Genomic DNA, 57,671 nt, shown 5'->3' with positions numbered 1-57,671 from the left:
AAGAAGACGATTGTGCGTACGATGGCAAACAGCCTGGTCTGTGGCGCCAGCAGGAGAGCCAGCGCCAACGAGACGACGATGTTCAGCGGAACCGCGACGATGACGAAGAGAACGGTCTTGAGCAATGAAACCTGAAAATCGGCATTGCTCAGGAGCCCGATGAAGTTATCCAGGCCGACATATTGCGGCAAGGTGCTGGGCACCTGCGGAACGACGACCACACCCCGCTTGAAAAAGGCCATAAAGAGGCCCTGGACCAGCGGGTAGAGGGTGAAGGTAACGAGGAGCGCCATTGTCGGCACCATGAGCAGGTAGGGCCAGCCGAGGCTTGCCAGGCTGCCTCGCAGACCTTTCGGCACTGGGTGGGGACCCAGTGCCGAACGGCTATCTTCCAGTATGTCCGTCGTCACTTGCCAGCCTCAAGCGAGGCATCGGCAGCCTTCTTGATCTGCGAAATGGCCTCGGCAGAGGAGATCTGACCGGCAACAGCCTGCGTGACGGCTGTCTTCACGGTACCCCAAACAGCCTGCATCTGCGGCCAGGCCTGGTCGGTCGCAGCGTAAGCAGGGCTGGCGTTCAACTCGGCCTGCATTGCCTTGATCGCATCGGTCGCGGCCGGATTATCGTATTTGACGGCTGCCGCCTTCAGGTTGGCCGGGATCATGCCGAAGGTCTTGGCGTACTGTGCCTGAATATCCGGCGAGGTGATCCATTTGATGAAATCGATCGCTTCCGGAAGATGCTGGCTCGTGTTGAAGGCCACGATATAGTCGCCTCCGTAGATCGACGACGCGACGGTGCCCCGCGGCGTTGGACCAGCCTGCCATGCAAAATGCGCGTTGTCCGCCAGTCCGGCGATTTGCCAGCTTCCTGACATATAGGCTACGGCCTGACCGGCTGTGAAGATTTCCTTCGGATTGTCCGAACTCGCACCGGACCAGAGCCCGGGCGGCATTGCGGCCTTCGTGATGTCGATGAACTTGTCGAGCGCGCTCGTCCACGCTGCCTCGTCCATGACGACCTTCACAGGTTCTTTTTCCGTATAGATGTGGTTTCCGTACTGATACTCGTGAACGATCCAGCGGCTTGCCGAAACGTCCCAGACAAGCGGATAGCGTGTAGCCGACTTTTCGGCGACTTCCTTGATCTTCGGAACGAATTCATCCCAGGTCCAACCGGTCGCGTGGTCCGGGATGGCAATGCCGGCCTTCTTGAAGGCATCGACATTCAGGAAGACGCCCGTGGAGGTTACGCGCAGCGGCGCGGCGATAACCTTGTCGTCGAGCTTGGCGCCATCGCCCCAGCCCTTGACGAAGTCGTTGATCCATTCGGGGCCGATCTCCTTGTTGAGATCGACGAGGAACGGACGGATAACCGGCTCCATCGACGAAGTGAGCGACAAATCCGGCATGATGCCGGAGGCCGCATATTGCTGGAATTTCTGGACCATCCCGTCATAAGGGGTGATCTCAAGGTCGAAGGTCGTGTCCGGGTGCAGTTTCGTGTACTGATCGAGCAAGGCGCGCGTGTTCGCCTCTTCCTGATCATTGTCGACATACCAGACGATCTTCAGTTCGGATGCTGCCGCGAGCGAAATCGTCATCACCAGGGCGCTTGCCGTCATAATCAATGTCTTGAGCGGTTTCATAGGGTTCCCCTTCTTTGCTCCTCAAACTCTGGCAACAACCGGCCTCCAAATCTCCCTTTGGCCGATCGTTTGTTCGTAACCATGACGAATTAAATACGAGTTTTCGGTGGTGTCAACACAAACAAGATTGACCGCATCAATTAGTTCGTCCTGTTGACGAATAAAATGGCGTAGCTTAATCATCCCGAGAGCCAGAGGAGAAGCAATGGATATTTCAGTCGAGCCGAATGGCGCTGACCTGCAGCAATCTATCGACAGGCTGGTGAGCGCCGGCGGAGGAACGCTTCTCCTGCAGGCGGGCAGGCACATTACGGGACCCATCCGCCTGTTCAGCGGTATTACGCTGTCAATCGGGCCGGGTGCCACGCTAGAGTTCGTCCCCGACTACGCGCTCTATGCCGGAAATTCGGTGAGCGTAATCGCCGAGGGATCCGATCGCGCCTATATCGTCGCGCAGGAGGCCCATGACGTCGCGATCACAGGCGAAGGCAAGATCCTTGCTTCAGGCGGCGCCTTCAGCACCGGCTTCGACGCGACGGTCGGCACCTACACGCCGAGCGAAAAGCGCCCGAGGGTCCTGGTGTTCGAAGACTGCAGCAAGATCAGGCTGGAAGGCTTTGTCATCGAAGATTCGCCGATGTGGACGGTCCACCTGGTGCGCTGCCGTGACGTGATCGTCGAGGGCATAACGGTATTCAACAACCGACAACTCCCGAATACGGATGGGATCGTCATCGACAGCTGCGCAAAGGTCGCAGTGCGCCGCGTCATAATCAAAACGGCGGACGACGGCGTCTGCCTCAAGACCAGCCGAAGCGACAAGGGCATCGCACGCTGCGTGGAAATCGAGGTTTCGGATTGCCTCGTCGAGAGCAACAGTTGTGCATTGAAGATCGGCACGGAGAGTTTTGGTGACATCCGCAACGTCGCCTTCACGCGTTGCAAGGTCCAAGATTCCAATCGCGCCCTCGGCATTTTCTCGCGTGACGGCGGAGTGATCCAAGACGTCGCCTTCTCGGACATAGAGATCGATTGCCATGAAACGCCCGATGGTTTCTGGGGCTCGGGTGAGCCGCTCACAATTACCCAGCTCGATCGCAGGCCGGAGATACCGGCTGGCCTCGTCACCAATGTCCGCGTCGAGAACGTGACGGGGCGCTGCCAGGGTCCGATCAATCTCTTTGCGGCGAGAAACGGCGGGATTGCCGGAATGAGCCTCAGCAATATTCAGTTGACGATCGAGGAAGGCTTACTGGGAACAGCCAGGCAATATGACCTGCGCCCCACAAGTGCCGATCTCTCCCCGCCCAAGGACCACGAGGGTCGTGGCAATGCCTGGTTGCGGGGAGCGGACGGAAAAATTGTCGGCCTTATCGATTATCCTGCAGGCATGCCGGCGCTCTTTGCGCATAATATCGCTGGCCTCACGCTCGACGATATCGAAATCCAGCGTCCGGAGCCCCTGCCAGACGGCTGGAACACCGAAACCCTTTGCATCGAGTGACCAATAGGGGTGAGTCACAGAGCAATTTGGCGCATGTGATGGCGGCCGTCCGGGGATCGTCGTCCTTACTGTTCCATCCGTCAGGAGGGACGCACGTCCGGTGCGCCCCTGATCGTAGCTATTCTTGCGCGCGTTGACGCGCTTCGCATGATCTTTCCTTAAGACGCCGTCGCTACCGTCCTTCGGTTCAGGATACCGATCACCAGGGCCCCGCAAAGTGCGGCAATAGCTGCAAAGCCGAACACCCCTGCCAGCCCCTGCGCCTCGACGATGAAGCCACCAATGGCCGCCCCACTGGAAATGGCGACCTGGAAAGTGGTCAACATCAACGCACCGGCGCTTTCCGCTTCATCCGATGCTGCCTGCGTGACGAAGCTCTGAACGCTTACCGGCAGGGCTCCGAAGGCAAATCCCCACAGCGCGGTCGCGACAAACGCGACGCTTGCAAGGTTTCCGGCAAGCGCTAACGCCAATGTTGTCGCAGCAATCCCGGTAGCCGCGATGACGATGGACAGCGCCGTACTGCGCTCGGAAACAAAGCCTCCGAACAGATTGCCGAGAAACCCGCCGATCCCGAAGGCCAGCAGAACTACAGATATCCCCTCAACCCCAAAATGTGGCACAGTTTCGAGGAAGGGCCGAATGAAGGTAAAACCCGCGAAATGGCCGGCGACCACCAGCAAGACGGTCAGAAGGCCCAGCCGGATTGCCGGGCGACGCAGCACCGTGGCCATCGTGCCCAATCCTGCGGTGCCGGTCGACGGCATCGCAGGCAGGGTGAGGAGTTGGGCGATGAAGGCAAGGCCGCCGACTGCAGCCGCGATGATGAATGCAGAACGCCAGCCATAGGCTTCTCCGACCCAGGCGCCGACAGGTGCAGCGCAAACCGTTGCAACGGACACGCCAGTCATGATGATCGCCATCGCCCGCGGCATCAACCGCTCTGGAACAAGCCGCATGGCGAGCGCCAGCGACATGGCCCAGAAGCCGCCCAGCGCGATCCCGAGCAACCCGCGAGCAACGAGAAGCGTCGCGAGCCCATCAGAGAATGCTGCCAGGAGACTGGAAACAACGAGCAGGGCTGTCAATCCGAGCAATGTGAGACGACGGTCAAATCGGCTGGTGCCAATGACAATTGCAGGGCCTGCGATCGCGCCGATGACGGCGGTCATCGTGACCGACTGGCCGGCGGCACCGATGCTGACATGCAGATCTTGTGAAATTGGCGTGAGCAAGCTGGCTGGAAGAAACTCGGCCGTCACGAGACCGAAGACGCCGAGCGAAAGCGATACCACGCCTGCCCAGGCCGGATCGGCCTCCTTCCTGTTCGCGTGGAAGCCATTGGCTTCGGGATTGATGTTCATACGCCATCTCCAAAGATTGTGATGACAAGGCTAGACGGCTCACGCTGGTGTTTCTATGCTAGAAAATCCACAAGACATGACTGTTCGTCCAAATGACGAGGACACGATGAGCGATGCACTGACGGAAATGATGCGAGGGCTTCGTCTGGATGGCGTCGACTACGGCCGCTGCCAGCCGTCTGCCCCATGGGCGACGGCGTTTCCGACCAAGGATGAAGCGCAGTTTCACTTTCTGGCAGCCGGAGAGGCATTTGTGCAGACGCCGGACGGGGAATGGATGGAAATGCGACCGGGGGACGCGGTCCTGCTGCCGCGGGGCGATGCCCATGTCCTTGCAAGCGCGCCCGGTATAGTGCCGACGCCCGTCGAATCCATGCCGCGCAAGGCCGTCTGCGATGGGATCGTCGATCTGCAATGCCCCTGCGCCGATAGCAAGAACCTGCTGTTCTTCGCGGTCATGCGCTTCAATGTCGACAAGCGGCATCCCTTGCTGCAATTGATGCCCAATGTGATGCGGACAAGCGATCTCGCAGCCAGTGAGCCCTCCATCCCTGCCCTGCTCGATGCGATGATGCACGAGGTCGATATGAACCGCGTCGGCGCTGGCGGTATCCTGGCCCGGCTTGCTGATGTTCTGACCGCGACGATCATCCGCGCCTGGGTGGAACACGGCTGCGGCGATGCTTCCGGGTGGTTGACGGCCGTTCGCAATCCCGAGGTCGGGCGGGTCCTGGCGGCGATCCATCTCGACCCTTCCCATGACTGGACGGTCGAAGAACTCGCTCGCAAGATGGGCGCTTCCCGTTCTGGGTTCGCGGAGCGCTTTGCCAGGGCCGTTGGTGAAACACCCGCTCGCTACGTCGCTCGCATGCGCATGCACCAGGCGCATCAGTGGCTGCGTGAAGGACAGCGCGTGGCCGCGATTGCCGAGCGCCTCGGCTATGAATCGGAGGCATCATTCAGCCGGGCGTTCAAACGCATCATCGGCGCCCCGCCCATGGCTTTCCGCGGGCGACCGCAGGATGGTCGCGCTTCCGCAATACCGTGATCTGTGAAGCACACAGCTTCGATGCCGGTTTTTCTGACAGCCGCTTGACGACTTGCCACCGGCGGTGATGCGCACGACCAGCCCACCTGATCCGGCTTCATCAGATAGGTCGGCGTCAGATTGATCAGGCTTTCCGCGCCATGGGCTCAATTCGAAATCCAATCTTTGTCGTCCATGGAGATTGCACGTTCGGCTGGAGCCGGACGACCTGTCTACGCCTTTCGGCTGAAAATCCGCGAAGCTCCTTCCTTCCGCCGATGATAATGCTAGAGTTTCGGTTAGTGATCCGGCTAACATCAACAGAGTGATGAATGAAGGCTTTGCCTACAAAGGCCGCGGCGACGGTAATCGTACTGTTCGCGCGCGCGGTCACGGCGGTCCGCGCCGTGTGGCCCGAGGGAGGGCTGCCTTCCCGACCCTGCGTTTATTATGCCAACCACTCCAGCCATGGTGATTTCGTTCTGGTCTGGACGGTATTGCCGCCCAGACTGCGCCATCGGGCCCGTCCGGTCGCCGGAGCCGAATACTGGTTGAAGTCCTGGCTCAATCGCTTCATCGGCAGAGATGTCTTCAATGCGGTGCTGATCGCGAGGGATCGGGACAAGCGGACGGAAGATCCCGTCACTCAGATGGCCTCGGCCATCGATGCCGGTTCGTCCCTCATTCTCTTCCCGGAGGGAACACGAAACCAGTCCGATGCAAGGCTCCTCCCGTTCAAAAGCGGCATTTTCCATCTGGCTGTGGCGCGCCCTGATGTCGATCTCGTGCCGGTCTGGATCAGTAATCTGAACCGCGTCATGCCAAAGGGTGAGATCGTTCCGATACCGCTGATCTGCACAGTTACCTTCGGCCGCGCTTTGCAGATCGCGCCGGGCGAAGACAAGGATGTTTTTCTCGAACGGATACAGGCTGCTCTCCTGGCCCTGTCTCCGAACACTATAGGCGGTGGGGAATGAGTGGCGCGAATTCCGATCTTATGACGCTCGTAGCCGGGATCTTCGGCGTGCTTATCGTTGCGTCAGTCATCGGTTACATATTGCAGCAACGCCTCTCGCCGAACGGTTCGAATGCGGCTGTCGAAAACCTCAACGCGCGGATCAAGGCGTGGTGGGTCATGGTCATCCTGATTGGCATTGCTTTCATAGCGGGCCGTATCGGCGTCTTGATCCTGTTTGGCTTTTGTTCATTTGCCGCGCTTCGCGAATTCGTAACCCTCATCAATACAAGAAGGGCGGATCATTGGGCGCTTGCGGCAGCCTTCTTCGTCGTCGTTCCGATCCAGTATTTTCTGCTCTGGGCTGAACAATACGGCATCTTTTCGATCTTCATCCCGGTCTATGCCTTCCTGCTAATGCCGATCATCTCGGTACTCCGAGGCGACACGGAGCGCTTTCTCGTTCGCATCGCGGAAGTACAGTGGGCCCTGATGATCTGCGTCTTCTGCGCTTCCCATGTGCCGGCTCTGCTGACCTTAAAGATACCGGGATATGAGGGCCGCAATGTGCTGTTGATCGCCTTTCTGGTGATCGTCGTCCAGCTCAGCGATGTCCTGCAATATGTCTGGGGCAAACTGTTCGGACGCACGAAGATTGCGCCAAGACTGTCGCCCTCGAAAACGGTCGAGGGCTTCGTCGGCGGGATCATCAGCGCGACGCTGATTGGAACGGGCCTCTGGTGGATTACACCATTCGCACCGCTTCAGGCAGGGCTTCTCGCCTTGGTCATCACGCTGATGGGCTTCTTCGGAGGCCTGGTGATGTCGGCGATCAAACGCGACCGAGGTGTCAAGGACTGGGGCCATCTTATCGAGGGCCACGGCGGGTTGATCGACAGACTGGATTCCGTCGTCTTCTCGGCGCCTATCTTCTTCCACCTCACGCGCTATTGGTGGTCATTGTGATGCCTGCTGTGCTGCAACGTCTTTTGCGCAGCGGCGTGGTTCATGTCCTGTTCGCTTTTCTGGCGATGGGCAGCTGGGCCATTTTCGCCAACCGCGCTCATCTCATGCCGGCGCCGCTCGTTGCCGGTCTTGTGCAGGGGACGATATCGGCCTGCCTGACGCTTTTCCTGAAATCGGTAATCGACTGGCTTTCCAGCCGCTTCAGCGGTTCAACACGATTTTGGGCGCCGCCGCTGATTGCCTGCCTTGGTTCGGCCAGCATTCTCGTGGCGATCCATGCGGTAAGCGGCACACCGGAGATACTCCGAACCATCGCGCTTCCGCTGCTGGTGTCGACGACTTATGCAGCGATCTACAATTATTCGATCTCCGCAAGACGAGGTTTCGACACATGATGGAGACAGGAGACAGGAGACCTCTGGCGAGCCGCAATACCCGCTGGGCGGGCGGAATTGCCCGATGGATGGCCGCGCGGGCCATAACGCCGAACCAGATCTCGCAAGCCAGTATGCTGGCGGCAGCAATCGCCGGCAGCACTTTCTATCTGGCGGGACAGACGACAGGCCTGCCGCGTGCCGGCTACCTGCTGCTGGCTGTTCTATTCTGCCAGGCACGCCTTCTTTGCAATCTGTTCGACGGCATGGTCGCAGTCGAAGGCGGAAAGGGAGAGGCTGACGGCCCTTTCTGGAACGAGTTTCCGGATCGCATCGCCGACCTGATGATATTCGCCGGCGTCGGGTATGGTATCGGTATGCCAGGACTGGGCTGGGCGGCCGGAGCCTTCGCCGTGCTGACAGCCTATGTCCGGGAGCTCGGTCGCGCCACCGGCAATCCCAGCGATTTCTCCGGCCCGATGGCCAAGCAGCACCGGATGGCGACGATCACGGCGGCGGGACTAGCATCCCTTCTCGAGCCATTATGGGGCGGGCAGAACCAGATCCTGACGATCGGTCTCTGCGTAGTAGCCGTGGGAGCAGCCCTTACAGCGATCCGCCGCTCGAAAACATTGGTAACGCGCCTCAAGCATCGCTGACGAGGTGGATCAGTTTCTAGCCGCCGAACGACGTTAGAATCAGGAGAGCCCTGCCCCGCGCGCTGCCCGGTCCAGCTCCCCTCGAAAATCGGGGTGGGCCAGCCCGATCAACGCCCTTGCCCGCTCCGCCACGGACTTGCCCTTTAGGTTCGCCCATCCATACTCCGTAACGACGATGTGCGTGTCGTTACGCGATGTTGTCACTGGTCCGGTCAGCGTCGGAACGATGCGCGAGAGCGTGCCCTTCGCCGCGGTGGAATGACAGGCGATGATCGATCGTCCCCCGCGAGAGGCATACGCGCCGCGCACGAAATCAACCTGACCGCCGGATGCACTGAACTGCCTGCCGTTCACGAACTCGGAATTGCACGCGCCGTTCAAATCGACCTGCAGCGTCGCGTTGACCGACACCACCCGATCATTCTGCGCGATGATGAAGGGATTGTTCACATAATCGACTGGGTAGGCCTCAACTGCCGGGTTGTTATTCAGGAAGTCGTAAAGGGCTTGATCTCCGAGCGCAAAAGTGAAGATGGACCGCCCGGCATGTATCTGCTTGCGACTGTTGTCGACCACGCCCGCTGTGACCAGCCTTGCGAGGCCCGGCGTCATCATTTCCGTATGAATGCCGAGGTGGCGATGCTGTGAAAGCCCCGAGCACACCGCATCAGGCAAAGCACCGATACCCATTTGCAGGCAGTCGCCATCTTCCACCAGGTCGGCGATGATCGCCCCGATGGCATCATCCACCTCATTGCGCTCAGCGGCGAGCAACACAGGCAGGCTGACGTCGTTTTCAACCAGCGCTGTCACGCTTGAAACAGGGATCATGCAATCGCCCCGCACATAGGGCATATTGCTGTTGACCTCGAGGATCAGGCGGAGCCCGGGCTTTCGCGATACCGTGAGCGCATAGTCGGTACTGGCACCAAGGCTGAAATTGCCATCGGCGTCCATCGGCGAGACGGTTGCAATCAACGTGTCCACACCGACATGCTCGACCATCGAGCGCGGCACCTGGCTGAAATGGCAGGGTACCAGGTCGACCGCGGGCAGCGCCTCCGCCAATCTCCTCTTGTCGAGCGCACGCTCGACGCCTCCATGAAAGTAGCTCATTGGGACGATCAGGTCGCGCAGCTCGAATTCGAATACACTCGTGCCAGCGACGCCAGTGCAAAGAAGATAGTAGAGCCGCACATTCTCGACGGCTCCCACACGGGCCCGTTCAGCAAGCGCCGCAAGGATAGCAGGTGGCTGACCGGCAGCCAGTGGCATTGCGACCTTCGCGCCGGACGGGACCATCGTGACCGCCGTGTTTGCAGATGTCAGCCGTTCGCGATACAGCCTCTGATGGATCGTCGTCATTGGGCCCTCCTCCCAGTGCACATTTCAGAACAATTCAGTATCCAGTGCCATGCTCACAACCTTATCGGCATTTGCGACCGTCGCAGGCGCTTTCGTCTGCCACAGAACACTCTATAAAAAGCGCCCAGCGCGTATTTTTTGCAAGGCTGGGCGCAGCGACGCCGCCTCGAGCGAGCTTTCGTCGGTGCTGTTTTGGTCGCAGCTTTCGCCAACGCACTGGCGATGCCACTGCTGGAAATTTGAATAAGGGCTCTTGAGCACACCAGCGGCACCATCACAAGCCGCGCTCACTGCCAGAATTCTGAATCAGGTATGCGAGGCGTCCTAACCGCCCGAGGCGCGGGTCGGCGTTCAATGTCCAATATAAGCCCGGCGCCTCCGCAGACCATGGAAGCCGAAATTGGCGACCGTCCCGCCGATGCCGGCTACGGGTCAACCATCGCGGCCGGTCATCGATCGAGAGAGGATGGTTTGCACGTAGTTTGAGTTGACCGACCTCGATCGCTAGACGACAGTTGTAACTCGCAGCAAGGCAGGAGGAAATGCGATGGACGAGCCAGACCGGTGGCGCCATATGGAAAGCGCCCCGAAAGACGGGAGTCGGATCTTGGTCACGATCCGCTCGTCCGAACAGGGACCGGCAGAAGTTGACCTCGCGTATTGGTCGAACGGCGATCAGTTCGGTGGAGAGGGCTGGCGCGCCTCTGATTCCTCCCCCGGACACATCATCGAATATGCTGAGCCGGAATTGAAGTGTTGGATGCCGATGCCCGCGGCAAACCTCAGCCGCAGCTCGATGCCCTCGCCCTGGGAAGGCGACGACACTGAGCAGCTCGACGGGTCGGGGATTTAAGAACTCGCGCTAAACGACAATGGTTTCTGCCTCCGCAGAAGAGGTCCAGATTGCCGTCGCCTGCAACAGGGATTCCGCCTGCGGCTCGCATCGGTCCAGCCTGCGAAGGCGCAACGGCAAACCGATGTTAACACGTGCCATCTCCCGCGAAGATTGATGCGCTCCGCTTCGGTGTGTGGCATCCCGGTGGTCAACCGTTTGTTTCGACCCTGTTGAAATGATCATAGAGCGCAATCGCTCTTCAAATCGCGCACCGCTTCACAAACCTTCTTGGCCGCTGCCTGCACCTGCGCATCTCAATCCGACAGAGCGGAACATAATCGTATTTTTCCCAAGATCGATCCCACTATTCTCTGTGAATAGTTGGCAGCCTTTGGCGACGCCTGCAAAGTGACGTCGCCTAAACAACATTCCTTTGACGCTGCTTTGACGGTGGGGTGCTACGGCCAGTTTGCGAAGTTATGCAGAGGGATTTCAGCCGGTTATGCTTCAGTTCAACCATCGCCGAAGTATCGATTTGCCTTTTGGAGTTCCGGTTTCCCTTATCGGTTGCTTGCCAGACGCCGCAGTTGTGGCAGACTGGCCTCCGCATGCTAGGTCTTCGAGCTGCCCAACCAGCACATCGGAGGCAACGGGGGCGGGGCCGGTGGATTGCATGGACAAGGAGCAAAATCCGTTTCGGATGTTCCTACTCGGGCCTTTCGCCCTTGTGGACGCCGGAGGTCGGTCGGTTACTCCGAAATCAAAAAAGGCCCAGGCTCTTCTGGCGATGCTTGCATTGTCCGCCCGTGGCTCGCGCTCGAGAATCTGGCTTAGGGACAAATTGTGGAGCGATCGCTCCGACGACCAGGCTGCAGCTAGTCTGCGCCAGGCTCTTTTCGACATTCATAAGACTCTGGGGCCAGCACGTAATCTCTTGATTACGGATAAAAATACCGTTTGGCTGGATATGGACCGACTCGTACTCGACACCGACCTGGTGGTTCGGGCGGAGCGGTCCGCGGATCAAATCACCGATGAATTGCTCGAAGGTATCGACATCCGCGATCCGGAATTCGAGGACTGGTTAGCGCTGGAACGGCAGAACTGGTATCGCCGGCTCGATGAAGGACAAGTCCATGATGTATTCGAGCCGCGACAGCAGCCGAGCCGCGATATCGCCAAACATTCAGCGCTGCTGCCGCTGACAGGCGCCCCGGATGTGCCGAGGCCAGGCAAACCCACGGAAACCACCGGCAGCGACCCAAATCCGCGGCGGGCTTCCGGTGACTGGCGATGGGTGATGGCCCTTCAGTCACCCATCGTGGTGGGCGCTGGAGAGGGCGGACAAATTGCTGCGGCACGGTTCCAGAATCTCATTGCAAAAGCCGTCATCGACGGGCTGGCCATTGGCGTCACCGACCTCTCCTTCACCCTGCCGGATATTGAAGAGAGCGAACAGCAAATCAGCCTTCCGATATGCCTACAGCTTCGCGTGACGTTTGACGGTGACATGGTGCTGGTCGAACTGGTGATGAAGCACCTGATCAACAACCGCATTCATTGGCTGGGCAGTCAGGCAATCAACCGCACGCAGTTCGAGCGGGGCGAATTCGGCACCGCCGCTGCGCTGATCAGCCAGGCCATCGATCAGTTGGCCTATTTCCAGGAGACCCAGGCAAACGACAGCCGATTGTCGCAAGACGGTCTCCTGATCGACGCTGTCAATGCGATCTTTCGGCTGTCGCGCAGCGATCTTGATAACGCCGAGCGGCGCCTGGAAGAACAGATCCAGTATCAACCGCGGTCATCGGCTTTTGCCTGGCTGTCATTCATCCGGACTTTCCAGGTCGGCCAACGTTTCAACGCGCTCGACGCGCATCTGATCGAGGAGGCCCAGGCCTATGCGCGCAAGGCGCTGGAACTCGATCCGCAGAATTCGGTGTCGCTCGCGCTCGTCGGCCACGTCCATTCGTTCCTGTTCTGCGAATATGACTACGCGGCCAACCTGTTCGAAAAATCGATCCGCCTGAACCCTGCCCTGCCGCTCAGCTGGGATCTCTACGCCATGCTTCATTGCTATGCAGGCCAGCCCGACAAGGCTGTGGCCATGGCGCGTTGGGTGCAAGAGCTCGGCGTCTACAGCCCGCATAAATATTACTTCGATACGACCAAGTGCATTGCAGCGGCGCTTGCAAGCGATCATGCCACGGCCATAGCTGCAGGCGAAGAAGCTCTGCGGGCGCGGCCGAACTTCAACAGCCTGCTGCGCTATCTTGCCTCCAGCCATGCCCATTCCGACGATCTCGGCGGCGCGCGCCATTACCTGCAGCGGCTTGAGGCGGCCGAGGGCGGCTTCTCCATCAATGCCTTTCGCGGCAGCGGCTATCCGCTGCTCAACACAGGTGGCGGACAGATCTTGATCGACGGCCTGCTCAAGGCGGGCGCTAAGCTGCGCTGAACCCCGGACAATTTCTTCAGAACTTCGCGCAAGGAGGCTGCAATGGAAGCGGACACTACCCCGGACCTACAATCAAAAATTGTTTCATTTCTAGACAGTTATAAATTCAGGATTGAGCCGGATACGGTTCTTCCATGCGAACCGAGGGGCGATGCGAGCGCTAATCCCCTCGCCGGTGCAAAGCCGGCTGCGCCTGATGCAACCTCCGAACCTGCGCTTCTCTTCGGCACGGATGAAGATGCATCTCCCATGGCCGGGCCCGTGATGGCGACGATGGCCGTAGCCTCGGTCCTCAACAAGAGCGTCGCGAACAAGTCGGTGCTCAACAAGGCATCGCTGAACAAAAACAAGAATAAAAATAAGAACAAAAACAAGAACAAGTCGACGATGGACGGCGCCAGTCTCGGCGTGTCGCAACTTATCCCCTCCTTCGAACTGCGCAGGCTGCACCAGCAGCCGTCACGCAACGCCTATACCGCGGCGCGACGCTTCACCTGGGAAATGCTGGATATACTTCCGCCGCCCGGCCCGGATTATACCCGCCTCGAGACGACGGTGCTGGTTTCCATGCAGCGCCGCGACCGCGAACGTGTGCGGCGCCTGCCCGACATCCAGATCGAAGCGACGATCTCCGTGGCGGAATTCACCCGCGCACTGCATATCGAGGATCTCGGCGGCTTCGAGCAGACGGAAGGCCTTTTCCAGGCGATCCTGACGGCCTGCGAATATGTCGGGCTGATCTACAAAAGCCAGTTTAACCGGCTGCGGCCAAACCAGTTCGAGCCCATGCTGCGGCCGTTACTGGCCGTGCCTGCCCACGAGTCCTATCCCAGCAACCACTCGTTCCAGTGCTTTTCTATCGCCTTCGCGTTCTCGACGATCCTGCCGGAACATCCGGCCACCGACGAGCTTGCCCGCATCGCCCAGAACGTCGCCGAAAACCGCGAATGGGCCGGCCTGCACTATCCGAGCGACACACAGGCGGGGCGAGATCTCGCCCGACGCTTCGCTCCATACCTCCACGACGCGTTCGGTCCTCTGTTCCAGGCCGTACACGACGAATGGGTCTGAATTCGCCAGCTGCTGCTCAACAGGATGATAACCATGACGGATCAAACACAAATGCCTGAGCCCGCGCCGATCGACTACTATTATCTCTGGCACCTGACTGCCCTTGGCGTCGTCGACGCGGAATATGGCTCGGCTCCGCCTGCTCCACCGGCACTCGATGCGAGCGCCGCACGCGCGCTCCCCGATCCCCTTATCACAGGCACGGTATGGGATGCCATCGCTTCCGCCGGCCCGTTGCGACCCGCGCGGGTCGCGCTGATCGATGTCGGCGTATCTCCGGATCATCCCAATCTGGCAACCCGGCTTGACCGGGAAGCGTCAATCGATTTGACGACCCATCGTTACGGCGCGCGCGTGCTCGAAATTCTCGATACGACCACGTCCTTTGACCGTGAGGAAAGACATGCCTTCTTCGCCGGGCTCAACATCGCTCCGCTTGGCAATATCGGCCTTTCGAATGACGACCGGGACTATCTCAGTGATCTGGTTGCCGAATATGCCGCGTCGGAGGGGGTTCTCCGGCGGCTCTACAATCCGGAATCGCTGTTCGCATCGCATGGTACCTGCTGCGCGGGGCTGATTGTCGGCGAACCCGCCGTTGTTGCGGAAGAAGGCACACCAAGCCTCCCGCCGGAAGGAGCCTTCTACGGGAATGGTGACGAGCTGCGTACGAGCGGCAATCGCAATGTCATCCCCTATTTTGGCGTTGATCCTTTCTCAAGGCTCATCTCGATCAGAACGTCCTTCGAAGACGATGTCAGGCAGTTCATTGCGGCCTTTCTTTATGCCTATCATCAGAAAGCTGACGTGATCGTCTTGCCGCGCGGTCTGCCTGACCCCAAACGCAGCATTGTTGATCCGAAGAACGAGCTGAAGGCGGACCTGGAGCTATGGAAAAACCAGGATGCCGCCAACTTGTTCACGCGCATTGCCGTTGCTGATCAGGGTGGGCCTGAACTGGAGCCGAAAGCCGCGCAGGAAGGATCTAATCCGGATCGCCCATGGCATATCCTCAAGCAACTCATCCTCGCCATCAGCCGGCACATCCCGATTGTCTGCGCCGCAGGAAATAGTGGCGAAAGCCAGTTGATCTATCCGGCAAGTCTTGCCGCCGATAACAACGGCATCATTGCTGTTGGGGCCGTTACCGTCGAAGGTTTCCGTTCGGGCTACAGCAATTACGGCGAAGGATTGACGGTTGTCTCCCCCTCTGACGATGGTGAGGTCTTCAACAGGCATCAGTTGCGCCTCGACCGGCTTTCTCCATTTGCGGCGCAGCACGACTACGGCGCTTTTCGAGCGCGGGAATACTACTATTCGCACTTCTCGCTGCTGACGACGGACCTGTCGGGGATTTTCGGCTATAATCATGGCTCCGATCCGTGGTCTGCCATCGTGCCGTTCGGAATCAATCCGGGCATCGGGGGCGGATACTACACCACTTTCGGGGGCACCTCAGGCGCGTCGGCGCAGGTGGGTGGACTATGCGCCCTGATACAGCGGGCCTACAAGAGCCGCCACAATCCCGCTGAGCGCCTCTCGGGGCCCCATGTGAAGTCAATTCTGAAGGCCGCATCCCGCCTGGACGCCATTGTCGCGCCCGGAACGAGGAAACTGACGGCGGATTGCATGAATGCCGAAAGCGAGGACGCACTCGATATGGCCTATTTCTTTGGGTCAGGCCTGCCGAACGCGCGGGCGGCAGTACAGGCAGCTCTTGCCATCTGACCCCCGGGGATGCTTTTCCATAATTCCAAGCCTCCTCTATCGAGGGGGCTTTTTCTTTGTTTGCGCCTTTTTACGGATTTTTAACGCGGTACTGGCGGGCAAATGACGCCCTTGGGCAATAGTGCCTCTCAACAGACGACGCACACCGTTCCGATGCCGGACGAAGCGGCCCCAACCGGGGCATCTTCACCCGAGATGCAACCTGATCCGCCCGAAGACAAACTCACGGAGGCTGTTGATGTCCGCGACCCGCATTCAACAATTGGCAGATGAGGCGCGCCACCTGCTCAAGGGCAATCCCTTGATGGCAAGTACCGTCTCCCGGCAGCGCGTCGCAACTCGCAACCTTTTGAAGCGACGCTTCCAATATGGCCGTACGCTCGCGGCGGCTTCGAAGCTCGCCGATTGTTCGGTCGGGGTACAGGCGCTGGCAGGCTATTTCCCCGGCCTTGCAGATGATGGATACGCTCGCCTGCTCGAGCTTTCGCCAGCGGTCGCCGGATCGGTCAGCACCGACCCTTACCGTTCATCCGTGCTTGCAGCCTGGATGGGTGGGCTCGCGCGCAGTCTGGAATGGCAGGCGGGCAGCCCCAATGAGCAGATCGTCCGCCGCTATCTGCGGACGGATCTGATCGCATCCGATCTTGAACTAGAACGTCAGCCGGCGCGCCGGCTTTCCTGCGGCATTGGCCTCGTCCGCATCGAGAGCCCGGCGTGGAGCCATGTCATGCAAGCCCTCCTCCGCCAATCTATGCCGGACTACCCCGGTACCGACGACCCCATCACGGGCGATGCGGAATTGGACCGCGTCGCCGACCATCTGGAGAAGGCCTTCGCCTTGATCGCGGAACTGGACGTGTACGGCTATCAGCGTTTGATCGCCTGCCTGCACACGCTTCACGTTGGCGTGCGGCGTGAACCGTCGTGTTCCTTCTCAAGTTCGAACGAATTGCCGGGCAGCGCGATGATCGCCCTTTCAAGAGAAAGATTGCGCGACGGCGATCATGCCGCGACAGCGGCCCAACTGCTTCACGAGGCGGGGCATGTCCTGCTGGGGTTTTATACGACCTCGGCGGCGGCATCCCTGCCTGGCGAGTTCCGGTATATCTCCCCATACGAGAACGACATACAGACGCTCGAGAGCATCCTGCATACGGCCTACGCCATTCCCTGGGAGTGTGCCTTCCGCATGGCATGCCTATCCGCCGAGGTGGATCCTGAGCACCGCGCCCTGAAGACGGCATTCATAATCGCCTATGCTGCGCGGCAAATCCCGCTCATCGATATCGCTCGGAAAGGAATCGAACGTCTCGGCGGCGATGTCCTCCTCGACCTCCCAGACATCGCCGCCATTCCTTCCTGGAGTGGCCGGATCCTATTCCTCGTGAGCCAGTTGCTTGCCGAAGAGCCCATTGTACACCGCCAGGCTCACCTCGCCGAGCGCCAACGAGTTCTCGATCGCCAAGCCTGGAACATCGGACAGGTGCTTCTGCGCGGCAAGGAGCCGATCGATCCGCGGATGGGTCAGCGAGAGATCGATGACAGCGGCGACAATGTCTGCCTCTGGTACGATGGCAGATTTCACGTGATCACGAAGGCTGCCGACCATGAAATGAGCAAGGATTACGGTCGCTGCGCCGAGACGACCCGTGTAACTGCGCCCAGCGAGATGGAGGCGATGTGATGGTCAATTCTCGGTCTAAACGATTGTCAGCGGCTGCCAGCGCGTCCGTCGATTTCCCGAACCCCTTCGCCCACAGCTTTGGGCGGAGCGGCAGAGGGGCTCTGTTCACCGGCAATAGTGCTGATGCTGTCGAGGAACAGAGCCCCAATGTTACCAGTGCTGCATTCGGCGCGTCGTCGTGGGCATCCGATATGCGGGCGGAGAACGAATATGTCTCCGCAGCAATCGATCACCACGACACCTTCCTGACGCCTCTTTGCTATCGGCAACGCGACTTCGCGCGGTTTCGCGAAATCGACTTCGTCATCATCGGATGCGGCGGCGTCGGCTCGCAGATTGCCGTCCAGCTTGCGACCCTCGGCGCGCGCCATTTCCTTCTCGCGGATGCGGATCGTATCGGCGAGAATAACTTAAGCGACCTCCCTTGGGCGGGAAAAGCTGACCTCGGCTGTCTGAAGACAGACAAGCTGGCGACTTATCTGGCTGCACGTTTTTCTGCCAAGGTCTTCGCACTGCCGGAAACTGCGGAAGGGGCTGTTGCGCTTCGGTTGATCGCAGACTATGCCGATAATCCGTTCGTCGTTCTCGCCGGCGAGGATTCCCTTTCGGTAGAGAAGTTCGTGGCAGCCGGTCGCGCATCGGCAGCCGGCATGCCCCCCTATTTGCAAGCGAGCCGCTACGGAGGCTATCGCACCACCAGTTCCGCTGTCGTGGTGCATGCCGTCTCGCAGATCGCTCAACAATGCCTTTCGAAACACTCTGCCTCGCCAGGACGCCGATGGATTGCCAACCTCAAAACCGATCAGGGCGAGCTCCGTTCTCCTTCCAAAAACCTCGCAAGTGGAGGCCCGTTCGTCGCTCCTGGAGGCGCCAAGAAGGAACCGGTCGAAATCGCTGATGCCATCAATCCGGCGGCGCCGCATTCACAGATGTGGTCACTCGCGCCATGTTCGCTCATCTACGATGCTGGCGAAACTGGCGGAATGAATGGTGAGCTGACGATATCAGAAGCTCTTCGTGATCCGCTGATCGCCATGGTGATGCGGGCCGACGGCGTAACCAGCGAAGAATTGAAGCAACTCCTGGAGACAGCAGCCCGTAGGGTCGAAACGAATCTGTCTGACGAAGTTCAGGAACAATGAGATTCGATATGATGACAAATTTCCCAACGATAATTCTTGCTTTTGCGGGAGGTAAAGATCGCAAGGTGATCCGTACCGCTCGCGAGGCTGCGCCACTGCTGCTGAATGAATGGCCCACCGACGATGGCGAGGAATTCTTCACGGCGGTGAGAATCTGTTTGGAGGTCCTTACCGGAAATACCGAACCCGAGAACTTGCACGAGGCAATCGTCCGCGCTGCATATGAAGCGGGTATTGCTGCGATCACGACTGATCACCGCCTAGGTATCCTCAGGATCTATCCGGTTACCGAGGTCCACCGCCCATGCGCCCCTCGCAATCCCGCTCCCGTCGAACCGCTTCCACAATTGCCATCAGGGCGCCGACCGCGGCAGCGAAAATGGTTGGGGCGATCCAAAAGGCATCGATCGGAAATGCATCGGGATGTTTCGAATGAAGGTGAAACTGCCCACGTATCTCTTCGCGACAACCGGAATGAGAAGGCCAAGATATTGTGATTTGCCGAAGCTCATCGACCTGCGCGAAGCTATGCTCGCCCTGTTGGGCTGGTCCCAAAACTCTCGCGAAACCGGCGGGAGAAGTGTGAGCGCGACACGTAGCCCGCAGCCTCGGCGGCGGCGATTGCCGTAGCGCCAGATGTGATTGCATGTTGCGCGGCCTTTAGTCGCTCGCGCCGCAAGATTGCGCGGAAGGACGTGCCGTCCGCGGCCAATCGACGTCGTAGCGTGGACGCTCCAATTCCGAGTTTTCCTGCGACATCAGAAACGTTCCAAGCCTCCGAAGGGGCCGTTGCGATCAGCCAGGCGATGTCGTCGGACAGGCTTTGTCTGAAGAGCGGTCGCGCCTCGGCAAGTGGCCGCAATAGCGCCAGTACCTCTGTCAGCCTCAGCCGTTTGATTGTTTCGCCGACGCTGACATCGGCGATCGTGGATGCTGCGTGGCAAATCGTCTCGACGAGATCGATGCTCAGCGGCACGGCGTCGAGATCGACTGCATTATGGGCGCGCTCCGCAACGGAGAGCGGTGGAATGCCCTCCGGCAGGAACGGCACATCGAGCCGCAACGCTGCGTAGACGCCGGTTTTATCGTCTGGAATGTTGACCACGTCCATCGGCACGCCACCGGGCAAGACGAAGAGCGAGCCGGCCGAAAAGGACCGGGTGCGATCGCCAAGCCACACGTCCTTTTGGCCATAGAGCACGACGCAGATCATCGGACAATCAAGTCGAAGAGCTGCCACCCGTTCGCGGTCGAAGCAGCAATAGGCGAAAAGCTGCCCGCCATAGGGATGCATCCCAACATCGAGCTTTCCCGCCACCATGGGGCGGAGTCGATCGAGCAGGCGTTGGGAAAGCTCGGAACGTCGGTCGCGGATCATCATGTTCATAAGCACAATCTATGAGAAGGCGCGGCAAGAAAAAATACCGCCGGTGAGCGTTTCGGGCCCAAGTGATCACAAATCTGGCGCATGCCGAGTGGCCAAGGGCGGCACAAGAAGGATCTTCAAGACAAGGAGACCTTCATGAAGACCTTCAAATTTGCGCTTGCCATCGGGGCAACGGTCGCATCGCTGTCCTTCGCTTCCACGCCGACACGCGCTGCTCCAGACCTTGACCTCTGGCGTCTCGACTGCGGCGACGTCATCGTCAAGGATTTATCGATGTTTTCCGACACCTTCGCTTTTGCCGGCAAGAAGGGCGAGCTGACGGATAGCTGCTACGTTATCCGCCACGGCGGCGACTACCTTCTTTGGGACACCGGGCTTCCCGCCGGCATCGTCGGCAAGGCACCCGATCAGAATGCGCCGATCGGCGTCTCGCTCAAAACCGACATCCCGACTCAGTTGAAACAGATCGGCATCAAACCGGAGCAAATCGCAACCGTCGGCATCAGCCACAACCATTTCGACCATCTCGGGCAGGCTGCGACCTTTTCGAAAGCCACGCTTATGATCGGCGCCGCCGATTGGCAGACTTTTCACGACAATCCTCCGCCCTTCGCGGTCGTACCAGATCTCGTCAAACCCTGGCTCGATGGCAAGGCGAAACTCGACCTCGTGACGGGTGACCGTGACGTCTTCGGCGACGGTTCCGTGATGATGCTGTCGATGCCTGGTCATACGAAAGGGGAAGCCGCCCTCCTGGTAAAGCTTGCAAAGATGGGGCCGGTCCTGTTGTCCGGCGATGTCGTGCATTTCGAGGATAATCTGGCCACCCACGGCGTGCCGGGTTTCAATGAAAACCGTGCCGACACGCTCGCATCGATGGAACGCCTCGAAGCGGTGGCAGCCGGGCTGAACGCAACGCTCGTCATCCAACACGATCCCACTCATATTTCTCGCCTGCCGGCCTTCCCCGAAAGCGCAAGATAAGCGACGCGATCGCCATCGGCACATAATCACAAATGCCACCGGCGTTGACATGCCGGTGGCAGCAACACGGTCGGGCTCGCCAACATCGTTCCCTTGGCAACCGGAGGCCGGCCATCCCTCCTTCACCTCCAGCGGTCCTTTCGGGCTCGAGGTGCTCGGCACTAACGCTCCTTTCGCCCTTTTTCATGCGCTTCATCGAAGCTCAATGTGCGATGGATCCGACGTTCGCATCACCATGGACCCGGCGAACAGGCCACTGGATCGTTTTCAGGCGCTTTGCGCGCAATAGGCACGCCAGCCGCCATAACCAGTGATATCCGGCTGGCCGGCGACGGCCGCACTTTCACAGAGAAAGCCGGTCACCTGCGAACCGTCGTCGAGCGTCAGCTTGCCGACGCCGAGCGGCGCGGGAATGCGACCGATGAAATCGCCGAAACCAGCAACCGGCAGCGCCCAAATTTCGACGACGACCGGCGCGCCGCTTTCAGCGCGGATCAGGCCTGGTTTGGCCGGAACAGTTCCAGTCAGCGCGTAGAGCCTGTAGTCGCTGCTGGTGGCGGTGGACCGGCGGAAAAAGCCGCCGCGTTCGACAAGTTCGTGGTTGAGCGGCATGCCGGAAAGATGGGCACCAACCACGGCGATCTCCCGATAGCCTTTCGGCAGAGGCTGTTCGACGACTTCCGGATACGGGTTGTCGAACTTGGCCAGCTTGAGGCCCGTTGCCTTGTGGAAGGCGGCGGCTATGCCGGCTGCGCGCGCCTCCTCGAAACCCGGCGCCAGGAACGTGACGCCGAGCGGCAGGCCGTCCTTGCGGAAGCCGTTGGGAACGGCAATACCGCAAAGCCCCATGAGATTGACGAAGTTCGTATAGATGCCGAGCTTGCTGTTCAGCTCGATCGGGTTCGCGGCGATCTCCTCCTTTGTGTAGATCGTCGGTGTCGTGGGCACCAGCAGAACGGCGATGTCCTTCCATACGGCGCGCGTGTCGCGCTTGAGTTCGGCGATGCGATGGATTGCCGCGAAGGTGTCGATGGCGCTGAAGTTGCCGGATTTCGAGAGGATCTGCCGCGTTACCGGATGGATTGCATCCCGATACTTCTCCAGCACGCTGTCGAGGCTGAGCGCGCGTTCGGAAATCCAGGGGCCGTCATAGAGAATGCGTTGCGTTTCCTCGAAGGGCGTGAAATCCACCTCGACCTTCTCGCCGCCCAAGGCGATCAGCCGTTCGACAGCTTCGCCGAACAGGCGCTCGGCTTCGGCGTCACCGAAGAAACGAAGCGCATCGCCAGCCGGCACGCCGAAACGGAAGTGCGGCGGCGGCGCGACGGGAGTGAGCTGCACCTCGTCGGCTTCCGGCTTCGAGAAGGGATAGGACGGGTCATAGCCCGCCATCAGCTTCAGCACGCTCATGCCGTCCTCGACCGTCAGCGAGAATACGGAGAGCGTTTCGATGGTCTTTACGCAGCCGCCGCCGGAAACACAGGCATTGCTGACCAGACCGGGCGTCGGCTTGACGCCCACGATGTTGTTGAAGCCTGCCGGTACGCGTCCCGAGCCGGCGGCATCGTTGGCGATGGAAAAACTCGAAAGACCGGCGGCCACGGAAACGCCCGAGCCCGAGCTCGACCCCCCGGAAATGTAACGCTCGTCGAAGACGGAGGAGCAGGCGCCATAGGGTGTGCGCATGCCCACCAGACCGATGCCGAACTGGTCCATATTGGTCTTGCCGATGAGAAGCGCGCCGGCCTCGAAAAGGCGGTCGAGCGCCTGGCCGGAGGAGCGGGCAACATAGGCGGCTTCCTTGAGCGCGTTCGTCGTCGGCAGGCCGACGATATCGTTGCAGTCCTTCACCGAGAAGGGGATTCCCCAGAGCGGTCGTCCATCATGGCCGGCGGCCTCCAGCTCGGCTGCGGCCTTGAGCGCGTTCGCGCGCGACACGAGATAGGTCCAGACGTGGTCGTCGCCGCGTGCTTCTATGCGGTCGTAGATGGCGTTGACGACGCGGGTCGGCGTCAGGCCACCGGTAGCATAAGCCTTGCCGAGCGTGGTGAGATCGAGGCTGCCTGTGGCGTCGGACCAGGTGAATTCTGACATGATGCTACTCCTGAATTGTCGTTAGTGCCGCCAGGACGTCGGCGGTGGCGGCAACCGTGCCGAAAAGGCCGTTGCCGAAAGTTGTGATACGCAATTGCGCGCTGTGGCGCAGGGGCGAGGTGCCCTTGCAGGCATCCGCCACCGTCAGGCACTCGAAACCCATGTCGTTGGCCGCGCGCTGTGTGGCGTGAACGATACCTTCGGTCGGAAGGCCGGTCACGAGCAGGTTGCGCACGCCGCGCTGGCGCAGCTCATCCTCGAGCCCCGTGCGGAAGAATGCGTTGTCGCCACCATGATCGACGAGGATTGCGTTATCGGGCAGCTCCAGCCTGTCGCTCAGCGCCCATTCGGCAGAATGTCTAGCGGGAACATGGTCGCCGAGGAGACGACGGCGAGCCGCTATCGCGCTTTCGGACGGGTCTGCTCCACGGCGGGCGGCAACGACGGTAAGGCCGGCTTTCTTGGCCCCTTCGAGCAGTTCCATGGCGGCTTCGAGCTCCGGCCCGGCCGACAGCGCGGCAATGTTGCCGTTCTGGAAGCCGAGGAGCAGAAGCGCGGTGTCGATCGCCGACCAGACCCCGTCAAAGGGCCAGGAATAGGGATTGGCGGCAATGGCGCCGAAGTTTTTCATGTCGCGCTCAGCCATCGAGCATCTCCAGCATGGCTTTGAACGCAGCCCGGTCGGAGACGCCGCCCCAGCGCCCGCCGAATGCCCCAAGGATTTCGAGGGTCGCCTCGTGATTGGGTGTTTCGACCGCCGCCGTGCAGTCTTCGAGAAGCACGCACTCGATGCCGTATTCGAAACCGTCTCGCAGGGTGGATTGCACGCAACAATCCGAGGTGACACCGGTGACGACAAGGCGAGAGATGCCGCGCTTTTTCAGTTCGTCCGCCAGTTCGGTGCGGTGGAATGACGACTTGCCCGGCTTGTCGATCACCAGTTCTCCCTCGACGGGACTTAGTTCGGGAATGATCTGCCAGCCCGGCTCGCCATGCACCAGGATACGGCCGGTCTTGCCCTGATCGCCGATACCGAGCCCATGGACGCGGGTGCGCCATTGCTTGTTGGCATGCAGGTCCAAAAGATCGGGTCGGTGTCCCTCTCGGGTGTGAATAACGGTGATCTCCGCCGCCCGGGCAGCTTTAAGGACATCGCGGATCGGCGCGATGACGGAGCGGGTGTTGGAGACATCCTCGCCGAGTTGGTCGACCCAGCCGCCGGGGGCGCAGAAATCCACCTGCATGTCGATGATGATGAGCGCGATCTCCGCCCTTGAGACGGGACCGCCGAGCGGCCAGAAGCCGCCGGTTGCCGGACTCGTCACAAGGTTACTCCCGTTTGCGCGTCAAAAACGAGGATGGACGCCGGATCGATGGCGAAGGACACGCTCTCGTCGCGGCTGATGCGATGGCTGCCGTCGATCATGGCCTTCAGCTTCGGCGACGACTTCATCACATCGCGCTCGTCCTCGATCATGTCGGCATGGCCCATGGCGATCTCGCCGGAATCGAGATGCAGCAGCAGGTCGGCTCCCAGATCCTCGACGAACAGGACCCTGGCGGAGAGGGTTCCCGGTCCCGTCGAGCCCGTGGTCACTTTGAAGGCTTCGGGGCGGATGCCGGCGACAACCTTGCCGCCAATGCGTCGGGCCAGCCGGTCCGCCGAGGCCGGAAGCGGGAGCAGGAAGGGACCGATCTGCAAGGCCGGTGCGCCGTCGCGACCAACGAGGGTCGCCTCCATGAAATTGATCGGCGGCGAGCCTATGAAGCTCGCGACGAACATATTCACCGGATTGTCGTAGAGCTTGCGAGGGGCATCGAGCTGCTGCAGTGTTCCCTTGTTCATCACGGCGACGCGATGACCCATCGTCATCGCCTCCACCTGGTCGTGCGTCACGTAGACCGTGGTGACCGCCCGCATGCGCTGCAGCCTCGAAATCTCTGTCCGCATCTGGCCACGCAGTCGAGCATCGAGGTTCGAAAGCGGTTCGTCCATGAGGAAGGCGTTGGGCGAGCGAACCAGCGCCCGTCCCATGGCGACGCGCTGGCGCTGGCCACCGGAAAGGCGCGCCGGCTTCCGGTCGAGGAATTCCGTCAGTTCGAGCAGCGCAGCCGTTTCGCGAACCTTCTCCGCCACCTCCTCGGCCTTGGCGCCGCGAACCTTCAGTCCGAACGCGATATTTTCGCCGACGGTCAGATGCGGATAGAGCGCGTAGGACTGGAACACCATGGCGATATTGCGCTCGCGCGGGGCAAGATCATTGGCGACGGTATCGTTGATCCTGAGCGTGCCGCCGGTGATCTCCTCAAGGCCCGCGATCATGCGCAGCGCCGTGGTCTTGCCACAGCCCGACGGACCGACAAGCACCATGAATTCACCGTCGTTGATCGAGAGGTTAAAGTCCGTCAGTGCTGCGGACTTGCCGCCCGCATAGGTCTTGGACACGTTCTGAAACGAAATCTGGGCCATGGATCTGGGTCCTACTGTACGCCGTTCGTTGCGCCCTGAACGAAGTAGCGATTCATGAACAGCGCCATCAGGACAATCGGAATTGTTGAGAAGTGGGCGAGCGCGCCGAGCGTGCCCCAGGTGATGTCCTTGGTACCGTAGGCGGTCAGCAACGCGACCGATATCGGCTTGGAATCGAGTGTCGTGAGGAACATGGGATGAAGGAAGTCGTTCCAGGAAAACATCATGCAGAACAAGGCGCAGGCGATCATGCCTGAACGGGTGGTCGGCACAGCGACCTTGAGGAAGGCACCCATCTGCGTGCAGCCATCGGTCAATGCCGCCTCTTCCATATCGGGAGGCAGCGACTTGAAGTAGGAGAACATCATCCAGGTCACGAAGGCACAGTTGAGCATGGTGTTGAAAACGATGACCGCCCACCAGCTTCCGAGCAGGCCGATGTCCCGCATGAGCAGATAGAAGGGGATCAGGGCGGCGATTGCCGGGATCATGCGGATCGCCAGGAAGAAATAGGCAAAGCCCGCGGCATACCTGGACTTCGACCTTGCCAGTGCATAGCCCGCGGGAGTGCCGAGCAGCAGCGACAGAAGCGTCGTACCGACGCTGATGACAAGCGACGAGCGCACCAGCGAGAACACGTCGAAAGCCGCAAAGGCCTTGCGGAACTGGTCGAGCGTTGGCTCGAAGAACAACCGCGGCGGCACGGAGAAGATCTGGTTCGAGGGCTTGTAAGCCGTGGAAATCAGCCAGCATACCGGCAGCAGGAAGAGCACGGTAATGGTGAGAATGGTGGTCCGCTCGAGAAAGACGCGTCGTTTGGAAACCATGGCCATCGCATTACTTCCCATTGATCCGTACATCGGCGCGGCGCACCACCAGCATCAGCGCGGTCGCCATCAGCGCTATAAACAGCAGTGTGACGTTGCCGACCGCCGACGCATAGCCGACATTGAAGAATTGCAGCCCTTCCTTGACGCCGAGCATCATCAACGTGTTCGTAGCGTCGTCGGGTCCACCCCCGGTCGTGACGAAGACGGAATCGAACACGCGGAAGGCGTCCATGCTTCTCAGCGTGAGCGCCAGGAAGACCGATGGCAGCATCAAAGGCAGGATAAGCATCCGAAAGCGCTGCCAGGCCGTTGCGCCATCGACCAGCCCCGCCTCCAGCACGTCTGCCGGCAGCGCTTTCAATCCTGCGAGCAGGATCAGCGCCATCAGGGGCGTCCATTCCCAGCAATCGATAAGGATCAGCACCCAGAGCGCCGTGCTGCCGTCCGTCAGAAGGCCGCTGCGCGGCCCGATCCCGGCCTCTGACAGGAAGTAGCCGATCATGCCGTAGTCCGCACCGAGCAGCGCCTTGAAGATCAGGCCGACCACCAGCGGGGTGATCGTGGCGGGAATGAGCAGGAAGGCAAGGACGATGCGATTGAAGCGACTGTCGCGCCACAGCAGCAGCGCAAGGCAGAAGCCGAAAACCAGCTGCAACCCGACGCTGAAGATCGTGAACTGAAAGGTATTGAGAATGGCCTTGCGGGCCGACGGATCCGAGAAGATGTCGAAGTAGTTCTGGAGGCCAACGAACTGGGTGCGGGCCGGGCGCAGAAGATGGTATTTATAGAAGCTGTACCAGATGCCCTGTCCAAGGGGCCACAACCCTACAGCTGCGACATATATGACGGCCGGCGCTGCCATGAGAGATAGGAAAAACCTGCGGCGGTCTGAGAAGCTGTAACGCACAGGTCAACGCTCCACTCTAAATTCGGCAGGTCGGGGGAACAGCCAGCGCCTGTCATATGGCTCGCAACTTTACTCAGGTTGCATTGAAGGTCGGCCCGCCACCCTTTCCTCGGCTGGCGGGCGTCAAAGTCTGTCAGAACAGTTTTTCGGCTGCCGCCTGGGCTTTGTCCAGCGCATCCTTCGGCGTAACCGAGCCAGAGAGCGCCGAGTTCACGGCAGTGCCAAGCAGATCCTGGATTTCCGGATACTGGGGAATGCGCGGGCGGAATTCGCCATTGCCGTGCTCATAAGTTTCCTTCAGAACCGGCAGGAAGTCGAATTTCGCGTTGAGATCGGGGTCGTCGAGCTCGCTCTTGCGGATGAAGCCACCTGCCCCGAGCATGTTGAACTCCTTGTGGACCTTCTTGCTGCTGATCCACTTGACAAAGGTCCAGGCAGCGTCCTGCTTGGAGGCGTCGATGTCGGCATTGATCGACAGGCCCCACCCGCCGACGCCGTATTGCGGCGTCATGCCCGTTGCGACCGGAGCGACCGAAATACCAACCTTGCCGACCACGTTGGAGACCTTCGGATCGGAATAGGACGTCGCACCGACGGACCATGTCTGCATGAAGGCTGCAAGCCCCTGACGGAAACTTTCTTCGCGACCGCCCCAGTCATATTCGATTGCGCCGGGAGGTGCAGCCTCCGTGAAGAGCTGCTTGTAAACCTCGAGGCTCTTGATATTGGCTTCGGAGTTCAGCGCCGGCTGGCCATCCTTGTTGAGAATGGAGCCGCCAAGCTGATTGTTATACTGCATCCAGTCCTGTGCGACCGCAGGCCCCTTCTGGCCATTGGCGACAAAGCCATACTGCTTCTTGGACGGGTCGTTGAGTTTCAGGGCGTCCTGAACAAGTTCTTCCATGTTCGCCGGCGGCTTCAGACCGGCGGCTTCCAACAAGTCCTTGCGATAAGCCAGAACGTTGGCATAGGCCGCAAGCGGATAGGCAACATATTTGCCGTCATATTGCCCGAGGGATTCAAGGATCACCGGATAGATATCGTCGAGATCGAGTTCCGCCGCGTCGCGCTTTACCCTGTCGGTCAGGTCAACCGTATACTTGTTCTCCGCATAGGCGCCGGCCCAAACGATGTCCATGGTGACGAGGTCGTAGCCCTTGGTGTCGCCAATGAAGTCGGCGGTCGTCTTGGTCAGCAGCGTGCCATAGTCCATGATCTCGACCTTGACGTCCGCGCCCGTCTCCTCCTTGAAGGCGGGGGCGAGCGCCTGAAGGACGTTCGCGAAGCCGTCGTTCATGGAGGCAATCGTCAGCGTTACGCCATCGAGCGACTTCGCCTCGGCATAGGCAGCAGAAGCCATGAGCGCGAGCACCGATACCGCCAGCCTGCCTGCTTTAATGGTCATGCATGGTGAGGATAGTTTCATCATGGATCGCCAACCCCTTCTGTTTTTGAACCGGATGAAGGCAGGTTAGCTATGACCGCACTCAAGTCAAACAAAAATTCACATCCATCACAAAAAACATACCGAAGTCTATCTCTGTGATTAATCCTTTTGCAGGATGACCAATGCGTAGCCGCGATCTGATTTATTTTAAGGCAGTAGCGTCTAATTTTTCATCCTATTGTTTTTGCTAAGATATTTTTCCACTCTATATTTCCCCGTTTCGTTCTCAGAAGGGAGCCGCCGTTTGTGTTGCGAAGAAGAGTGCGTGTGCGAAAAAAATGAAAACAACACAATCAAACACTTTACAACTTTCCCCCTCTCGATACCTTGGTGTCGTTTCCCGGAGAAATGTCGCCATGCAGCCATCGATGGATGTTTCAGCCCCACACCGCCCCGCATTTGGTGCCGCGGCCGTTGCCGCACTTGAAGCGCAGGTTGCGCGCGACCTCACAACGATAGAAGTGGGCCTGCGCGAGTGGGTGCCGGAACGACGCCGCACATCCGGCGAGGCGATATCAGATGTCGTCATCGTGGGAGCAGGTCTCTCTGGCCTGTCGGTTGCCTTTGGGCTGAAGCGGCAGGGCGTCCAGCGCATACTCCTCATTGATGCTGCACCGGAGGGCCGCGAAGGACCCTGGATCACCACGGCGCGCATGCGCACATTGCGTTCACCCAAGACCCTCACCGGGCCGGATCTCGGAATTCCGTCATTGACCTATCGGGCCTGGCACGAGGCCACATATGGGCCGCAACATTGGGAGACGCTGGACAAGATCGATCGGATCGACTGGATGGCATATCTCGGCTGGTTCAGATCGGTCCTTGCACTGAATGTTTACAACGATACAAAACTGATCCGGATCGAGCCCGATGAAGGGCATCTGCGCCTCCTTGTGGAACGAGAAGGGGTGCTAGGAGAGCTTTCCTGCCGCAAGGTCGTGCTGGCCACCGGCCTCGAAGGGGCCGGCAGCCTGAACGTGCCGGGCGCAATCCGCGAAAACCTTCCACGTCAGCACTGGACCCATAGCGGTGATGAGATCGATGCCGGCTTCTTTGTCGGCAAACGGATCGGCGTGCTCGGTGCGGCCGCATCCAGCTTCGACTGGGCGGTCGCGGCTCTCGAGGCTGGCGCTGAATCCGTGACGGTTCTGGCGCGCTCGACTGTCCTGCCTCGCACGGAACTGCTTGATTGGTCGAATTTCCCCGGCTTTCTCAACCATTTCGCCGATCTCGATGATCACAGCCGCTACAGATTTACCCGGCGGATGTTTGCCTTCAAGACACCGCCGACCAACGAGATGTTCAACCGCGCCATGGCACATGAGGCGTGCCGGCTGGTGACGGGCGCCCATGTGCGGTCGGTCGCCATGGAGGGCGAGAAGATTTGCATAGAAACCGCGGCCGGCGATTTTCGGTTCGATCACCTCCTGCTCGGCACGGGCTATCGCGTCGATCTTTCATGCCGGCCGGAGCTTTCCAACCTGATCGGTTCGGTTGCGACATGGGAGGACCGCTTCATCCCGAACGAGGGGGAGGATGACCGCGATCTCCTGGCCTACCCCTATCTGGGCCCGGCTTTCGAATTCCTGGAGAAGACGCCGGGCTCTTTGCCGATGCTCGCCAACATCCATGTCTTCAACAATGCGGCGGTCCCGAGCCTCGGGCCTGTATGCAACGGCATCACCGGACTGAAATCTGGCGTGCCGAAACTCGTTGCCGGCATTTGCCGCGGCCTCTTCAAGGCCGATATCGAGCATTTCTATCAATCGCTCGACGGCTACGACAAGATCCATTTCCAGCCCGAATATTGCTTCGATGGCGGCGCTGCCTGAGGCGCCGGCCCGTCATCTGTCCTCAGGGCGCGCGAAGAATGCGCCCGACGTTCAGCCCGTGACTTGTCCCTGAAGGGCATTCGCGTCGAAATCGATCAGCCCCATGCGGCGCGCGGCGACGACCTTGTAGAGCGGATCGCCGGTATCGCGAAACTCCTCGAATGCCGAAAACACCAGCGAATGGTCGTGTTCGTCATTTGAGGCGACGGCAGCGGCGGCAATGATCTCATCCGGCGGCACCGGCACAGTCCGCCATTGGTCGAGAACCTCCGGCGAGGGCAACGCCGGCATGTCAATCTTGGTATAGAGCGCCATGACGACTTCCCAGAAATGCATGGCGAGGCGTTGCGGCTCATCCAGATGGGGACTGACGAGCCGCAGCCAATGGCAGCCGGTGACGGCATGCAGGGCCTCGAAACTCATTGTCGACGCAAAGAGCGCAAGGGATGCGGGACGCATCCGGCCCAGCAGATCCGGCGACGGCGCCAAACGCCCGAGCCGCTCCCGAAACGCCGGAACCTTGTCCATGGCCTCGATCCATTTCCAGAGCAGATAGGTCGGCGCGTCGATATTGCGAAGCCGCGGATCGGCATGCATGTCGAGCAAAAGAGCGACCGGATCGATGACGTCGCGCCGGCGATCGGCCGGAATGGCGTCGTAAGACAGGTAGGTGGCCGCCCAGTAACCGAGCGCGACGGCGATTTCGGTATCGTCGCTGCGAAGCACCGCATAGGCGAGCCTCATCAATCCATGGGTGGCGGAAGCGGCAACGCCGGGAAAGAGGCGTGGCAGGTAGCGCCGGATGGCTGCGTGCCCGCCTATCTCGGCAACGACCCCCTGGAAGAAGCGCCGCAGGTCGCCCTCATGCTCGCGCTGCCCCAGCACCGTTTCCCAGTTCGAGGCATCGAGCTGCCTGACCGGCGCCGCCGGAAAGGGAACGGCATGAATGCGCGTGTAATGCTCCGCATATTCCTCCAGCCGCGCGGGTGAAGCGCCGAGCCGTCCCATGGCTTCGAGCACCATGGGAAGATGGTTGGCAAGCAGGACCGGAAACTCGCCGCTGTGACGGCCGATATCGGCGATCAACGAGGGCAGCCGCTCCCCGGCCGACGGATCGGGATAAATGGCTTTCAAGGAAGTGAACATGATCGCGCGCACCGTTTTTCTGTCCGGAGACTTCTGCCCATCGGAAATGAGCCATAGGGCTCAATTCACGAATAAAGAACAATCTCTAACAAAAAACAACAAATAGCAACCTTCCCTCCCCTGCTCYGGGGGAATTTCCAGCGGATTATCCTTCGCACGATCAATACATGCAATGCGCATTTACGTCTTCAAAGGACAAGCACGTTCTCAGCAAGCAATCGTGATCCGAATTTAGAGGTACTGCGTCGTGGATATGCGGAACTGGCCCGGTCAATTGGCGACGATAATTTCCACGTTTGCGTTGGTCAGCGCCTTGTAGAGATCGCCCGTCGGCATTTCGTCACAGATAAGCGTATTGAACTCCGTCAACGCGGCCACATACACCAGAGACATGTTGTTGAATTTGGTTGAATCGCACAACACCACACGCCGGGACGCTCGTGAAAGATAGATACGCTTCATGTCCGTTTCTTCGAACGAATAGTCGAAGATCCCTTCTGGCGTCAGGCCGGAAACACCGACGAAGGCCACGTCGAACCACAGGGATTCGAACTGACTGACGGCGGAAGAACCGCTCGTGGACATTTCCTCGCCGCGGATTCGACCGCCGGCGAGATAGATCTCCGCTCCCCTTCCGGCCAGATGTGCGGCGCTGCGAATGCTGTTGGTGAAGATCTTCGTATGCGGACGTACCGTCAGGGTTTCCGATACGAAATAGGTGGTCGTTCCAACGTCGAGCGCGATGCTGCGAGCTCCCGCGGCAAGATCGACGGCGGCAGAAGCAATCCGCTTCTTCAGGTTCTCGTTTCGAACAAGGCGAGTTTCGAAGGCTGGCTCTTCGCTGTCGGCACTTTCGCTGACCGGCATCGCCGGCGCACGATCTGGCTTCACCGCGCCGCCATGGGTGCGAATAAGCTTGCCGTCCTTTTCGAGTTCTACGAGATCGCGGCGGACGGTCATTTCCGACACCGAGAGCTGCTGGGCCAGGTCGCTTACGGTCACTGAGCCGAAGCGGCCGATCGCTTCGACAATTGCGGCCTGCCTGACCTGCGCCAGGAATTTGGGCCGTTCATTCGTTTTCAACGCCGACTGTTCCCTCGCCATCTGCCTCTTGTCTTTCGTTTGTCGCCAATGTCCGTTGCGACGAAGATAAAAGCTAGCTTAGCCGAAAGGGAAAGCGTTTCAAACAAAGCTTGTTCGAATCAAACACGCCATGCACAGGCGATTATGATCACCTCTGTGCGGAAGTACAGGCTGCACATTTTGCCTAACGCGTATGACTGGTTGCATTGCCTGTCGAAAAGAGCGCTGCGACGCCGGCCAGCGCGTCGATCGTCAGATCCGGTCGTCGGTCCGTGTCCTCTTCCTCGAGACCGCCGTCCTGCATAGTGAAAAGCACAGAATAGAGACCTGCGGCCCTGGCGGAGACGAGACCGGTGAGACTGTCTTCGACAGCCACGATCGATGCAGGCGAAACCCTCAGGCGTTCTGCCGCGTTGCGATACGGCATGGGCGAGGGTTTGCCTTCCGCTACATCATCGAGGCTGATCGAAAAACGGATGCAGGAGGAAATGCCCATGGCATCGAGATTGGCGTCGACGACGGGCCTGCAGGAATTGGAAACGCATACTTGCGGAATGCCGATATCGGCGAGCATCCGGATGGTTTCGACCGCTCCTGGCACGGCCTGCAGGCTGTGCCGGTTTTCAATATAGTACCGATTGATCGCGTCCAGCCATTCCTGTTCTGCGAGCCCTTGCGGCAGGCGGGAGCGCAACAGCTCCCAGACGTCGCCCATGTGGACGCCGCGAAACGCCATATCCGGAAGATCGGACAGGTCGACGCCGAAACCCCGCGATGCCGCCACAAGTGCGCGATGGTGCAACGGCTCGCTGTCGACCAGCGTTCCGTCGATATCCCACGCAACGGCCAGAAAGCCAGCATCACTCACGAGCCGGCTCTCCAGCGCGGCGCGAGCCGTTCGTAGAGGTCACGGTAGCGGAGGTAACCCTCCCGGTATGAAGCAACGTTCTCGGCCTGCGGCTGCAGGACTTCGGAGAAGGTGACGAAGCGGGTCACGCCCCGCCAGTCGTTTTCAAGGCCGACGCCGATCGCTGCCGTCCATGCCGCCCCGATACAGGAGCCAGGATGACCGGACAGGCGCTGTACCGGCGCATTCAGCACATCCGCAACGATCTGCATCCAGACGGTACTCTGCGATCCGCCATCAGACACGAGGAAGCGCCTGAGATGGTGGCCCATATCGACCAGAACCTCGATATGGTGGCGAATCGCATAGGCATAGGCCTCCAGGAGGGCTCGCCAGAGATGGCCGATATCGTGCGAAAGCGTGAGCCCCTCAATGACGCCGCGCGCTGCGGGATCATGTATTGGGGTCTTCTCCCCGAGCAGATATGGCAGAATGGTCAGCCCGTCCGCGCCTGCAGGTTTGGCAGAAGCCAGGACATCAAGATGCTGATGAAGGCTTCGCCCCGCGGCCCGCGCCGCTTCCCGCTCGCCTCCGGCAAATGTCTCGACGAACCAGTTGAGGGCCGAACCGCCAGTCGACATGCAGCCATTCGGCATGAACAGGCCCGGCACGAGATGGTAGTCCAGAAACAGGCGCGGATCGGGCTTGACGAGATCGGTTGCTGTGAGAATGTCGACCGCTCCGCCGAATTTCAGGAGCACGTCGCCCGCATCAATGACACCTGCCCCGAGCGCCGAGGCGATCATGTCCGCCGCGCCGCCGACGACTGGCGTGCCGGCCGCCAGGCCAGTCTCGCTCGCGCCGCGGGCATCGATCAAGCCCATGATCTCGTGCGAAGCCCGCTTGGGCGGAAGGACGTTTGGCCTGACATGGGCAAGGCGGATCAGGTCCTCGTCGACAAGGCCCGTCGAAATATCCACGAAACCTGCTTCGAGCGCCCAGTTCTGCTCCATGGCCCGGCTGCCTGTCAGGCGATAGTTGATGTAGTCGTAGGAGCCAAACACAGTGGCAATGCAGGAGAAGACGTCCGGCTCATGCCGCTCGATCCAGCGCAGCTTGGCCGTGACGAGTTGTTGGTTGATGCCATTGCCGGCTCGCTTCAGAAAATCGGGCTCGTTCCATTCCTGCCGAAGTTCGGCAACCTCCGCCCCGCAGCGGCCATCGCTCTGCTGGATGCTCGGACGCAGCACGTTACCCTCGCCGTCAAGCAGCACCACCGCCGGCAACATGCCGGTGACGCCGACGGCCTTGACCTCGGACGCTTCGATGCCGCTCGCGTTCAGGAGTTCGGTCACGATGGCGCGCACATTGGCCCACCATTCGGCCGGGTCCTCCTCGGCCCATCCGGCGTGGGGGGAGGAAAGCGTGACCGGTCGGGTAGCGGTCGCCAATATGCGGTCGGGTAGCCCGACCAGGATGCCGATGGTCGAGGTCGTCCCGATATCCAGGCCAAGAACAACGGTCATAAAGCGGTTCCGTCTCAGCGCAATGTTTCGACTACGTCCATGAAGCGTTTGACGCGACTTGCGTCAACCGCATTCCAGGTGTTGCCGTCGACCTTGAAATGGGTGCCGATGACGACACCCTGCGCCATGCCGAGAATATCCCGGACGTTGTCGATGTTGACGCCGGTATTGGCGAAGACCGGGACGTCCTTTATGACGTCGCAGACATCGCGCAAGTCCGACTGATTGGCCGGCTGGCCGGTAATCGGGCCCGAAACGAGAATCGCATCGGCAAGCGAGGAGAATACGGCGCTCCGGGCGCGAAGAGCGATCGGGCGCTGGTCGAGAGAATGGGCAAATTCCGCGTTGATGTTGAACAGCATCTTCATGTCCTTGCGGCCGAGAGTGGCGCGCAGGCGCGCGGCGCCGGCGCAATCCGGCTGCCACAGTCCCATGTCCGAGGCGAACAGGCCCGTGAAGATCTCGCGTACGAAGCTTGCGCCGGTGACGGCCCCGATAGCGACGCTGGCCAGCGGATCCCACAGGTAGTTGACGCCGAACGGTACTTTCAGCGACGGCTTGATCGCCTGCACGATAGCCGTCATGGCCGCGATGCCTTCCGGCGAGCCCTTGAACACATACGGGCGGTCGTTTTCATTGCCGAACATGATGGCGTCCACGCCGCCGGCCTGGAGCTTCTCCACATCCGACATTACACCATCGATCAGTTTCTGGACGCCGCCATCGGCATCATAGAGCGGAGAACCCGGCAGCGCCCCTATATGGGCCATGGAGATCACGACTTTCTTGCGGGCTCCAAAGCAGTCAAAAACCATTTCCAGATCCTTTAGCGGCGTCAGACATTTCCGGGCGAAACGACCCGTCCGGTGTGAGATGTCGAAAGCATAGACAGAGAAACGAACGCAAGCAAACAAAAAAAACATTTGATAAGTTCGATTTTGTTTCTTATCGTGGTGCAGCATAATAAGGAGCAGTCATGACTCATCCGAGTTTCCCAGAACTACGCGAGCGCCGTGCCTTCCTTACCGGAGGCGGTACCGGCATCGGTCTTGCCATCGCAAAGGCGCTCGCACGGCAGGGCGTAACGATCGCCATTGCGGATATCGATGTGCGATCTGCTGAAAAGGCGGCGCAGGAAATCGGAAACGGCGCGATTGCCCTCGAGGTCGATGTGCGCAAGCGCGCGTCGGTGCAGGCGGCTTTTTCGACCGCGCTGGAGAAACTGGGCAGCATTGATATCCTGATCGCCAATGCCGGGGTTTCGACCATGCAGAAGGCGCTGGAACTGACCGACGAGGAATGGGATTTCAACTTCGATGTGAACACTCGCGGCATATTCCTGACCAACCAGATCGCCGGGCGTCATTTCTCGGAACAGGGCCGCGGCTGCATCGTCAACACTGCATCGCTGGCCGCCAAGGTCGGCGCCCCGCTTCTCGCGCACTATTCCGCGAGCAAGTTTGCGGTGCTCGGCTGGACGCAGGCGCTGGCGCGCGAGCTTGCTCCCCAGGGGATCCGGGTGAATGCTGTTTGCCCTGGCTTCGTCAAGACCGGCATGCAGAGCCGCGAGATCGAGTGGGAAGCCACCTTGCGAAGCATCACGCCGGAGCAGGTTTTCAACGAATATGTCGGGCAAACACCGCTCGGTCGCATCGAAACACCTGAGGACGTCGCCGACGTCGTTGTCTTCCTATGCTCTGACAGCGCCCGCTTCATGACCGGCCAGGGCATCAACGTTACCGGTGGCGTCTATATGACGTGATGGGCCGGGACGGCAAGCGGACCTGAGCACAAGCGCAAGGAGATGCCGCCAAACGGGGTACTCCGGTTTCAGAGTTTGTGCAGCTGGGGTAGGCTATCGGATGCCTTCAGCCGCAAGGTGAAGGCCTGGCTGACGCAAAAATAGGTCCGGCTTGCAGCGGTCGAGGCGGTAAAAAATTGTCGGCTTAATAGACAAAAGGCGACCGTTGCGTTTTCAAGGCAATGCCGGAATAAAATTCTTTTGTTGGCGATCGCCGGCGGACGCTTATCGTCGGGAAGCCTTCGCCAACCGTCACTGGCGCTGCTTACGCCCAGCCGAACCTGTCAGATCAGACAGGTGCGAAGCGGGCGGGACTTTTCGGGTCCCGCCTCAACCTTCGAGATGGACGTTAGCGGCCCGCGGGCGTCGGCTCACCGAGCGAGAGCATCAGTCGGTTCGCCCAATTGAAGAAGGCTGCCCCGTGAATAACGTCGGCAATCTCCAGGTCCGACAGCCCCTCCTCCCGAAGACCCACAATATCCTCGACGTCGAACTTCGTGGGCGTTGCAGTGATCGCGACCGATGCCGCGACCACCGCGTTCCAGCGACGGCTGCCGAGATCCACTTCTGTGCCTTCCTTCAGAAGCCGTTCCACGTCTTCGGTCCGCTTGGAGTGATAGGAGGCAAACCGCGAGTGAACGGATGCACAGAAGATGCAGCCATTCGTACGCGAGGCGGCCGTTGCGGCAAGTTCCCTTTCCGCACGAGGCAGGCCGGATGTCGTATTATAAAATATGTCCTTGTCCGTCTTCGTGCGCGCCTCCAGCGTGTCCGGATCTCGGACGAGCAGCATGAAGTATGGAGACTTGGACCGCGCAGCATCCACAAGACCTGCCCAATGCCGGTCTGTAAGATCGGACTCGAAGAGAGGTTCAAGCCAAGGCGTCCAGCCGATTTCATCTTGCGTGAAGACGTTGGGAGAATTTTCGACGTTCGGACGAATAACCGATTCAGTCATATCAAGCTTCCTATTCTGCAGCTGCCGAGGAGGCAGCCTGTCCGGCGCCAGCGGCGCCAAGCGCCTTGAGCCCCTTGATCACCCTGATCTGGAACGAGAGAAACGCGACGATCTGCGAGAGCGTGACGATCCCGGTCGTCGACCAGCCTGCATCCAACAGGCTCTGAAGTGCATTCGGACTGGCGTCGCGTGGACGAAACACCAAGAGATGGGTGTGCTCCAATCCTGCGCTCAGTTTCTTTCCCAATACCGCGCGGCCAAAATCGGACACGGCAAAGACAAGCCCTTCCTTGTTTTCGGGGGATAAAGGACCCTCGGGATAGGAACCATAGGGACCATTGGTCACGCCATGATCCACTTCGGCCCTCACCGCGGCGGAGAGAGAAGATCCGCCGGCCAATTCGTTAAGACCAGCATCGTAAAACCCGCTCGCTTCGTCGGCCTGGTGGAGCCTCGCGACGAAAGTGGCGAGTGCCAGTCGCTCTCCACGCGTAACATCGCCTTCTTCGCGGGGCTCGAACAGCGCCAGATAGCTCTTCTGCGCATTGAGCCTGGTTTCCGGCCGCTCGGCACGAATTCGATCCACGAATGAGCCAGGTTCTATCCCGGCCAGAAGTTCGATCACATCCTTTGACGATGACTTCGATGACGACATGGAATTTCCCTCCAATGAATTAGGCTGTAACAGCGTGACGCTGCGGTTGAGAATTGCGCGTGGCGCCCAGCCATCCGAGCGCCGGTGCGACCTCAGTTGCGATCAATTCCAGTGAGCGCAGGATGCAGGAATGAGGCGGATCGACCGAATGGACCTGGAAAACGAGATCGGTGACCCGTGCGAGCGACTGATCGGCCTTTAAAGAGGCAATCACGTCATCAGGCGTCCCGACGTGGACGTCGAAGGCCTTGATGAGCTCTGCGGTCGTCGATGCGTTGACCTTGTGTCCGTTGGCGATGAAGCGCTCGACGCTGCGGTTGAGACCGATCTCGGCGAAATGAAGTGCCTCTTTGCGGTCGTCTGCGACGAACAGGCTTCGAGAGCCCAGGATGCGCGGCGCACGCCCCTTTGGGAGGGCAGCCAGATAGGTGTCGATGATCGGGTTCTGCAACTCCCAAAGTTCCGCTTTCGGCGTCTCGGCCGGCCGGGGTTGGGTGCGTGACAACATCAGACCATCGCCATCTCGCCCTGCTCGCTCACCGCCGCCCACAGAAAATGTTGCCTGCCAGACACGATCGCCGAGGTCCCCGCCGGCGGGATAGAGATAATTATCGCCGGCAAGCGCCCTGCCCGCCCAAGCGTCACGAACCGTTGCCAGATGCCTGGCGTAGACGGATCCGCGATCACTGCTTTCCAGTCCGAACGGCAGGAAGGATTGAGGCGTCCCGCCAGTGCCGAAGCCGACCTCGAGGCGACCGTTGGAAAGCAGGTCGAGAACGGCCGTGTCTTCTGCAACACGAACCGGGTCTTCCATAGGTAGGGTTATGACACCTGTGCCCAAGCGGATGCGCGAGGTCCTTGCGGCAACATCGGCCAGAAACACCAGGGGGGCTGGCAAACCGCCTTCATCGCCATTGAAATGATGTTGCGCCACCCAGGCAGTGTCGAAACCGAATGCCTCGGCGTGAATAATCTGCTCGGCCACAAGCCGGTAACGGGTGGCAGGGTCCGCCTGATCAAGCACTCGGCTGAAGAAGCCGAGCTTTTTCGGGATATCTGTCCGGGTCATGCTATTTTCCTGCATTAGACGTCGTTGGCTGAATGGCACGGTGAACAAGTTTCTTGCCTGGGATCGCGTCGATCAACTCGCGCGTATAGGTGCTCTTCGGATTGCGGAAGACCTCCTCTACGGGTCCGCTATCAACGACACGTCCGCTGTTCAGGACCGAGACGGTGTCGGCGATCTGCCTGACCACAGCGAGATCATGGGAAACGAAGAGATAGGTCAGACCGAGGTCGCGCTGGAGCTCGTCGAGCAAGGCAAGGATCTGCGCTTGCACGGTCACGTCGAGGGCCGATACGGCTTCGTCGAGTACAAGAATTTCCGGTTTCAGCACCAAGGCGCGGGCAATTGCAACGCGTTGGCGCTGTCCACCCGACAATGCTCGAGGCCGGCGCTGCAGGACGTCGAGGGGCAAGCCAACCCTCTCGATTGTCGTTGCCACGCGTCTTGCCCTTTCGTCTTTGGACAAAGGCTCGAAGTTTAAAAGCGGCTCTTCAACAATACGGAAGATGCTCTGGCGGGGATCGAGGGATCCAAACGGGTTTTGGTAAACCAGCTGTATCTTCTTGCGGAATTGTCGCAGGGTCTCCCCGCGCAGAGTGGCAAGGTCGAGACCATCGACAATCACCCTCCCCGATGTCGGCTTCTGAAAGGCCGAAACAATCCGGATCGTGGTGGTCTTGCCTGAGCCAGACTCGCCGACAACCGCGTGAGTGGTTCCACGGCGAACCCGGAAGGAGATGTCATCAACTGCACGAAAGCTATCGCTCTTGCTGAGACCGAAGTCCTGGACAAGGTTCTCGACAACAAGAACGTCGTCGGTTGCGGGCCCGCTCAGGTGCCTGGCTTCTGTGCGACGCGTCTTCAAGTTCAAGGACGGGACATCCGCAAGAAGCTGTCTTGTGTAGGCGCTTTTCGGGTTTGCGAGGATGTCGGCTGTGCGGCCCTGTTCCTGAATGCGGCCTTGCTTCAGGACGATGAGCCGGTTCGAACGATCGGCCGCCACACCGAGATCGTGGGTGACCAGAAGCACCGCCGTCCCGAACTCGCTGCGCAATTCGTCGATGAGATCAAGGATATGCTTCTGCACTGTGACATCGAGTGCGCTGGTCGGCTCATCGGCGATGATCAGAGCCGGCTTCAATGCGATCGCGATTGCAATGAGAACGCGTTGTTTCATGCCGCCGGAAAGCTCATGGGGATATTGCTGCGCGCGAAGCCTGGGCTCCGACAAGCCGACCCGTTCCAATAGCTCGATCGCCTGCGAATAGGCGACGGGCCCGGTTGCATGGCCATGAATGGCAAGGATCTCCGCAACCTGCTTGCCGATTGTCTTGACCGGGTTCAGCGCGTTTCCGGGATCCTGCGGGATCAGGCTCACAATCGAGCCACGGATCGCGTCGAGGCGCTTTTGCGGCCAGGCGGTAACATCCGTTCCATTGAGCCGGATCGTACCGCTGATGATGCGGCCATTGTCGGCGAGCAGACCGATGATCGCCTGAGCCGAAGAGGTTTTCCCAGAGCCGGACTCACCGACCAGCGCGACCACTTCACCGGCAGCCACTTTGAAATCGATCTCATGGACGGCCACACGGACCTGGTCACCATCTTGATATCCGACTGTCAGCCCCGATATGTCGAGGACAGGTTCCGATCGGGCGCTGCCGTCGACAGGGTTGGAGAGAGGGCGGTTCATCGAGATCCCTTTCCGATGGCTTGGCTGATGCGGTTTACCGATAACACCACGATGACAACGACGATCCCCGGGGCGGCCGTCAGCCACCAGGCGGTCGCGACATAGTTTCGTCCTTCGGCAATCAACAGGCCCCATTCTGGGGTCGGCGGCGGTGCACCGTAGCCGAGGAAACCGAGCGTCGACAGTTGCAGGATCGCCCAACCGATCTGCAGGGCGGTGTAGGCAATGACGGAGGTCAGGGAGTTGGGGAGGATGTGCCGCCAGAGCACTTTCAGGAAGCTTCCACCACTGCCGAAGGCCGCCTCGACATAGTCGCTTCGTCTGACGGTGACGACTTCCGACCGAACCAGACGGGCAAAGCTCGCGATCGAGGTCACGCCGACTGCTATCGCAGCGTTTATCGTGCCGAAGCCCAGGAGAATGATGATGCTGAGCGACAACAGGAGCACGGGAACGGAGAGCAGGACATCGACGATCCGCATGACGATAGTTTCAACCCATCCACCCAAGGATCCGGCAAGAAGCCCAAGTGTTGTTCCGACAACCAGCCCGATGCCAACCGCAGCGAGTGCCCCCGACAACGAATGGACCGCCCCGTAGACAAGCCTGGCATAGAGATCACGACCCAGAGAATCGGTGCCAAGCAGATGGAGCGCACTTGGTGGCTTCAACTGCTGACGTGGAATCCCCTCGATCGGATTGTAGGACGTGAACAGGCCGGGCGCGATGGCCCAAAGCAGAACGATTGCGAGCACTAATGAGGCAAGCAACAGGCCTGGTTCAATAGCAAGACGCCGCTTTCGGTTGATCGACTTTGTATCGCCAAGAGCATCCCGGCTCGCCGGTGCCGTCCAGTCGACCGGATCAGGGCTATCGATATTGAAATGACGTTCGGGCGCTTCGACGTGGCTCATCAGGCGTCCCCCAGCTTTGTTCTCAGGCGCGGATCGAAGACCGGATAGAGGAGGTCCACGGCCAGATTGATAGCGACGAAGGCTGCAGCGGAGATAACGACGATCGCCTGCAAGATAGCGACATCCTGGAAATTGACAGCCTGCTCTGCGAGGCTTCCGATGCCGTTACGACCAAATACGGTTTCCGTGATGACCGCTCCGGCAATCAACTCTCCGAAGAGGAGGCCTGCCACGGTCATCACGGGAAGCAGGGCGTTTTTGGCCACATGCCGCCACAGGACCCAGACATGTGAAGCCCCCTTGGCGCGGGCGACCGGAACGAACGGGCGAGTGAGCACCTCATCGATGTTGCGCAGGAGGATCTGGGCGAGAGGCGCGGAAATTGGAACGGCAACGGTCAGGACAGGCAGGATCAAGCCTTGCCACGGACCTGGATTGATGACCGGGACAAGCCGGAAGCGGAACGAAAAAATCTGGATCAGCATGATTCCGAGCCAGAAGGTCGGAACCGAGATGAAGAGAGAAGGGATCGAGTGCGCCAGCGATCGAAGCCATCTCAAGGGCGGCAGGTTTGCAAGTATCGCAATCAAGACTGACAGCAGGATGGCGCCAAGAAGACCCAGTCCGGCAAGCCAAAGGGTTGGCGGAAGATTGGTCGCGATTTGATCCCGCACCGCGACGCCAGCCTGCAGCGAATAGCCGAAGTTTCCGGTGAGAAAATTGCCGATGGCATGGAGATATTGCGAAAAGATCGTCCCGTCCGCCGCATAGGCGGCGCGGATGTCGGCAATCTGTTCGGGGCTCAGTCCGTAGTCCGGGTTCTGAAACTTGATCAGGACCGCGTCACCGGGCAAGGCCTGGAGCAGGACGAATGAAACGGTAAAGGCAGCCCATAAAACGAGCAATGCCTGTCCGATCCTCGAGAAGAAATATTTAGCCATGACGATCTCCAAACCTGGCCCGGCCACGCCGGGCCAGCTTGTACTCCTCAATGTTCGGCAAGCCAGGTGCTGTAGAAGGAGGGTCGACCAACGGCTTCGAAGGCAACGCCGTTGACGTAGGGAGCACCCGCAAAGGCCTGCGGCTCCTCGAAGATTGGAATGGCATAGGCCTGGTCGAGGACGTAGTTCTGGATGTCGGCCGCGATGGCGAGGCGCTTGTCACGATTGGGTTCAGAGGAGAGGCCCTCCAACAGGTGGTTGAGCTTGTCGTCGACGAAGCTCTTCACCTTGTCGCTCTGACCGCCCTTCTGGCGCAGAACGTCCCGGTTTTTCGGATAGTAGTTGCTCTTGATCACGTCCGGATCGGCGCGGCCGACCATCGCCGGTGCTACCGGGGTTTTTGCCGGATCGAGATCGTCCAACGTCTTGCTGCCTGCGTCGCCAGCCAACACGTTCAGCGTCACGCCAAGCTTTGCCCATTGCTGGGCGACCAGCTGAAGCGTCGCCTTGTTCTGTGGCTGCGGCAGCGATTCATAAGCGGTCAGGACGAGCTTCTGCCCATCCTTCTCGCGCTGCCCATCCGCGCCGAACGTCCAACCGGCCTGGTCCAGAAGCTTGGCGGCCTGCTCGGGATCGTAGTTCAGCTTGGAAGAGAGATCGACATAGCCCTGGGCGGTCGAGGCGATGATCGATTTTGCCTGAGGGTAATGGTCGGAAAACAGCGTCGTTACGATTTCCTGCGCGTTGGTTCCGTGAAGAAGAGCTTGGCGAACGTGAAGGTCCGCAACGAGCGGATTGTCAGGCCGGAACACAACACTGTTGTTCACACCGCGTGTCGGGGCGGCATAGATCTTGTAATCTTGGGCTTCGACCTGCTCCTCGTCATAGGCCTGTACCTGGCGGATAAAGTCAGCTTGACCCGATAGAAGAGCTCCAATTCGGACACTGTCTTCGCCAGTGACGATATATTTGATACCGTCGAGATACGCCCTGCCCTGGTGCTCCAGCTTGGCTGGTCCCCAGCTATAGTCGTCACGGGCTTTCAGCGATAATTCCTTGCCCAGGGTTTCGCTTTCGACGACGAACGGTCCGGAACCGATAATCTTCGTCGCATCGCCCAGCTGTTCAAATGGCAAGGAAAGCGTCTTCAGGGAGACCAGGCCGGAGCCAATGACCGAGGTACCCTGCAGGAAGCCCGGCGATGGCCGCTTGAAGTAGAACTTCACCGTGTAGGGATCGACGACTTCGCTGTGATCATAATTGTTGATCACTTCCGATACCGGAAGCTTGAGACCCTTGTCGCCCAGACCGTAGACGTCATAGTTTTTGGCAACCGCATTGGCTTCGAGCGGCGAACCGTCCGAGAATGTCACGCCCTGCCGGATCTTGAACGTGTATTGCGTCGCATCGTCATTGACCGTCCAGGATTCAGCGATCCACGGCTCGATTTCGAGCGTCTTTGGGTTCTGGTAGGTCAGCTTGTCCGTGATCTGGTTGAGAATACCGCCGTTCGGATAGAAGCCACCGGCCGGCGAATAGAGATTGGTATGCGCCTGCTGCTCCAGATAGATCAGCGTCCCGCCCTTGACCGGCTGATCGGCAGAGAACGCGGGTGCCGCAAGCGACATCCATGCGGCCAGGAATGTTGCGGCAGTACGTTTGGCTTTGATGCCCATTTTGAAAAGCCCCGAAATTGATACGGGATCAAGCTAGCCCTATCATCATTTAGTATATAGAATTTGTATTCTATTTTTGGCCGAAGGCGTGGAACGAACTCCCCGAGGATCGCGCGGCATTGTGCACGCGATTGCCGTAACCGGCATCCGATGCGGAAGGGAGCGGAGTTCTCAAACGCACCCATCTCGGTCCAGCCATATTAGCGCCCGCTTGACGCCAGATGGTCGTCATATTGCGCACGCAAATCGCGGCCGCGTGTGCCTGACCGGGCCATCCAGATCAACGCATCGACAAAGCTACGATTGTTTAGAGCGTGGCCGTCGTTGCTCCTTCACGCTTCGGGCAAAAAGGTCCGATCCGAGACCATCGGTCAGCGCTGGGTGTTTCGATATCCATGACAAGCCTCGAATCGCCAGTCTTGAATCCGATTTGCCCAAGCCGCGAATTCCAAAACGTTAAATCGTCACCACGACCTAGTCCCCGACCCACACTTTTAGCTATATAAGGAGAAGGCCCAGCAATCGGCACGCCAGCCGAAAGTTGCAATTGCCTGTGCGGAAAAGAGGTTTGAACATTTTTAATCCGGACTATCTAAATTAGATAATGCATACCTAAGTTGTGGCGGCTTTGAGTTGCGGTGATCGTTCTCAGGGAAACTCGACCATGGAGAGCTCAGACATGCGTAAAGCTCGTGCCACACGCGCGACCCCTGAAGATAGACGGGAACATGCCCCGAGCCCGATCGATCGGCTCTTATTCTTCGACCACGACTTCAATCCGATCAAAAACTTGCTGGGCGATGAACTGCCCGCTGCGCTTGCGCCCGCGATGTCGCTATGGGAGCATTTTCCAGAGCTGGACAAATCGGCGACCATGCAAGCACTCCGCTCAATGGGCGAAGGCGTCCAGTCCTTGCGATTGTCGATCAATATCAGGAAACCTGGTTCGCAAAGACTGACGATCTTTCAGATCGGAAATATGTACGCCGTTGTTCGATCGGGCGATCGCCTTGACGACGAACGAGCAACCCTATTGCATCTGGCAACTCACGATCCGTTGACGGGCCTGCCAAATCGACGCCAGTTTAGCGAGGATCTCGCTGTGTCGTTGACGGAAATAGCTGCCTCGGGCGAGACCTTGTCTCTGATGCAGCTTGACCTCGACGACTTCAAGCCTGTGAACGACACGTTGGGTCATCCGGCGGGAGACAAGCTTCTTCAGCTTGCTGCTAGCCGCATTCAAGGATGCCTTGCAGAAGACGACAGGGCTTATCGCCTCGCGGGTGACGAATTCATGGTCATCTCCATGGGCCTGGGACATCCGGCCAAGGGTCACCAACTGGCGGAAGCCCTAGTTGCGGCATTCCAAAAGCCCTTCATGATCGACGGCATCGCGGTGTTTGTCGGCAGCAGCGTTGGCGTGTCAAGTGCGCCACCGGACGGCGCCAGTCCGGAGCAACTCATGAAGGCGTCTGACGTCGCACTCTACGCCGCGAAGAAAGAAGGTCGCCGTCGCGCAAAATCGTTTGATCCTTCAATGCTTGAATTGCTGGAGCAGCGCGAGCTACTGCGCCGGAGCCTTCGAATAGCCCTGGCAAACCACCAATTCTCAATGGAGTATCAACCGATCGCGGAGGTCGGTTCCATCGTCGGCTTCGAAGCGCTTCTGAGATGGCACCACCCCCTGCTCGGAAGTATTCCTCCAAGCACCTTCATTCCGATGGCCGAAGCAGATGGCTTGATGCCGGAAATAGGCGCATGGGTTTTGGAACAGGCATGTCGGGAAGCGATGAACTGGCCACAGAACTACATCGTCGCCGTCAATGTGTCGGCGGCTGAATTCCTGACAAACGGCCTTACCGATCGGATTTCGCAAACGCTGGATCTTGTCGGATTTCCATCGGATCGCCTGGAGCTTGAAATAACCGAGAGCGTGCTGCTCGAGCGGACTGTCAACAACATCGACACCCTCAATACTCTCAACGTGCTGGGCATCAAAATCGCCCTCGACGACTTCGGGACAGAATATTCATCCCTCAGCTATCTGAAAACATTCCCTTTCGACACGATAAAAATCGATCGATATTTTATTACCGATCTCGAAAGCGATTTCAAAAGCCAGGCAATCGTGCGCTGTGTCATTGAGCTTGCACATGGCCTCCACATGCGCGTCACCGCCGAAGGGGTTGAAACGGCACAGCAGGCGGACTGGTTGCGCAAGGCGGGATGCGACAGGCTACAAGGCTATTTGGTGAGCAGACCGCTCCCGATCGCGACGATTGGGGAGTTTATCGATCATGCGAACACATCCCAAGGCCGCGCCACGCAATTGTGAGTGCGAACGTTACAACGTGTTCTAAAAGATGGCATGCGCCACCCATGTACCAACGGAGGATGTATTGGAAGAGATAGCAACCAGCATCGATCGCCGTGCATTCACCCTCATGTTGTCGCTGGAAATGGATGTCGCATTGGTGAAATCCGAATGGAGATTTTGCGACAGGATTACCGAGTATCTCTCCGACATTCTCGGCCAAGGACATACCGACCCCGCCCGATATTCGAATTTTCTTTCAGTCGCGGCAAACGAGCTCGTTGAACTTGCTTTCCGCTGGTCGGGTCAATCAGGTTTGATGAGTTTCAGTCTCCATCGAAACGCCACAACAAATCGCCTGACGATTGAACTCCCCTATCAGGACCTGTCCGGTGGTCGTCACAAAAGTGCGAGCCTGATCGAGCTCCGGCCTCCCCTCGCGGGTGAGGCAGGAGAAGCAGGAGACGGGAAGGCGTTCACGGCCGATACGACGGCGCTGCTCGGAGATTTGGCGACAATATTCCGCTCAGCGATCCGGATTGAGACAGACGGTGTGGAGAGCACGAAGATCGTCGCGGATTTCCCCTTGGCCGAGGACTTTCAATGAGCCACGACGCATCCTTCGCAGTTCGTTTTGATCCGACAAACCAAGAGCTGGTTTTGTCTGGCAAGATACGGCCAAAAGGTGCCGCAGAAATCGCCGATGCCCTATCGCTGATGCAGCAAAGCCTGGAAAGGTATAGCGGGGTTGTCTACCTCAATGTCAAACGTCTGACGCATATCAACATGACGGCCTTTTCCGCCCTGGCCGATATCCTCATGGAAAGCTGCCGGACGAGACCGGAGCGGAAAATCGTCATTGTGACCTCGAGCGTGATGGCCTGGTCGGCTCCGGTTTTTGAAAAGCTGGCCAAACGCTACCCCAACCTGACGGTGGAAGTTTACGACTCGGCCTTTTATCCGGGTCAGAGCTTTGTGGAAGACGAGCAGTTCATTCCCATTCTCCGTACTCAGACTAAAATGACATGGAGGCACGAGAGAGAACTATTGCCTCGTCACGGTCTTCGGAGTGGTCTTGTCGTTGCGGACATCTGCTGCGGGATTGGTGATTTCGCAGCCTTGGTTCAACGGGAATTTAAGCCCTCCCGCCTTGTCGCCCTGGACCACTCGGTACGCAGCCTGGACTACGCTCGTAGAGTGGCTGCGGACTTCGATTTGAAGGAAATCGAATACACCTATGGCGATGCGTCCCAGATGCTGCTTCGGGACAATCAATTCGACTTTGTGACTTGCCGGCATTCCCTCCAGATTTTCGACCGTCCCGAGATGCTGCTGCGGGAGCTCTACCGTATCTGCAAGCCCGGCGGCCGGGTCTACATTACAAACGAGAAAAACTCGCATTGCCTGGGCGAGCCACATGCGGAGACGATCAAGTGGACATATGAAGAAGTCGCCAAATTGTTCAGGCACTTCGACATGGACGTCGAGATGGGGCCGAAAAGCCGTCACCTGCTCGCCGACGCAGGCTTCGAGGCGATCAAGGTCGATGCTTTCATGGTGACAAACCTTGACGGCGATCCCCAAGACTTCGCCGACATCATCGAAGCCTGGGAAAACGTCTACGCGGGCCAGATGGCTGTCCGACGGGGGGACACACCGGAGTTCATTCGCAGGTTCAGGCAGGGATTCAAAGACCACGTTTTCGCGGCCCTTCATCCGAAGGGTTACGCGGGCTGGCCGATCTGGGCGGCGTCCGGCCGAAAGCCGCTATGATGGACAGGATATCTTCGAAAAGGCCGATCAAGCTGGGTTCATTCCGCGCAAAGTTCATTCTGGTTGTCGGCGGAGCAGTCCTCTTTGATCTGCTGGTGAGCGGAGGATTGGCACTCTGGAACGTCCAACGGCTATCACGCGACGCGACGCTGGAGGTCGGGCAAGGCCTCGAGGCAGCAAGCCAGGAATACATCGGGACATATGCCGATTCCACCGCTGCCCAGGTCAGTTTGCTGTTACGGCAGGTGCACAACGATGTTGGCACGCTGGCAGGCGTGCTTCAGGCACAAATCGATGATCCCGAGCGCAATTTAGACGTCGGTGCGGCGATCGCTCGAACCTCTCCCGACAGCGTCCGCCTCGCTTATGACCAGAAGGGCAATTGGTCTCAAAACGTTCCGGGCTCTGTCTCCGTAGTGAGCGTTTGGGGCTACCTGCTGAGGCCTGACCATAGTCCAAGACCTGACGTCGAGGCCGACATCCAGGCGAGCGCGGTTCTGGACATCGTAGCGCCGAGTTTGCTGCAACACGGTTCTTCCAAGCTCCAGATGTATTACATTGGCCCGAAAGAAAGGCCGATTTTCAGAACCGCACCGTATACGGATCAGGCTCAGACTTTCGACCGTCTTTATCCCGGTCACAACGATGCAAATTTCTGGGACTTCTTTTTTCCAGGGCTCTACGAGTCTTGGGAGAGCTGGGCCACCAATAGGAATTTGCGGCCGGTCGCAGACGATATTACGCAGACAGCTCCATATACCGATGCGATTACCGGGAAACTCATCGTGAGTTTCTTTCATCCCCTATGGACAGCCGACAGGAAGGACGTCGCCGGCACGGCTGGCGCGGACATCACGCTCGACCAACTCGCGCAGACTGTTGAAAATGTTAAAGTGGCCCAATCCGGGTTTGGCTTCCTCGCAATGTCCGACGGAAACGTCGTCGCGATCAACCATACAGGCGAAGAGACCCTCGGCCTGCGATCCGCGAGCGATGCGAGCGGAACAGGCGTGACCGGACTGGAGCGGTCGTTGAAGGGAAGCTCCCAACCCGAAATTGCAAAAATGGCGCTGGACCGCGAACAGGGCATCCAACACCTGTTGTTGGAACGGGACGGGCAAAAAGTCCCCTACATCGTGATCGTGAAGAAACTACCAGCGACCAATCTCTGGTCCAGCGGCCCGGTCCGTCAAGAGGCGATGTCCCTCGTGCTGGCTGTACCCGAGCGGGAAATCGATGCTTCCCTATACGCGGCGCAAGCCAAGATTTCCGAAGCCACGAACCGCATCGTACTCTATCAGATCCTGGCAATCGCAATGTCGCTGGCAATCGTGACCCTCGCGGTGCTTGCCGCCTCAAAGCGAATAACAAGTGGTATCAGTGCCCTCGCAGATGCCGCGAGAAGGATCCAGACGAAGGACTACTCGGTACGGGTTGCCATCGCCAGCAAAGACGAGGTTGGCGAGGCCGGAGAAGCATTCAACAGGATGGCGGAAGAGATCAGCTTCCACACGGAAAATCTCGAGCAACTTGTTGAAGAGCGAACGGCCCAGATCGAAGATGCAAAGGAAGAGATCTCAACGTTGAACGCGCAGCTTCAGCGCGAAAATCGACGGCTTGGGACAGAACTGGCCGTCGCCGAGAGAATCCAGTTGATGGTGCTGCCATTGCATCAGGAACTTGACGAACTGCAGACGCTGGAAATAGCGGCATACATGAGACCCGCCGAGGAGGTCGGCGGCGACTATTACGATGTCTTGAAAAGCGGCAATCGTTTGAAAATCGGCATTGGCGACGTCGCCGGGCACGGGCTCGAAAGCGGAGTGTTGATGTTGATGGTTCAGTCGGTCGCTCGCGCTTTGCAGGAGGCAGGCAATGTCGATGCGGTGAAATTCCTCACTGACCTGAATAGCGCTCTTTTCAAGAATATCGTGAGAACCAAGATCGACAAGCACCTCACTTTGGCATTCCTCGACTACGACGGGAAAGAGATGATCCTGTCTGGCCAGCACGAAGAGGTGATCGTAATACGGGCGAGCGGCGAGATCGAACGTATCGATACGATGGATTTGGGAATACCGATCGGACTGCAGGCCGATATTTCCACGTTCATCAATACCCGCAGGATAGTGTTTGAGAAGGGCGACCTCATTCTTCTCCACACAGACGGCGTGACGGAAGCCGAAAACGACGCTGGAGAACTGTTTGGCATTGACCGTCTCTGCCTCGAGGCACTTCGGCTCAGGAACGAAAGTGCCGACAAAGTCGTCTCCGAAATCGTTGCGGCATTAATGCATTTTATCGGGTCACAAAAGATCCACGACGACATCACACTTCTCGCAATAAGACATAGGTGACGCATGACACCAACGTTATATGGGATCGAATCTCTGGCAAATGAGAACCTGGATGCAAGCACGCGTCTGACGTTGCGCGATGGACCGCTTCAACTCGGGTGGAAGCATTCGGGGATGACATCGGACTTCATCGCAGAAGTAATGGCCCTTCCGTATTCCCACTCAAAGAGAGCGTACACGCAAGCGCATCACGACATCGGATATCTCAGCAATGAGCTAATCGAAAATGCCGTCAAATTTCGACAACCCGGAGAAATCCTCATCGAAGCCGGGATATCGGACGATTGTTTTTTCATGAGGACAACGAACAGCATCGATAGCGCATCGTCATCTCGTCTTCAGCAGCTGCTGCACCGACTTCGGTCGAGGGAACCCGGCGAGCTTCTTCTCGAACGGATCGAAAGCAATGCAATATCGGAAGGGAGCGGATCCGGTCTGGGATTGCTCACCCTCCTAAGCGATTACGATGCAAAAATGGCATGGGCATTCGAAGAAGCCGACGACGACCATGTCAAACTGACGACGACTGCATTGGTGGCGTTGCCGCCCTCCTCCAAGCTGTGAGCGAAAAATGGAAATCAGCGACGAAAATTTCCGCGTATGGGCAGAAAACACCGAGGTATATTTCGATGGTATATTTCGGCTGGCAGGACCCGACGCCTACGCGCCCATTCATTCGATGGTACTGGGGCTGCTCCATGAAGGACACAAACAAGTCACGTTCAATTTGACGGGTCTCGAATTCCTCAACTCCTCCGGCATAAACCTACTTGCCAAACTGACCATCGAGGCCAGGAAAATGGGCGAGCTGCAGCTCGTTGTGAAAGGCACCAACCAATATCCCTGGCAGGCGAAATCGCTTCCGAATCTGAAAAAATTGCACCCGCTGCTTGATTTGCGCCTAGCGTAGTGGTTCGCTGCGAAGACAGGGACAAGGCCATCGCGACTCCCGGTGAGCGAGGCAATGCACCGACCCGTCCATAGGCGGTGCCGGCGCCCGCAAATGGAGGGCTACCTCCGCCGCATGACATTGACGATGAGAACACCTGCGATCGCCAACATTCCACCAGCCGCACCAATTGTCGTTGGCGTTTCGCCCAGCCAGGTAAACCCGATCAGTGTTGCTGTCGGCGGCACGCCATAGAGGAAATTCGTGGCACGCGCGGCCGGAAGCCGCTTCAGGGCAACCGCCCAGGTCACATAGGCAACCACCGTCGGGAAAACCACCAGATAGGCAACGTTTGAGATGACGATCGTCGGGGCAACAGCCAGAGCCTTGACGGTGGCGGGCATCGCCGGGAGGAGTGGAAGCGAACCGAGAAATAGAATCCAGGCGGTGACCGTCAACGCTGGCATGCGGGCAAGAACAGGCTTCTGCAAGACGCTTGCAACTGCCGAACAGAGGGCAGCGCCAAGAATTAGAATAGCGTTGAGGTCGAGGCCGAAGCCGTCGGCGGCGGAAGCGGCGATCAATGCCACGCCTGCAAACGATACGGCGGTACCGACCCATCCCCATAGGCCGAAGCGCTCGCTAAGGAAGAGGGTGGCGATCAGCGCGGTGAAGATCGGCATGGTGTTGATGATAAAACTTGCCGGTCCCGCCGGCACGGTTTGTTCGCCGGTATTGAGGAGCACCGCGTAAGCGGCAATGAACAAGACGGCAGCAACGGAAATCCGGGCAAGATCGGCCCCTTTCAGTGGGGTCCAGCGAAATGCCAGATAGCAAACAGCAATCACGCCGGCCGGCACATAACGGGCGGTCGCGAGCTCGACAGGCGTCAACGGCCCGAGACAGACGCGGATGACGACAAAAGAGGATGCCCAAAAGGCGATCGTCACGACAATCGCCAAAAAGGCAACAAGATCGAACCCTGCCTTGTCTTCCGGATCTCCAACCACCGTCGCCATGTTTGCCCCCATGCTTGCGTGCGCCGAATTAAGCGTCTCCTTTCCGGCTTGAAAAGCACCGCAATCGATGATCTGGTGTGTCCATGGTTCACAGCTCGCAAAGTCTCCCGCCACTCGATACGCTCGAAGCTTTTTCCCGAGCCGCGCGCCTTGGATCCTTCTCCGCTGCCGCCGAAGAAGCCGGCATCACCCATGGGGCGGTTTCCAGACAGATCTCGCGCCTGGAGCGGTGGCTGGGCGTTCGGCTGTTCGCCCGTCAGGCGCGGGGCGTCGCTCTTACACCGGAAGGCATCCGCTTCTTTGCTCGCGCCGAGGAGGCGCTTGCCCTGCTCAGTGGGGCTGACGAGCGATGGATCCCGCGGCGGCACAAGACGACGGTGCGCCTTTCACTCACGCCGTCCGTCGCGTCCTTGTGGCTATTTCCCCGATTAGGAAAGCTGGAACTCGACGACATTCACATCGAACTCTTCCTGGAGCACAGGCTTGCGGATCTCGGCGAGGGAACGGATCTTGCCATTCGGTGCGGAAGAGGTCCCTGGGCAGGCGTTCGCGCGACACCACTCTGGCAGGAGAAATCCTTTCCGGTGGCTGCACCGTCGCTTGCAGGCCAACTGGCCGGGACCTGCGACGCCCGATCGCTCCTCAAGATGCCGATCCTGCATGATTCGACCATCGAGGGCTGGCGGCGCTGGCTCGCCGCCGAAGACATCGACTATCTGCCGCGCGGGCAGGATCGTCGTTTCGAGGATTACAACCTCGTCATCGACGCCTGCATCCAGGGCGTCGGCATCGCGCTCGCCCGCCCACCGTTATCGGACGCAGCCATTGCGTCGGGTCGACTGGTCGCGGTCTCCGAAAGAGCGTTGGACCATCACGTCTCGTTTCATCTTGTGCGCCCCGACGGACCTTTGAGCGGGCCAGCGACGGAACTTGCCAGACGCCTCCTTCAGGAAGCCGGGCATGCCGAGGCTACAATCGGCGCTTTCATAGCGCCGGCCAAGAGGACCTAGTCCACCCGCAACGATCCAGCCACGTGATCTGCTAGCTTTGAATGTTCGAGAGTTGAGGGTCGCTCGCGGCCTCTCAAGAAAGGCTCGCGCTGGAAGCAAACTTGGAGCGTGTTTCAATGTCACAAATCGAACGGAAGCGGATCAACCTTGGGATCGACTCTCTTGGGAAGATCGCTGATGTCCTTGGACGCAAAGTTTGCGAACTCCTTGCAGAACCGGCTGAGGAAGAGCAGCCTCCTGTAAGTTTGCGCCCAGGCCGACTAAGCTAAGCGGCCTAGCGGAAGAATCTGTGATCGATCCGAAAAAGCTTGAAGTCCGAACGTGCCGGGTTTTCGATCGGAACCAGGCCCGGCCAGGAGCCACCCTGAGCCAAGGCTGCATACAGCGGCGCCTGATTGGCGTCGACCGGCAGAGAAATTTGACAGACGGCGACGTAATCGAAGGAGGCAGCTGCTGCTTTGCGTATTTCGCTGTCCGGCGAGGTGAAGAGCTCGAACATGCGCCTCATACCGGGAGATGCGCGATGGAATGGAACAGCCGCAACAGAGAAACCCGGAGGTAGGGCGAAGGCGAGAGTGATGGAACACCCTTGCGGAACTGCGATTTTGCCCGGTGCAACCGAATTCAGAACCGAAAGATCCTCGCCCTCGCAATCGCTATAGCCCATGTAGTCGATCGCGTCGTAAGTCTGCGCTTGAGGCGGAAAGAATAAACGGAGCAAGATTACAATGACGATGACCGAGCCGAGGCCTGCACCCACGAAACGTTGTACCTGCCTGCCATTCGGCCTTAGGAAGCTTTCAGGGGCTGTAAAAACCTGCAGGGCATGCGGCAGAAAGAGAGGGATGAAGGCGAAGGCAAATCGGATATTTCTAGTCTGCAACAGCGTCAGAACGAGGCTCGCGGCAGCAACTACAAAGACGATCGCCAGGCCCGCGCTCCCCTGCCGGGCATTTCGCGCGACGACAGGTAGTGCTGCGATCGCAATGCAAACCAGCACCGCAAGCATAATCACGATAACAATCTGGTGGTGCTCGAAATAGTAGATGAAACTGTGTTCCTGCGACACTCGTTCAAGCCAGTCGCGGCGTGATAGCGGGTCTATCATCCAATAGGGACCGGACAGACATCTTGGAAACGTGTATCCAGCCGCGCCGAATAGTGCCGCACCGGCCGAGGCAAGTACGGCAAGTCGGATAAAAGGTCTTTGCTGGCGTAGTGCCAAGGCGCCAACCAACAAAATCGATGAGCAACCGAGCGCCAGAACAAGGTAGGGTGCGGAGAAAGCATCGCACTGCGTTGACGACATTCCAGCGGGACCGAGGAATGCGAAGCCGGCGGGCAGCGTCAGAGCCAAAATCGTGGTCGCGGCTGCAACCAGGACATCCTCAGAACCGAGCACACGAAAGACGTAGCAACCGACTAGTCCCGTAAATGCTATGGTGATGAGTGGCAAGCCCTCAAGACCGATGGTGATGCAGATCAGCGTACCGATGCCGATCAACATACCGCCGCTGCGGCTCCATCGTTCCAATCCGACGCAGATCATCATCAAACCGATGATCTGCATGTTGTGATGATCGATACGGCCCGGAAGGAACTCCCAAACGGCAAAAGCCATGAAGACTGTGCTGGTGATGAGAATTGGATAGGAAATACGGACGCCGACGCGCATCTGCGGTGAAAAGAAGCTGGCGATTAGAGCGCTGAAGCCCACCAGCATCAATGGCGGCCAGATCTGGAAGGCCATTCGAAGCGCGTGTTCTGGTCCGAACACAGGCGAGAGCAAGGAGGCAATGGCGACGAAGGGCAGATCGATCAGGCGCGACCAAGGTGAGGTGTAGGGTTCAGGCATAGCGATCACAGGCAGACCGAGATCGAACCAGTGCCCACCCTCGAGGAAAAGATGGCGGATCTGCAACTCCCGCATCTCGTCATCAATGTCGCCGTAAAAGTTTTGGCCATCACCCCAGTCCAGCAATGCGAGTAAAAGGCAGAGGGGGGCGACAGTCATGAAGACTCTCAGCGATGACATCCCACTCGCAGTTTTAGGTTTATCCACAATGTTGAAAAATTCAGAAGCCATGCCAATACCGCCGCTGCAATTGCAAGGACTATGCGCGGCAGACAATGAAGATTATGCTCACGGCATGCTGATTTAGAAAAAGCCCGGCGTGACGCCATTTAAGTGTTCCAGTCGGGTGCCGGCATTTGTAGCGCGATGGGCGGATTGGATGCGGCCCAGTTCCTCTCAGTGCAACACAGACCAACTGGTGCTGCTACATGCGGCTCTTGATTCGGAAGGCCGTGCTACAACCGATGGACTGGCCGCCCTTGGCATATCGCTACCGGGAATGCTTATCGTGAAACGCGGTCGACTCTCCACCGAACAAGCTGAGGAGATTTTGCGACAGCACCAGCGTGGCTCCTGAACAGCAAGCGACAAAAGCGACACGTTAGTGACTCACATATGTATGTGTGGGATCGACTTGAATCCCGACGCTATCTATTCCTGTCGAATGCCTAAACTAGAGGGCCTCTTGACGGCAAGGCTGATAGGCTGCATCGATCGTACAGTTTCCGGGCACTTCAATCTTGCAGTCGTTGGAGGACATTTGAAACCACTACGCATCTTCGGTGCTGCAATCGGCTTAGCGTTCTTCGGCCCCGGGCTCCTAATTTTTTCTGTTTTTTGCCTGATCAGGGGGCGTTCATTCGTATATTCGCCCCTCAGTGTCACTGAAGATCCGATTCGATTTTACGTGATTTTCATCACAGTTGGGCTCACGGCATTAATGTGGACATTTGTTGGTATCCTGCTCACAATACTATATGCCCGAAAAAGCCCGGCTGGTCTCTCGCGCTAGATAGGCATGGGGGAAATCAAATGAACACCGCTGCAAACAATGTTTCGACAAAGTCCCCGCGCCGTTGATTAAACGTGGGACCGACTGTCCGCGTGGATCGAGAAAGTCACGAAACAGCGTGTTTCCAACCAGCCATGGGATATCGCAACGGCCTGATCTTACTGGTAATCGCTCCAAGTTCGGTCATTGGGAGACCTCTTGATCTTCGAGCTACTAAGAGCAATCTGCGGCCTAGTGGCCGCATTGATCGGAAGTTACGCCGCGGCGTTTGCGCCTGCAGCCGAGTTGCAGGCACGAAAAATCGGGCCCGCGCAGGCCTGCATCTTACCTGCTGACCCTCAGATTCGATAGTGAGTTGCCAATCTGCTTGAAGGCGAACTGCAATGCTGCGGTGGTGGGCGAGTT

General features: G+C 59.0%; 49 protein-coding genes and 1 pseudogene (1 of these 50 running past the window's edge). 24 read left to right on the top strand and 26 right to left on the bottom strand.

The window, feature by feature from the left end; genetic code table 11:
- Positions 1–410: the 5' end (the start) of a carbohydrate ABC transporter permease gene (locus AC1DTN_RS31870; RefSeq protein ID WP_113320808.1), read on the bottom strand. Its footprint begins 544 nt before the window's first position; only the first 410 of its 954 coding nucleotides appear in the window; its start codon is at positions 408–410; its stop codon lies beyond the left edge, outside the window.
- Positions 407–1,648, bottom strand: a complete 1,242-nt coding sequence (locus AC1DTN_RS31865; RefSeq protein WP_113320807.1) for an ABC transporter substrate-binding protein — start codon at positions 1,646–1,648, stop codon at positions 407–409. Before AC1DTN_RS31865 ends, AC1DTN_RS31870 begins: the two co-directional genes overlap by 4 nt.
- A 205-nt stretch (positions 1,649–1,853) precedes the next feature.
- On the opposite strand from AC1DTN_RS31865, the gene pglB reads away from it, so the two are divergent.
- Entirely contained in the window at positions 1,854–3,152 is a 1,299-nt protein-coding gene (pglB, locus tag AC1DTN_RS31860) for a polygalacturonase PglB (RefSeq protein WP_477924143.1), read from the top strand.
- Positions 3,153–3,310: 158 nt separating this feature from the next.
- Here pglB and AC1DTN_RS31855 read toward each other — a convergent pair whose 3' ends face one another.
- Entirely contained in the window at positions 3,311–4,516 is a 1,206-nt protein-coding gene (locus AC1DTN_RS31855) for an MFS transporter (protein WP_477924142.1), read from the bottom strand.
- Positions 4,517–4,622: 106 nt separating this feature from the next.
- Here AC1DTN_RS31855 and AC1DTN_RS31850 point away from each other — a divergent pair, with 106 nt between their 5' ends.
- The 5 genes from AC1DTN_RS31850 to AC1DTN_RS31830 all read left to right on the top strand — a co-directional run bounded on the left by AC1DTN_RS31850 (position 4,623) and on the right by AC1DTN_RS31830 (position 8,497).
- Positions 4,623–5,564 (top strand): AraC family transcriptional regulator, encoded by a 942-nt coding sequence (locus AC1DTN_RS31850; protein ID WP_113320804.1) that lies wholly within the window; start codon positions 4,623–4,625, stop codon positions 5,562–5,564.
- A 311-nt stretch (positions 5,565–5,875) separates the two neighbouring features.
- Positions 5,876–6,520 carry a lysophospholipid acyltransferase family protein gene (locus AC1DTN_RS31845; protein WP_442206572.1) on the top strand — a complete coding sequence of 215 codons (645 nt, stop codon included), beginning with the start codon at positions 5,876–5,878 and terminating at the stop codon, positions 6,518–6,520.
- Entirely contained in the window at positions 6,517–7,464 is a 948-nt protein-coding gene (locus AC1DTN_RS31840) for a phosphatidate cytidylyltransferase (RefSeq protein WP_113320802.1), read from the top strand. The genes AC1DTN_RS31845 and AC1DTN_RS31840 overlap by 4 nt, the downstream gene beginning before the upstream one ends.
- Positions 7,464–7,859 carry a hypothetical protein gene (locus AC1DTN_RS31835; RefSeq protein ID WP_113320801.1) on the top strand — a complete coding sequence of 132 codons (396 nt, stop codon included), beginning with the start codon at positions 7,464–7,466 and terminating at the stop codon, positions 7,857–7,859. The genes AC1DTN_RS31840 and AC1DTN_RS31835 overlap by 1 nt, the downstream gene beginning before the upstream one ends.
- Positions 7,856–8,497 (top strand): CDP-alcohol phosphatidyltransferase family protein, encoded by a 642-nt coding sequence (locus AC1DTN_RS31830; protein ID WP_477924140.1) that lies wholly within the window; start codon positions 7,856–7,858, stop codon positions 8,495–8,497. Before AC1DTN_RS31835 ends, AC1DTN_RS31830 begins: the two co-directional genes overlap by 4 nt.
- A 39-nt stretch (positions 8,498–8,536) precedes the next feature.
- Here the strand turns inward: AC1DTN_RS31830 and AC1DTN_RS31825 are convergent, their stop codons facing one another.
- Positions 8,537–9,862, bottom strand: a complete 1,326-nt coding sequence (locus tag AC1DTN_RS31825) for an acetyl-CoA hydrolase/transferase family protein (RefSeq protein ID WP_113320799.1) — start codon at positions 9,860–9,862, stop codon at positions 8,537–8,539.
- 547 nt (positions 9,863–10,409) lie between these two features.
- Here AC1DTN_RS31825 and AC1DTN_RS31820 point away from each other — a divergent pair.
- The 7 genes and pseudogenes from AC1DTN_RS31820 to AC1DTN_RS31790 all read left to right on the top strand — a co-directional run bounded on the left by AC1DTN_RS31820 (position 10,410) and on the right by AC1DTN_RS31790 (position 19,277).
- A complete protein-coding gene (locus tag AC1DTN_RS31820; RefSeq protein ID WP_113320798.1) occupies positions 10,410–10,715 on the top strand; it encodes a hypothetical protein in 306 nt (101 codons plus the stop codon).
- Positions 10,716–11,199: 484 nt separating this feature from the next.
- Positions 11,200–13,155 (top strand): SARP family transcriptional regulator, encoded by a 1,956-nt coding sequence (locus AC1DTN_RS31815; protein ID WP_477924137.1) that lies wholly within the window; start codon positions 11,200–11,202, stop codon positions 13,153–13,155.
- Positions 13,156–13,197: 42 nt separating this feature from the next.
- Complete coding sequence (locus AC1DTN_RS31810; protein ID WP_477924136.1) at positions 13,198–14,226, top strand: phosphatase PAP2 family protein; 1,029 nt, start codon at positions 13,198–13,200, stop codon at positions 14,224–14,226.
- Between the two features lie 33 nt (positions 14,227–14,259).
- Positions 14,260–15,954, top strand: coding sequence for a S8 family serine peptidase (locus tag AC1DTN_RS31805; protein ID WP_477924135.1), 1,695 nt, complete (start codon positions 14,260–14,262; stop codon positions 15,952–15,954).
- A 238-nt stretch (positions 15,955–16,192) separates the two neighbouring features.
- On the top strand, positions 16,193–17,638 hold the full coding sequence (locus AC1DTN_RS31800) for an aKG-HExxH-type peptide beta-hydroxylase (RefSeq protein WP_477924133.1): 1,446 nt from the start codon (positions 16,193–16,195) through the stop codon (positions 17,636–17,638).
- A pseudogene (locus AC1DTN_RS31795) lies at positions 17,638–18,459 on the top strand (ThiF family adenylyltransferase); the annotation flags it as partial. The gene AC1DTN_RS31800 and the pseudogene AC1DTN_RS31795, both read left to right, overlap by 1 nt.
- A gap of 329 nt (positions 18,460–18,788) precedes the next feature.
- Positions 18,789–19,277, top strand: coding sequence for a DUF982 domain-containing protein (locus AC1DTN_RS31790; protein ID WP_310381549.1), 489 nt, complete (start codon positions 18,789–18,791; stop codon positions 19,275–19,277).
- A 29-nt stretch (positions 19,278–19,306) separates the two neighbouring features.
- On the opposite strand, the gene AC1DTN_RS31785 is transcribed toward AC1DTN_RS31790, so the two are convergent.
- Entirely contained in the window at positions 19,307–20,167 is an 861-nt protein-coding gene (locus AC1DTN_RS31785; protein ID WP_477924132.1) for a helix-turn-helix domain-containing protein, read from the bottom strand.
- A gap of 135 nt (positions 20,168–20,302) precedes the next feature.
- On the opposite strand from AC1DTN_RS31785, the gene AC1DTN_RS31780 reads away from it, so the two are divergent.
- A complete protein-coding gene (locus AC1DTN_RS31780) occupies positions 20,303–21,151 on the top strand; it encodes an N-acyl homoserine lactonase family protein (RefSeq protein WP_477924131.1) in 849 nt (282 codons plus the stop codon).
- A 267-nt stretch (positions 21,152–21,418) separates the two neighbouring features.
- On the opposite strand, the gene atzF is transcribed toward AC1DTN_RS31780, so the two are convergent.
- The 7 genes from atzF to AC1DTN_RS31745 form a co-directional block, all read right to left on the bottom strand.
- Positions 21,419–23,245, bottom strand: coding sequence for an allophanate hydrolase (gene atzF / locus AC1DTN_RS31775; protein WP_477924129.1), 1,827 nt, complete (start codon positions 23,243–23,245; stop codon positions 21,419–21,421).
- Positions 23,246–23,249: 4 nt separating this feature from the next.
- Positions 23,250–23,891 (bottom strand): cysteine hydrolase family protein, encoded by a 642-nt coding sequence (locus AC1DTN_RS31770; protein WP_442206564.1) that lies wholly within the window; start codon positions 23,889–23,891, stop codon positions 23,250–23,252.
- Positions 23,884–24,570 carry a cysteine hydrolase family protein gene (locus AC1DTN_RS31765; RefSeq protein ID WP_477924128.1) on the bottom strand — a complete coding sequence of 229 codons (687 nt, stop codon included), beginning with the start codon at positions 24,568–24,570 and terminating at the stop codon, positions 23,884–23,886. The genes AC1DTN_RS31770 and AC1DTN_RS31765 overlap by 8 nt, the downstream gene beginning before the upstream one ends.
- Complete coding sequence (locus tag AC1DTN_RS31760; RefSeq protein ID WP_477924127.1) at positions 24,567–25,715, bottom strand: ABC transporter ATP-binding protein; 1,149 nt, start codon at positions 25,713–25,715, stop codon at positions 24,567–24,569. The genes AC1DTN_RS31765 and AC1DTN_RS31760 overlap by 4 nt, the downstream gene beginning before the upstream one ends.
- Before the next feature lie 11 nt (positions 25,716–25,726).
- Entirely contained in the window at positions 25,727–26,548 is an 822-nt protein-coding gene (locus AC1DTN_RS31755) for a carbohydrate ABC transporter permease (protein WP_007814701.1), read from the bottom strand.
- Positions 26,549–26,552: 4 nt separating this feature from the next.
- Positions 26,553–27,452 carry a carbohydrate ABC transporter permease gene (locus tag AC1DTN_RS31750; RefSeq protein ID WP_439018334.1) on the bottom strand — a complete coding sequence of 300 codons (900 nt, stop codon included), beginning with the start codon at positions 27,450–27,452 and terminating at the stop codon, positions 26,553–26,555.
- Between the two features lie 133 nt (positions 27,453–27,585).
- A complete protein-coding gene (locus AC1DTN_RS31745; protein WP_477924125.1) occupies positions 27,586–28,881 on the bottom strand; it encodes an ABC transporter substrate-binding protein in 1,296 nt (431 codons plus the stop codon).
- 374 nt (positions 28,882–29,255) lie between these two features.
- Between AC1DTN_RS31745 and AC1DTN_RS31740 the strand changes: the two genes are divergently transcribed.
- Positions 29,256–30,731: an FAD-dependent oxidoreductase gene (locus tag AC1DTN_RS31740; RefSeq protein ID WP_477924124.1), complete on the top strand. Its 1,476-nt coding sequence runs from the start codon at positions 29,256–29,258 to the stop codon at positions 30,729–30,731.
- Positions 30,732–30,782: 51 nt separating this feature from the next.
- Here the strand turns inward: AC1DTN_RS31740 and AC1DTN_RS31735 are convergent, their stop codons facing one another.
- The 5 genes from AC1DTN_RS31735 to AC1DTN_RS31715 all read right to left on the bottom strand — a co-directional run bounded on the left by AC1DTN_RS31735 (position 30,783) and on the right by AC1DTN_RS31715 (position 36,148).
- Complete coding sequence (locus AC1DTN_RS31735) at positions 30,783–31,877, bottom strand: questin oxidase family protein (RefSeq protein ID WP_477924122.1); 1,095 nt, start codon at positions 31,875–31,877, stop codon at positions 30,783–30,785.
- 270 nt (positions 31,878–32,147) lie between these two features.
- Positions 32,148–32,981 (bottom strand): DeoR/GlpR family DNA-binding transcription regulator, encoded by an 834-nt coding sequence (locus AC1DTN_RS31730; RefSeq protein WP_113320784.1) that lies wholly within the window; start codon positions 32,979–32,981, stop codon positions 32,148–32,150.
- 163 nt (positions 32,982–33,144) lie between these two features.
- Positions 33,145–33,828 (bottom strand): HAD family hydrolase, encoded by a 684-nt coding sequence (locus AC1DTN_RS31725; protein WP_477924121.1) that lies wholly within the window; start codon positions 33,826–33,828, stop codon positions 33,145–33,147.
- The gene (locus AC1DTN_RS31720; protein ID WP_113320782.1) at positions 33,825–35,333 is read right to left on the bottom strand and encodes an FGGY-family carbohydrate kinase; all 1,509 of its coding nucleotides are present in this window, start codon (positions 35,331–35,333) and stop codon (positions 33,825–33,827) included. Before AC1DTN_RS31720 ends, AC1DTN_RS31725 begins: the two co-directional genes overlap by 4 nt.
- A gap of 14 nt (positions 35,334–35,347) precedes the next feature.
- Complete coding sequence (locus tag AC1DTN_RS31715) at positions 35,348–36,148, bottom strand: BtpA/SgcQ family protein (protein ID WP_442206559.1); 801 nt, start codon at positions 36,146–36,148, stop codon at positions 35,348–35,350.
- 161 nt (positions 36,149–36,309) lie between these two features.
- On the opposite strand from AC1DTN_RS31715, the gene AC1DTN_RS31710 reads away from it, so the two are divergent.
- Positions 36,310–37,095: an SDR family NAD(P)-dependent oxidoreductase gene (locus tag AC1DTN_RS31710; protein ID WP_025669357.1), complete on the top strand. Its 786-nt coding sequence runs from the start codon at positions 36,310–36,312 to the stop codon at positions 37,093–37,095.
- 388 nt (positions 37,096–37,483) lie between these two features.
- Here AC1DTN_RS31710 and AC1DTN_RS31705 read toward each other — a convergent pair whose 3' ends face one another.
- From AC1DTN_RS31705 to AC1DTN_RS31675, 7 genes are read right to left on the bottom strand one after another with little or no spacing between them, the layout of a single operon-like run.
- The gene (locus tag AC1DTN_RS31705; RefSeq protein WP_477924119.1) at positions 37,484–38,092 is read right to left on the bottom strand and encodes an alkylhydroperoxidase domain protein; all 609 of its coding nucleotides are present in this window, start codon (positions 38,090–38,092) and stop codon (positions 37,484–37,486) included.
- A gap of 10 nt (positions 38,093–38,102) precedes the next feature.
- Entirely contained in the window at positions 38,103–38,747 is a 645-nt protein-coding gene (locus AC1DTN_RS31700; RefSeq protein ID WP_113320779.1) for a CMD domain protein, read from the bottom strand.
- 19 nt (positions 38,748–38,766) lie between these two features.
- Entirely contained in the window at positions 38,767–39,816 is a 1,050-nt protein-coding gene (locus tag AC1DTN_RS31695; RefSeq protein ID WP_477924118.1) for a putative FMN-dependent luciferase-like monooxygenase, read from the bottom strand.
- A 1-nt stretch (position 39,817) separates the two neighbouring features.
- A complete protein-coding gene (locus AC1DTN_RS31690) occupies positions 39,818–41,506 on the bottom strand; it encodes a dipeptide ABC transporter ATP-binding protein (protein WP_113320777.1) in 1,689 nt (562 codons plus the stop codon).
- Positions 41,503–42,420, bottom strand: a complete 918-nt coding sequence (locus AC1DTN_RS31685; protein WP_477924115.1) for an ABC transporter permease — start codon at positions 42,418–42,420, stop codon at positions 41,503–41,505. The genes AC1DTN_RS31690 and AC1DTN_RS31685 overlap by 4 nt, the downstream gene beginning before the upstream one ends.
- Positions 42,420–43,361 carry an ABC transporter permease gene (locus tag AC1DTN_RS31680; RefSeq protein WP_113320775.1) on the bottom strand — a complete coding sequence of 314 codons (942 nt, stop codon included), beginning with the start codon at positions 43,359–43,361 and terminating at the stop codon, positions 42,420–42,422. The genes AC1DTN_RS31685 and AC1DTN_RS31680 overlap by 1 nt, the downstream gene beginning before the upstream one ends.
- Positions 43,362–43,408: 47 nt before the next feature.
- The gene (locus AC1DTN_RS31675) at positions 43,409–45,037 is read right to left on the bottom strand and encodes a TIGR04028 family ABC transporter substrate-binding protein (RefSeq protein WP_477924113.1); all 1,629 of its coding nucleotides are present in this window, start codon (positions 45,035–45,037) and stop codon (positions 43,409–43,411) included.
- A gap of 679 nt (positions 45,038–45,716) precedes the next feature.
- Here AC1DTN_RS31675 and AC1DTN_RS31670 point away from each other — a divergent pair.
- The 6 genes from AC1DTN_RS31670 (at position 45,717) to AC1DTN_RS31645 (ending at position 52,391) form a co-directional block, all read left to right on the top strand.
- Positions 45,717–47,372 (top strand): putative bifunctional diguanylate cyclase/phosphodiesterase, encoded by a 1,656-nt coding sequence (locus tag AC1DTN_RS31670; RefSeq protein ID WP_113320847.1) that lies wholly within the window; start codon positions 45,717–45,719, stop codon positions 47,370–47,372.
- 64 nt (positions 47,373–47,436) lie between these two features.
- Positions 47,437–47,958: a hypothetical protein gene (locus AC1DTN_RS31665; RefSeq protein WP_442206553.1), complete on the top strand. Its 522-nt coding sequence runs from the start codon at positions 47,437–47,439 to the stop codon at positions 47,956–47,958.
- Positions 47,955–49,124: a methyltransferase domain-containing protein gene (locus tag AC1DTN_RS31660; protein ID WP_113320773.1), complete on the top strand. Its 1,170-nt coding sequence runs from the start codon at positions 47,955–47,957 to the stop codon at positions 49,122–49,124. Before AC1DTN_RS31665 ends, AC1DTN_RS31660 begins: the two co-directional genes overlap by 4 nt.
- The gene (locus tag AC1DTN_RS31655) at positions 49,121–51,481 is read left to right on the top strand and encodes a SpoIIE family protein phosphatase (RefSeq protein ID WP_477924111.1); all 2,361 of its coding nucleotides are present in this window, start codon (positions 49,121–49,123) and stop codon (positions 51,479–51,481) included. Before AC1DTN_RS31660 ends, AC1DTN_RS31655 begins: the two co-directional genes overlap by 4 nt.
- A gap of 3 nt (positions 51,482–51,484) precedes the next feature.
- Positions 51,485–52,045 carry a slr1658 superfamily regulator gene (locus AC1DTN_RS31650; protein WP_477924110.1) on the top strand — a complete coding sequence of 187 codons (561 nt, stop codon included), beginning with the start codon at positions 51,485–51,487 and terminating at the stop codon, positions 52,043–52,045.
- 7 nt (positions 52,046–52,052) lie between these two features.
- Positions 52,053–52,391 carry a slr1659 superfamily regulator gene (locus AC1DTN_RS31645; protein WP_007814738.1) on the top strand — a complete coding sequence of 113 codons (339 nt, stop codon included), beginning with the start codon at positions 52,053–52,055 and terminating at the stop codon, positions 52,389–52,391.
- A gap of 101 nt (positions 52,392–52,492) precedes the next feature.
- Here the strand turns inward: AC1DTN_RS31645 and AC1DTN_RS31640 are convergent, their stop codons facing one another.
- Positions 52,493–53,389, bottom strand: a complete 897-nt coding sequence (locus AC1DTN_RS31640; protein WP_477924108.1) for a DMT family transporter — start codon at positions 53,387–53,389, stop codon at positions 52,493–52,495.
- 83 nt (positions 53,390–53,472) lie between these two features.
- Between AC1DTN_RS31640 and AC1DTN_RS31635 the strand changes: the two genes are divergently transcribed.
- Complete coding sequence (locus AC1DTN_RS31635) at positions 53,473–54,399, top strand: LysR family transcriptional regulator (RefSeq protein WP_477924107.1); 927 nt, start codon at positions 53,473–53,475, stop codon at positions 54,397–54,399.
- Positions 54,400–54,673: 274 nt separating this feature from the next.
- Here AC1DTN_RS31635 and AC1DTN_RS31630 read toward each other — a convergent pair whose 3' ends face one another.
- The gene (locus tag AC1DTN_RS31630) at positions 54,674–56,413 is read right to left on the bottom strand and encodes a hypothetical protein (protein WP_477924106.1); all 1,740 of its coding nucleotides are present in this window, start codon (positions 56,411–56,413) and stop codon (positions 54,674–54,676) included.
- Here AC1DTN_RS31630 and AC1DTN_RS31625 point away from each other — a divergent pair.
- Positions 56,412–56,561, top strand: coding sequence for a hypothetical protein (locus tag AC1DTN_RS31625; protein ID WP_477924105.1), 150 nt, complete (start codon positions 56,412–56,414; stop codon positions 56,559–56,561). The genes AC1DTN_RS31630 and AC1DTN_RS31625 overlap by 2 nt on opposite strands.
- Positions 56,562–57,671: the final 1,110 nt, after the last annotated feature.

This window comes from Rhizobium sp. 01T444 (assembly GCF_056398305.1).
This window is presented reverse-complemented; position numbering and strand designations above follow the sequence as displayed.

Bases quoted from the DNA above. Each gene is read 5' to 3' on its own strand.
- AC1DTN_RS31865 (WP_113320807.1), bottom strand. From the start codon at position 1,648: ATGAAACCGCTCAAGACATTGATTATGACGGCAAGCGCCCTGGTGATG.
- pglB (WP_477924143.1), top strand. From the start codon at position 1,854: ATGGATATTTCAGTCGAGCCGAATGGCGCTGACCTGCAGCAATCTATC.
- AC1DTN_RS31855 (WP_477924142.1), bottom strand. From the start codon at position 4,516: ATGAACATCAATCCCGAAGCCAATGGCTTCCACGCGAACAGGAAGGAG.
- AC1DTN_RS31850 (WP_113320804.1), top strand. From the start codon at position 4,623: ATGAGCGATGCACTGACGGAAATGATGCGAGGGCTTCGTCTGGATGGC.
- AC1DTN_RS31845 (WP_442206572.1), top strand. From the start codon at position 5,876: ATGAAGGCTTTGCCTACAAAGGCCGCGGCGACGGTAATCGTACTGTTC.
- AC1DTN_RS31840 (WP_113320802.1), top strand. From the start codon at position 6,517: ATGAGTGGCGCGAATTCCGATCTTATGACGCTCGTAGCCGGGATCTTC.
- AC1DTN_RS31835 (WP_113320801.1), top strand. From the start codon at position 7,464: ATGCCTGCTGTGCTGCAACGTCTTTTGCGCAGCGGCGTGGTTCATGTC.
- AC1DTN_RS31830 (WP_477924140.1), top strand. From the start codon at position 7,856: ATGATGGAGACAGGAGACAGGAGACCTCTGGCGAGCCGCAATACCCGC.
- AC1DTN_RS31825 (WP_113320799.1), bottom strand. From the start codon at position 9,862: ATGACGACGATCCATCAGAGGCTGTATCGCGAACGGCTGACATCTGCA.
- AC1DTN_RS31820 (WP_113320798.1), top strand. From the start codon at position 10,410: ATGGACGAGCCAGACCGGTGGCGCCATATGGAAAGCGCCCCGAAAGAC.
- AC1DTN_RS31815 (WP_477924137.1), top strand. From the start codon at position 11,200: ATGCTTCAGTTCAACCATCGCCGAAGTATCGATTTGCCTTTTGGAGTT.
- AC1DTN_RS31810 (WP_477924136.1), top strand. From the start codon at position 13,198: ATGGAAGCGGACACTACCCCGGACCTACAATCAAAAATTGTTTCATTT.
- AC1DTN_RS31805 (WP_477924135.1), top strand. From the start codon at position 14,260: ATGACGGATCAAACACAAATGCCTGAGCCCGCGCCGATCGACTACTAT.
- AC1DTN_RS31800 (WP_477924133.1), top strand. From the start codon at position 16,193: ATGTCCGCGACCCGCATTCAACAATTGGCAGATGAGGCGCGCCACCTG.
- AC1DTN_RS31790 (WP_310381549.1), top strand. From the start codon at position 18,789: ATGATGACAAATTTCCCAACGATAATTCTTGCTTTTGCGGGAGGTAAA.
- AC1DTN_RS31785 (WP_477924132.1), bottom strand. From the start codon at position 20,167: ATGAACATGATGATCCGCGACCGACGTTCCGAGCTTTCCCAACGCCTG.
- AC1DTN_RS31780 (WP_477924131.1), top strand. From the start codon at position 20,303: ATGAAGACCTTCAAATTTGCGCTTGCCATCGGGGCAACGGTCGCATCG.
- atzF (WP_477924129.1), bottom strand. From the start codon at position 23,245: ATGTCAGAATTCACCTGGTCCGACGCCACAGGCAGCCTCGATCTCACC.
- AC1DTN_RS31770 (WP_442206564.1), bottom strand. From the start codon at position 23,891: ATGGCTGAGCGCGACATGAAAAACTTCGGCGCCATTGCCGCCAATCCC.
- AC1DTN_RS31760 (WP_477924127.1), bottom strand. From the start codon at position 25,715: ATGGCCCAGATTTCGTTTCAGAACGTGTCCAAGACCTATGCGGGCGGC.
- AC1DTN_RS31755 (WP_007814701.1), bottom strand. From the start codon at position 26,548: ATGGCCATGGTTTCCAAACGACGCGTCTTTCTCGAGCGGACCACCATT.
- AC1DTN_RS31745 (WP_477924125.1), bottom strand. From the start codon at position 28,881: ATGATGAAACTATCCTCACCATGCATGACCATTAAAGCAGGCAGGCTG.
- AC1DTN_RS31740 (WP_477924124.1), top strand. From the start codon at position 29,256: ATGCAGCCATCGATGGATGTTTCAGCCCCACACCGCCCCGCATTTGGT.
- AC1DTN_RS31735 (WP_477924122.1), bottom strand. From the start codon at position 31,877: ATGTTCACTTCCTTGAAAGCCATTTATCCCGATCCGTCGGCCGGGGAG.
- AC1DTN_RS31730 (WP_113320784.1), bottom strand. From the start codon at position 32,981: ATGGCGAGGGAACAGTCGGCGTTGAAAACGAATGAACGGCCCAAATTC.
- AC1DTN_RS31720 (WP_113320782.1), bottom strand. From the start codon at position 35,333: ATGACCGTTGTTCTTGGCCTGGATATCGGGACGACCTCGACCATCGGC.
- AC1DTN_RS31715 (WP_442206559.1), bottom strand. From the start codon at position 36,148: ATGGTTTTTGACTGCTTTGGAGCCCGCAAGAAAGTCGTGATCTCCATG.
- AC1DTN_RS31710 (WP_025669357.1), top strand. From the start codon at position 36,310: ATGACTCATCCGAGTTTCCCAGAACTACGCGAGCGCCGTGCCTTCCTT.
- AC1DTN_RS31705 (WP_477924119.1), bottom strand. From the start codon at position 38,092: ATGACTGAATCGGTTATTCGTCCGAACGTCGAAAATTCTCCCAACGTC.
- AC1DTN_RS31700 (WP_113320779.1), bottom strand. From the start codon at position 38,747: ATGTCGTCATCGAAGTCATCGTCAAAGGATGTGATCGAACTTCTGGCC.
- AC1DTN_RS31695 (WP_477924118.1), bottom strand. From the start codon at position 39,816: ATGACCCGGACAGATATCCCGAAAAAGCTCGGCTTCTTCAGCCGAGTG.
- AC1DTN_RS31690 (WP_113320777.1), bottom strand. From the start codon at position 41,506: ATGAACCGCCCTCTCTCCAACCCTGTCGACGGCAGCGCCCGATCGGAA.
- AC1DTN_RS31685 (WP_477924115.1), bottom strand. From the start codon at position 42,420: ATGAGCCACGTCGAAGCGCCCGAACGTCATTTCAATATCGATAGCCCT.
- AC1DTN_RS31680 (WP_113320775.1), bottom strand. From the start codon at position 43,361: ATGGCTAAATATTTCTTCTCGAGGATCGGACAGGCATTGCTCGTTTTA.
- AC1DTN_RS31675 (WP_477924113.1), bottom strand. From the start codon at position 45,037: ATGGGCATCAAAGCCAAACGTACTGCCGCAACATTCCTGGCCGCATGG.
- AC1DTN_RS31670 (WP_113320847.1), top strand. From the start codon at position 45,717: ATGCGTAAAGCTCGTGCCACACGCGCGACCCCTGAAGATAGACGGGAA.
- AC1DTN_RS31660 (WP_113320773.1), top strand. From the start codon at position 47,955: ATGAGCCACGACGCATCCTTCGCAGTTCGTTTTGATCCGACAAACCAA.
- AC1DTN_RS31655 (WP_477924111.1), top strand. From the start codon at position 49,121: ATGATGGACAGGATATCTTCGAAAAGGCCGATCAAGCTGGGTTCATTC.
- AC1DTN_RS31650 (WP_477924110.1), top strand. From the start codon at position 51,485: ATGACACCAACGTTATATGGGATCGAATCTCTGGCAAATGAGAACCTG.
- AC1DTN_RS31645 (WP_007814738.1), top strand. From the start codon at position 52,053: ATGGAAATCAGCGACGAAAATTTCCGCGTATGGGCAGAAAACACCGAG.
- AC1DTN_RS31640 (WP_477924108.1), bottom strand. From the start codon at position 53,389: ATGGCGACGGTGGTTGGAGATCCGGAAGACAAGGCAGGGTTCGATCTT.
- AC1DTN_RS31635 (WP_477924107.1), top strand. From the start codon at position 53,473: ATGGTTCACAGCTCGCAAAGTCTCCCGCCACTCGATACGCTCGAAGCT.
- AC1DTN_RS31625 (WP_477924105.1), top strand. From the start codon at position 56,412: ATGAAGACTCTCAGCGATGACATCCCACTCGCAGTTTTAGGTTTATCC.
- AC1DTN_RS31630 (WP_477924106.1), bottom strand. From the start codon at position 56,413: ATGACTGTCGCCCCCCTCTGCCTTTTACTCGCATTGCTGGACTGGGGT.